The organism is Pseudomonas sp. RA_105y_Pfl2_P56, from assembly GCF_963970845.1.
In the GTDB taxonomy this organism is placed as follows: Bacteria; Pseudomonadota; Gammaproteobacteria; order Pseudomonadales; family Pseudomonadaceae; genus Aquipseudomonas; species Aquipseudomonas baetica_A.
This window is the reverse complement of sequence record NZ_CAXAPL010000050.1, coordinates 1-41,505: the sequence shown is the minus strand read 5'-3', so window position 1 is coordinate 41,505 and position 41,505 is coordinate 1. Positions and strand designations below refer to the sequence as shown.

At 56.7% G+C, this 41,505-nt stretch carries 34 protein-coding genes; 27 read left to right on the top strand and 7 right to left on the bottom strand.

The window, feature by feature from the left end; translation table 11 throughout:
- The first annotated feature begins 528 nt into the window (after nt 1-528).
- Entirely contained in the window at nt 529-4,080 is a 3,552-nt protein-coding gene (locus AACY11_RS25080; RefSeq protein WP_339495968.1) for a calcium-binding protein, read from the top strand.
- Between the two features lie 176 nt (nt 4,081-4,256).
- Here AACY11_RS25080 and uraH read toward each other — a convergent pair whose 3' ends face one another.
- Nucleotides 4,257-4,610, bottom strand: a complete 354-nt coding sequence (gene uraH / locus AACY11_RS25075; protein WP_339433965.1) for a hydroxyisourate hydrolase — start codon at nt 4,608-4,610, stop codon at nt 4,257-4,259.
- A gap of 420 nt (nt 4,611-5,030) precedes the next feature.
- On the opposite strand from uraH, the gene puuE reads away from it, so the two are divergent.
- The 10 genes from puuE (at nt 5,031) to AACY11_RS25025 (ending at nt 18,414) form a co-directional block, all read left to right on the top strand.
- Nucleotides 5,031-5,957: an allantoinase PuuE gene (gene puuE, locus AACY11_RS25070; protein ID WP_339466485.1), complete on the top strand. Its 927-nt coding sequence runs from the start codon at nt 5,031-5,033 to the stop codon at nt 5,955-5,957.
- Nucleotides 5,954-6,469 (top strand): 2-oxo-4-hydroxy-4-carboxy-5-ureidoimidazoline decarboxylase, encoded by a 516-nt coding sequence (uraD, locus tag AACY11_RS25065; protein ID WP_339433963.1) that lies wholly within the window; start codon nt 5,954-5,956, stop codon nt 6,467-6,469. Before puuE ends, uraD begins: the two co-directional genes overlap by 4 nt.
- An 87-nt stretch (nt 6,470-6,556) precedes the next feature.
- Nucleotides 6,557-7,552 (top strand): allantoicase, encoded by a 996-nt coding sequence (alc, locus tag AACY11_RS25060; protein ID WP_339433962.1) that lies wholly within the window; start codon nt 6,557-6,559, stop codon nt 7,550-7,552.
- A 120-nt stretch (nt 7,553-7,672) separates the two neighbouring features.
- On the top strand, nt 7,673-8,176 hold the full coding sequence (locus tag AACY11_RS25055; RefSeq protein ID WP_339495967.1) for an ureidoglycolate lyase: 504 nt from the start codon (nt 7,673-7,675) through the stop codon (nt 8,174-8,176).
- A gap of 51 nt (nt 8,177-8,227) precedes the next feature.
- Nucleotides 8,228-9,535 carry a urate hydroxylase PuuD gene (locus AACY11_RS25050; RefSeq protein ID WP_339433961.1) on the top strand — a complete coding sequence of 436 codons (1,308 nt, stop codon included), beginning with the start codon at nt 8,228-8,230 and terminating at the stop codon, nt 9,533-9,535.
- 222 nt (nt 9,536-9,757) lie between these two features.
- Nucleotides 9,758-11,116, top strand: a complete 1,359-nt coding sequence (locus AACY11_RS25045) for a nucleobase:cation symporter-2 family protein (protein WP_339433960.1) — start codon at nt 9,758-9,760, stop codon at nt 11,114-11,116.
- A 43-nt stretch (nt 11,117-11,159) separates the two neighbouring features.
- Nucleotides 11,160-11,348 carry a hypothetical protein gene (locus AACY11_RS25040; protein WP_339433967.1) on the top strand — a complete coding sequence of 63 codons (189 nt, stop codon included), beginning with the start codon at nt 11,160-11,162 and terminating at the stop codon, nt 11,346-11,348.
- Nucleotides 11,349-11,716: 368 nt separating this feature from the next.
- Nucleotides 11,717-12,502 carry an outer membrane protein OmpK gene (locus tag AACY11_RS25035; RefSeq protein WP_339433959.1) on the top strand — a complete coding sequence of 262 codons (786 nt, stop codon included), beginning with the start codon at nt 11,717-11,719 and terminating at the stop codon, nt 12,500-12,502.
- Between the two features lie 326 nt (nt 12,503-12,828).
- On the top strand, nt 12,829-16,362 hold the full coding sequence (locus AACY11_RS25030; RefSeq protein ID WP_339495966.1) for an interferon alpha-inducible IFI6/IFI27 family protein: 3,534 nt from the start codon (nt 12,829-12,831) through the stop codon (nt 16,360-16,362).
- Nucleotides 16,363-16,611: 249 nt separating this feature from the next.
- Complete coding sequence (locus AACY11_RS25025; RefSeq protein ID WP_339495965.1) at nt 16,612-18,414, top strand: hypothetical protein; 1,803 nt, start codon at nt 16,612-16,614, stop codon at nt 18,412-18,414.
- 103 nt (nt 18,415-18,517) lie between these two features.
- Here AACY11_RS25025 and AACY11_RS25020 read toward each other — a convergent pair whose 3' ends face one another.
- Together AACY11_RS25020 and AACY11_RS25015 are read right to left on the bottom strand one after the other, a co-directional pair.
- Nucleotides 18,518-19,675 carry a patatin-like phospholipase family protein gene (locus AACY11_RS25020; RefSeq protein ID WP_339433956.1) on the bottom strand — a complete coding sequence of 386 codons (1,158 nt, stop codon included), beginning with the start codon at nt 19,673-19,675 and terminating at the stop codon, nt 18,518-18,520.
- A gap of 32 nt (nt 19,676-19,707) precedes the next feature.
- A complete protein-coding gene (locus AACY11_RS25015) occupies nt 19,708-20,640 on the bottom strand; it encodes a lipid A biosynthesis lauroyl acyltransferase (protein WP_339433955.1) in 933 nt (310 codons plus the stop codon).
- 117 nt (nt 20,641-20,757) lie between these two features.
- Here AACY11_RS25015 and minC point away from each other — a divergent pair, with 117 nt between their 5' ends.
- From minC to AACY11_RS24975, 8 genes are all read left to right on the top strand, one after another.
- Nucleotides 20,758-21,495: a septum site-determining protein MinC gene (gene minC, locus AACY11_RS25010; RefSeq protein ID WP_339433954.1), complete on the top strand. Its 738-nt coding sequence runs from the start codon at nt 20,758-20,760 to the stop codon at nt 21,493-21,495.
- A 169-nt stretch (nt 21,496-21,664) separates the two neighbouring features.
- Nucleotides 21,665-22,477, top strand: a complete 813-nt coding sequence (gene minD, locus AACY11_RS25005; RefSeq protein ID WP_007913953.1) for a septum site-determining protein MinD — start codon at nt 21,665-21,667, stop codon at nt 22,475-22,477.
- Nucleotides 22,477-22,731 carry a cell division topological specificity factor MinE gene (minE, locus tag AACY11_RS25000; RefSeq protein ID WP_007940845.1) on the top strand — a complete coding sequence of 85 codons (255 nt, stop codon included), beginning with the start codon at nt 22,477-22,479 and terminating at the stop codon, nt 22,729-22,731. Before minD ends, minE begins: the two co-directional genes overlap by 1 nt.
- A 91-nt stretch (nt 22,732-22,822) precedes the next feature.
- Nucleotides 22,823-23,458, top strand: coding sequence for an RluA family pseudouridine synthase (locus tag AACY11_RS24995; protein WP_007960625.1), 636 nt, complete (start codon nt 22,823-22,825; stop codon nt 23,456-23,458).
- Nucleotides 23,459-23,507: 49 nt separating this feature from the next.
- The gene (locus AACY11_RS24990; protein ID WP_339495964.1) at nt 23,508-24,608 is read left to right on the top strand and encodes a hypothetical protein; all 1,101 of its coding nucleotides are present in this window, start codon (nt 23,508-23,510) and stop codon (nt 24,606-24,608) included.
- A 178-nt stretch (nt 24,609-24,786) separates the two neighbouring features.
- Complete coding sequence (locus tag AACY11_RS24985; RefSeq protein ID WP_339433951.1) at nt 24,787-26,076, top strand: M18 family aminopeptidase; 1,290 nt, start codon at nt 24,787-24,789, stop codon at nt 26,074-26,076.
- Nucleotides 26,077-26,272: 196 nt separating this feature from the next.
- Nucleotides 26,273-26,449 carry a hypothetical protein gene (locus tag AACY11_RS24980; RefSeq protein ID WP_339433950.1) on the top strand — a complete coding sequence of 59 codons (177 nt, stop codon included), beginning with the start codon at nt 26,273-26,275 and terminating at the stop codon, nt 26,447-26,449.
- A gap of 77 nt (nt 26,450-26,526) precedes the next feature.
- Nucleotides 26,527-28,680, top strand: coding sequence for a mechanosensitive ion channel family protein (locus tag AACY11_RS24975; RefSeq protein WP_339495963.1), 2,154 nt, complete (start codon nt 26,527-26,529; stop codon nt 28,678-28,680).
- Between the two features lie 59 nt (nt 28,681-28,739).
- Here the strand turns inward: AACY11_RS24975 and AACY11_RS24970 are convergent, their stop codons facing one another.
- Nucleotides 28,740-29,453: a UTRA domain-containing protein gene (locus AACY11_RS24970; protein WP_339433948.1), complete on the bottom strand. Its 714-nt coding sequence runs from the start codon at nt 29,451-29,453 to the stop codon at nt 28,740-28,742.
- A 351-nt stretch (nt 29,454-29,804) separates the two neighbouring features.
- On the opposite strand from AACY11_RS24970, the gene AACY11_RS24965 reads away from it, so the two are divergent.
- The 6 genes from AACY11_RS24965 (at nt 29,805) to AACY11_RS24940 (ending at nt 35,081) form a co-directional block, all read left to right on the top strand.
- The gene (locus tag AACY11_RS24965; RefSeq protein WP_221734243.1) at nt 29,805-30,872 is read left to right on the top strand and encodes an ABC transporter substrate-binding protein; all 1,068 of its coding nucleotides are present in this window, start codon (nt 29,805-29,807) and stop codon (nt 30,870-30,872) included.
- A 99-nt stretch (nt 30,873-30,971) separates the two neighbouring features.
- On the top strand, nt 30,972-31,778 hold the full coding sequence (locus tag AACY11_RS24960; protein ID WP_339495962.1) for an alkaline phosphatase family protein: 807 nt from the start codon (nt 30,972-30,974) through the stop codon (nt 31,776-31,778).
- Between the two features lie 5 nt (nt 31,779-31,783).
- Nucleotides 31,784-32,620: an ABC transporter permease gene (locus tag AACY11_RS24955; protein ID WP_339433966.1), complete on the top strand. Its 837-nt coding sequence runs from the start codon at nt 31,784-31,786 to the stop codon at nt 32,618-32,620.
- Complete coding sequence (locus AACY11_RS24950) at nt 32,607-33,407, top strand: ABC transporter permease (protein ID WP_339433946.1); 801 nt, start codon at nt 32,607-32,609, stop codon at nt 33,405-33,407. The genes AACY11_RS24955 and AACY11_RS24950 overlap by 14 nt, the downstream gene beginning before the upstream one ends.
- Nucleotides 33,404-34,393, top strand: a complete 990-nt coding sequence (locus AACY11_RS24945; protein ID WP_339495961.1) for an ABC transporter ATP-binding protein — start codon at nt 33,404-33,406, stop codon at nt 34,391-34,393. Before AACY11_RS24950 ends, AACY11_RS24945 begins: the two co-directional genes overlap by 4 nt.
- Nucleotides 34,394-34,427: 34 nt before the next feature.
- Nucleotides 34,428-35,081 (top strand): HAD family hydrolase, encoded by a 654-nt coding sequence (locus AACY11_RS24940; RefSeq protein ID WP_339433944.1) that lies wholly within the window; start codon nt 34,428-34,430, stop codon nt 35,079-35,081.
- A gap of 116 nt (nt 35,082-35,197) precedes the next feature.
- Here the strand turns inward: AACY11_RS24940 and AACY11_RS24935 are convergent, their stop codons facing one another.
- A complete protein-coding gene (locus tag AACY11_RS24935; RefSeq protein WP_339495960.1) occupies nt 35,198-36,160 on the bottom strand; it encodes a zinc-binding dehydrogenase in 963 nt (320 codons plus the stop codon).
- Nucleotides 36,161-36,298: 138 nt separating this feature from the next.
- On the opposite strand from AACY11_RS24935, the gene AACY11_RS24930 reads away from it, so the two are divergent.
- Both AACY11_RS24930 and AACY11_RS24925 read left to right on the top strand, forming a co-directional pair.
- Nucleotides 36,299-38,383 (top strand): carboxy terminal-processing peptidase, encoded by a 2,085-nt coding sequence (locus AACY11_RS24930; RefSeq protein ID WP_339433942.1) that lies wholly within the window; start codon nt 36,299-36,301, stop codon nt 38,381-38,383.
- 133 nt (nt 38,384-38,516) lie between these two features.
- Nucleotides 38,517-40,307: a bifunctional diguanylate cyclase/phosphodiesterase gene (locus AACY11_RS24925; protein WP_339466472.1), complete on the top strand. Its 1,791-nt coding sequence runs from the start codon at nt 38,517-38,519 to the stop codon at nt 40,305-40,307.
- Nucleotides 40,308-40,392: 85 nt separating this feature from the next.
- Here the strand turns inward: AACY11_RS24925 and AACY11_RS24920 are convergent, their stop codons facing one another.
- Nucleotides 40,393-40,809, bottom strand: a complete 417-nt coding sequence (locus AACY11_RS24920; protein WP_339495958.1) for a hypothetical protein — start codon at nt 40,807-40,809, stop codon at nt 40,393-40,395.
- A gap of 10 nt (nt 40,810-40,819) precedes the next feature.
- On the bottom strand, nt 40,820-41,505 hold a 686-nt coding region (locus AACY11_RS24915), incomplete at its 5' end, for an RHS repeat-associated core domain-containing protein (protein WP_339495956.1).

Below are 41,505 nucleotides of genomic sequence, written 5' to 3'. Positions count from 1 at the left end.
GGAAGACAGCAATGAATCAGTTTGCGATTCTTTATGGAGATCGATTTACCAGGTTGAACTGGTGAAAGAAGGGCTTGCCTTACGGCAGGCCGTTACCGGCCCGCACACAAAAAATCTGACACTCCCGGCTAAAGCGCCCCATCGCCCCGGGGTTGACACTGACCTCTGCCATGTTGCAGACCCGGATCGGTCAGCAACAGCACCCTCTGGCCAGTTACATGGATGCAAACAAAATTGTCTATCTGCTCGGAGGTGTTCAAACTGATGCTCTGGGGCAAACAACGCTGTTCATCATAAGAGAGCGCTGATCAGAACGATTAAGCGACCCGCCCGGCAGAAAACACATAACACTAACTCTGCGTCATATCCTTCCAGACCACGCTTGCGAAAAACAGCGCACGATCGTCAGCTGCTGCGAAAAAAACAAAAAACAAAAAACAAAAAAACTTATTGCATCAAATACCAGCTTTACCGCAGCAGCGCCCAGCGATACTTTTCAAGTTAAACATCACCAACAAGGAAGTTTAGATGTCAACGCCCATCCCGGTTGAAAAAACCTACCCACAAGATGACGCTATCGCCGTTTTCGATATGGGAATTCATGCCAACGAACGAACCGCCTCGACGATGGACTTCGAAGCTGACATCGACAACGATGGTAATAATACGACGCCCGAGAACAGTCGACGTAAACCCGGTCAACTCAAGATGCTCGACGATCTGTTCGGCCCTTTTAAAATAGGCCCCTACACAATAACTCGACGCGGCCTGGATGCTTTGGGTGCGACTATTGATGGTCAACCGCTGACTGGCCATAACACTCAGTTTCGTACACCCCCTCGATCATTCGTAAACTCCCTGCAACTGAGCTACCCCGAAATCGAGAAACGCATGAAAATTTCTACTTTCGGCGGTGACTATCTACTCCCCTCACTGCTGTTCGAGATGGCCAACTTGCGCCCGCCCACTGCTCCTCCGGTAATAAGAGAAGAAGCCGGTGTGAAAGTCGAGGAAGGTGGCTACCACAAAAAAATGTCTCGGCTTCTGAACTCGGCCCAAAATCTTGATCTGCGAGTGGCTTACTCAAAAAAGAAAAGCAGTCCAAGCTGGATCATCATCAAAAATCATTCCACCGTCGGCGCAAGCGTAGGTATTCAGGCCTTCGGCATCTTCATGGGCATTCGGGGTATTTACGATGCCGTCCAGAAGAATGAGAAGGATGAAATCATTTTCAACAGTGTCGGTGTCGGGGTGGAAGTCGGGTCGATTGTCACGGACATTGCCCTCACCAAAGCCGGGCAGCGCATGCTTGAGGCTGGCAATGGTGCGATGAAGGACTTCGTCAAAACCAGATCCGGAATCAGATTGAGCCGCTCAGGCGGGCTTGCTGGGGGAGCGCTGACGTTACCGTTCGATATCTATAGCGCAGTCAAAGAGTTCAATGCCGCCAGCAATAAAACCGGCAAAGAAGCCATGGATCATTACGTCAGCGGAGGTTTGAATGTTGCCAGTGCTGCCATGACCGTCATTCTGGGGGCCGCCGCCATGGCCGGCTTCTCTGCCGCAGGCCCCGTCGGCCTTGCATGTGGTCTATTCATGGCCATCGGCTCACAAATCTACGGGGCAGTTCGTGTGGTTGACGAAATCGACGACTACATTGAGCTGACCGCTGAGGAGCGCTTGCGTACCGGATGGTTCTCGTTTGTGCCGTTGATGGAAATCGATCAAGACATCAAGAATCGCTACGAACTTGCCAAAGCAAAAATCGAAACTGCCAAGCGGTTGCATACGGCAGCCAGAAACATGCTTGACCAGACACATAAGGACACCACTGAGGCCATCGTACATGGCAACTACGAAGACAGACTGAAGAAAAGAAGAGTGCAAGCAAGAAAATGGGGGCTGGATATCATGCCGATCGTCTACGTACCTGAAGTAGTGGGTCTGGCCGATACGATTGATGCACGAAACGGCGTCACCGCGCAAACGCCCGGCGCAGTACTCGGCTCCCCAGGGGAAAATAAAGGTGTTATCTGGCTGATGGGTGAGGGAGACGACACGATTATCGGGGTCGAAAAAAAACCCAATAACTTTTGTTACGGATCGGGGACAAAGAATCTGACAGGGGGTGATAAAGATGACAAATTCGTCGCCGAGAATGCGGCTCAAGTGCTCGAAAGCAATATCGAAAGTGCTGAGTTTTCCACACTTAAGGGTGGTGCAGGCAGCGACACGTTGATTCTTGAGGGCGAACAGTTGTTTCGTACATCCGGTCGGGGCATCGATGTCGACCTGTCGGCGGGCACCTTGCGGGTCTTCACACCCGGTCCGGAACCGTGGATTGAAGGCTCAAAAAAATATTCCTTGAAAGCACAACTCGACAGTATTGAAAATGTGGAAACCCTGCCAGGCGGAACGAGTATTGTCACTGGCACGGATGAATCCAATGTAATCAAGTCCAGAGGCAATGACAAAATCTACGCCGGTGCGGGTAATGACCAAATTTACCTGCTGGGTGGTGGGTCCGCATTCGGCCAATCCGGAGCGGATTTTTATTATGTGGCGCTGGCGGAGGGCTCAGTAGGCATTACAGAAGATGGTGTTGAGGAAAGTATTATCTCGCTGGGCTGGAGAATGGATCATATTGAGAAATGGGAATTGCGCAGGCACCGTCTCATTATCATATTAAAGTTCGATTTTCATTATGGGCGCCGCTACAAGGTATGCATCGATGACGTTTACAAAGAGTCTGGCGAACATCGAGCCCTGAAAAACAACAAACTGACCATTATTACCAGGGATGGTTATTATCTGAAGCCTGACCTTCCTGAAACAATAGAACACTACAACCCCATTGAAATCAAAGCCGAAATCATCAAAGCCGGCCGCCCGGAGAACACGGTCATCCTCCACAAATCCCTGTGCAGTGTTCCTACCGACCGCAACACACACTATTACGTTCAGCGTTTTAACTCACACACTCAATTCGTAACCGAACGCAACCCCAGCTCTTATTACGGCACTCGTATATTCCTCGACTATGACAGTTCCGAATTGACGAGCGCCCATGTGGCATTTGCGACAACACCATCCATAGAGATGAACAAGGCAGCCGACAAAAACAAAGTCAACGTTTCATGTGATTTCCTGTTTTACTTTGGAAAAAATCTGCTGCAGATTTCCGGATTTGGACAATATACGGAAACCACACTCGACGCCGCACTCAAACAAGCCATGGAAAAAGTGTCCATTCATGGATACATGCTGGTGTTCAGGGATGAAAAAGCCCACACCCTTAACCTTGAGAAACAATACGCCATCCCACCGAAACACTATAAGCATAGCGTCAGCGGAAATACGCTTACCAGCCACGACTACCGTTTTCCGTTACGAATGAAAGACGATGCAGTTTTTGAACTTCCCGAAACCGAGACGCTGGAGGTGGACCGTTTGGTTCGTTGCGCCACGGTACTACCTGTGAGCGAACAGATAGCCATCGACAACATAGAGGGTGCGGGAGGCGTCCATATTCTTCATCTGTCTGACAATAGAGTTTTACGAGTTTCGACTCCCGGCGGGCTGGCCAACGCCAAAGACAGGTTGAGAAACTCGACGACCTGGGAACTTGATGCCACTGAACTCAGCGAATTCACAATCAGCCTGGCAAATAACAAACTGTATATTGGAACGACTACGATTCATGTACCTCAATATTCGCATCCCGAAGACCTTATTGACGAAATCCTCGTGATTGCGCCAATGGGCGTCATTTATACCGTCAATCTCATTTTTGAAAATTTTTCCATTATCGGTCTGGACGCTCGTTTTTTTGTGCCACCAGTCGATGCTGAAACCGAGCTTCCCAAGGAACTTTCTGCCATTAAACAACGCGAACTCCCGGTCAAGCACATTGCAATGAATGATGGCAGTACCGGAAAACTAAAATTCAACATACCGGAGCGCAAGTGGATTCTAGACAGCAATAAGTCTCGAAAAATAAGTTACTCCGACCTGAAAGTATTTAATCAATGCCCCCATCAGACTCCAGATCTATTCAAGATTTCACTGCCTGATCATTGATACTGATGTTCTTCCGGCGCGTCGCTGGGAGAACATTCAGAATATCTCAAAGGGTGCTGTCAGGTGAGCGGTACGATTGCACTCACCTGGCGAAAAAAAGCCCGCAGTGTGAGCGGGCAAAAGACCAAAGAAGCTATATGCGCAGTCGCTTCCCGGTAGGGGCAGCTGCTTGGGGGTCAGCTGCCCCGATAGGTGGAATAGCTGTAAGGCGAAATCAACAATGGCACATGGTAGTGATCCTGCTCGGCTGAGATGCCGAAGCGCAGCACGACCACGTCCAGAAATGCCGGCTCAGGCAACTGAACGCCACGGGCGCGGTAGTAGTCGCCCGCATGGAACTGGACCTGATAAACCCCGCTACGATAGTCATCGCCTTGCAGCAGCGGCGCATCAACCCGGCCATCGCTGTTGGTGAGTGCACTGGCGACCAATTCCAGGTGCGAACCTTCAACGCGGTAGAGCTCGACCTTGATCGAGCTGCCCGGGCAACCGTGTGCAGCGTCCAATACGTGAGTTGTCAAACGTCCCATTGATTCTGCGCGCCTGGCCGCAAAGAGCAGTCAGACTTCGCGCCTCCCGAAGTCAGGTGAAAAGGAGACCGCACCGATTCGGAGCACGAAAAGTTGCGGCGAGCGACTGATTAAGACACTTTTCAAAAAAATTGTACACAATAAAAACGACATTTTTCACTTCACCCCCGACACTCGGGCGTTTGCCCAGGATCTGCCCCCTACGCACTTATCTATTGAGCCTGCGATCCATTAGCTGACTGACCAGGCAGGTTTCTTGCAGGCTCACGCCATTGGCCGTAAAAGATGACAGTCGGTGAAAAATGCAAAAAATCAGGCTTACAAATTGAGAATAAAGTTGTATACAATCAGCCCATCGCTGTGACGCCAGCCTGCCAGGCCGCCACACAACTCTGTCAACGAATAAGAAGGAAGACTGCAGTGAGCGCTGACTACCCACGCGACCTGATCGGTTACGGCAGTAACCCTCCTCACCCACACTGGCCGGGCAATGCCCGCATCGCCCTGTCGTTCGTACTCAATTACGAAGAAGGCGGCGAGCGCAACATTCTGCACGGCGACAAAGAATCCGAAGCCTTCCTGTCTGAAATGGTTGCCGCTCAGCCGCTGCAAGGCGCGCGCAACATGAGCATGGAATCGCTTTACGAGTATGGCAGCCGCGCCGGCGTCTGGCGGATCCTCAAGCTGTTCAAGGCATTCGACATTCCGCTGACCATCTTCGCCGTTGCCATGGCCGCCCAGCGCCATCCGGATGTGATCCGTGCGATGGTCGATGCCGGCCACGAGATCTGCAGCCACGGCTATCGCTGGATCGACTACCAGTACATGGATGAAGCGCAGGAACGCGAGCACATGCTCGAAGCGATCCGCGTCCTCACCGAAATCACCGGCGAACGCCCACTGGGTTGGTACACCGGTCGCACCGGCCCGAACACCCGTCGCCTGGTGATGGAAGAAGGTGGTTTCCTCTACGACTGCGACACCTACGACGACGACCTGCCTTACTGGGAACCGAACAACCCGACCGGCAAGCCGCATCTGGTGATCCCGTACACCCTCGACACCAACGACATGCGCTTCACCCAAGTGCAGGGTTTCAACAAGGGTGACGATTTCTTCGAATACCTCAAAGACGCGTTCGATGTGCTGTACGCCGAAGGCGCCGAAGCACCGAAGATGCTCTCGATCGGTCTGCACTGCCGTCTGATCGGCCGTCCGGGTCGCCTCGCATCGCTCAAACGCTTTATCGAATACGCCAAAAGTCATGAACAGGTGTGGTTCAGCCGCCGCGTCGACATCGCACGTCACTGGCACGAAACCCACCCGTACCAAGAGGCCGCCCAATGAGCCGCTTTCAAACCCTGCAACCGTCGACCCTGAGCCGCGACGCCTTCGTCAAAGCCTTCGCCGACATCTACGAACATTCGCCATGGGTGGCCGAGAAGGCCTATGACCTGGGCGCGGACGCTTCGATCGACGAGATCGAAACCCTGCACCAGCGCATGAGCGACATCCTGTTGAGCGCCGATCATGCCAGCCAACTGGCACTGATCAACGCTCACCCGGACCTGGCCGGCAAAGCTGCCGTTCAGGGCCAGTTGACCGCGGCCAGTACTGAAGAACAGTCGGGCGCGGGGATTCACCAATGCACGGCCGAAGAGTTCCAGCGCTTCACCGAGCTGAACGACGCCTACAAAGCCAAGTTCAAGTTTCCCTTCATCATGGCGGTAAAAGGCAGCAACCGGCATCAGATCCTCGCAGCGTTCGAAACGCGCATTCACAACTCGGTCGACACCGAATTCAAATGCGCGCTGGCGCAGATCAACAAGATCGCCCTGTTCCGTTTACTGACTCTTTAGCAAGCCTGGCCCGAGCATGGCAGACGCGGAGAATGCCCAGGGCCTCGCAAGCATCCCCAGCCAACTTATTAAAGGCAGACAAGAAGAATGAAAGCTTACGCCGTACCTTTCGAGAAGTTCGTCAACCTGGCCGATGCCCGTCTGGGCACCAAAATCATCTCGGTCACCGATGACTGGTTCGCAGACGCCAATCGTCTGTTCCAACCGACCCCGGCCGTGTGGAAGGAGGGCGTGTTCGATGACAACGGCAAGTGGATGGACGGCTGGGAATCGCGTCGCAAGCGCTTTGAAGGCTACGACAGCGCGGTGATTCGTTTGGGCGTACCGGGCTCGATCAAAGGCGTGGACATCGACACTTCATTCTTCACCGGCAACTTCCCGCCATCGGCCTCGCTGGAAGCGTGCTTCCTGGCCTCGGGCGAGCCTGACGAAAACACCCAGTGGACCGAAGTGCTGTCGGCCGTCGAGCTGCAGGGCAACAGCCACCACTACCACGAAATCAGCCACGACCAAGCGTTCAGCCACCTGCGCTTCAACATCTACCCGGACGGCGGCGTAGCCCGTCTACGCGTGTATGGCGTGCCGTTCCGCGACTGGTCTGCTGTTGGCGACAACGAGCAAGTCGACCTGGCTGCAGCCCTCAACGGTGGCCGCGCCCTCGCCTGCTCCGATGAACACTTCGGCCGCATGAGCAACATCCTCAACCCGGGCCGTGGCATCAACATGGGCGACGGCTGGGAAACTGCACGTCGTCGTACTCCGGGCAATGACTGGGTCATCGTTGCGCTGGGTCACCCGGGCGAGATCGAAAAAATCATCGTCGACACCCTGCACTTCAAGGGCAACTACCCGGACACCTGCTCGATCCAGGGCGCATTCGTGAAAGGCGGCACCGACAGCCAGATCGAAACCCAGTCGCTGTTCTGGCGCGAACTGCTGCCAAGCCAGAAGCTGGAAATGCACGCCGAACACACCTTCGCCGAGCAGATCAAGGCACTGGGCCCAATCACTCACATTCGTCTGAACGTGTTCCCTGATGGTGGCGTGAGTCGCCTGCGCGTACTGGGCAAGGTCGCTAAGTAAGCAGTGAAGCCATTCGCGAGCACGCTCGCTCCCACAGGGGATTGCATTCCAAATGTGGGAGCGAGCCTGCTCGCAAAGGCGTCAGAACAGTCAACATAGTATTCGGATAAGAAGAACAGCATGCGCACACTGACGATTGAACCGCTGACCAAAGAAGCCTTCGCCCCTTTCGGTGACGTGATCGAAACCGACGGCAGCGATCACTTCATGATCAACAACGGTTCGACCATGCGCTTCCACAAACTGGCGACGGTCGAAACCGCCCAGCCTGAGGACAACGCGATCATCAGCATCTTCCGCGCCGACGCGCATGACATGCCGCTGACCGTTTGCATGCTGGAACGCCATCCGCTGGGCAGCCAGGCTTTCATTCCGCTGCTCGGCAACCCCTTTCTGATCGTGGTCGCGCCACTTGGCGATGAACCTGTATCAGGCTTGGTCCGCGCCTTCGTCACCAACGGCAGGCAGGGCATTAATTACCATCGCGGCGTCTGGCACCACCCGGTGCTGACGATCGAAAAGCGGGATGACTTCCTGGTGGTTGATCGCAGTGGCACAGGCAATAACTGCGATGAGCATTTTTTCAAAGAGGATGAGCGTTTGATCCTCGCCCCCCACCAATAAGAGAAGGTCTGATCACTCGACAACAAGAGTGACAGGCGAGAGGTAAAGACTGTGGAAGCACATCTGTTGGAATGGCTGAACCTGAGCGTGCGCTGGGTTCACATGATTACTGGCGTGGCCTGGATCGGCGCGTCGTTCTACTTCGTCTGGCTGGAGAACAACCTCAACCGCGTCAACCCGAAAACCGGTCTGGCCGGTGACCTGTGGGCGATCCACGGCGGCGGTATCTATCACCTGGAAAAATACAAACTGGCCCCACCGGCAATGCCGGAAAACCTGCACTGGTTCAAATGGGAAGCCTACTTCACCTGGATGTCGGGTATCGCGCTGCTGTGCGTGGTGTTCTACTCCAACCCGACGCTCTATCTGCTGGCTCCGGGCAGCACGCTGAGCGGCCCTGAAGGCGTGGCCATCGGTATTGGCTCGCTGTTCCTGGGCTGGTTCATCTACTCCTTCCTGTGCGACTCGGCCCTGGGCAAACGCCCTGCTCTGCTCGGTTTCATTCTGTTCGTGCTGATCATCGGCGCGGCGTATGGCTTCAGCAAAGTATTCAGCGGTCGTGGTGCTTACCTGCACGTCGGCGCGATCATCGGCACCATCATGGTCGGTAACGTGTTCCGTATCATCATGCCGGCGCAGCGCGCACTGGTCGCCGCGATTGCCGAGAACCGCACCCCGGACCCGGCGCTGCCCGCCAAAGGCTTGCTGCGTTCGCGTCACAACAACTACTTCACCCTGCCGGTGCTGTTCATCATGATCAGCAACCACTTCCCGAGCACTTATGGCAGCCAGTACAACTGGTTGATCCTGGCCGGGATCGCCGTGTTGGCAGTGTTGGTGCGTCACTACTTCAACACCCGTCACGACAGCCACAAGTTTGCCTGGACACTGCCGGTGGCAGCGGTGGGCATGATCAGCCTGGCTTACGTCACCGGCCCTGCACCGATGACCAGCCCGGACGTGGCCAAGGCGCCTGCGAAAATCGAATACCAGCCGCTGCCGGAAACGGCGCTGGGTGGTGGCGCGAAACCGGCTGAAGCGGCGGCACCTGCAGCTCCGGCTGCCCCTGCTGCACCGGCGCAAGCGTCCAATGCAGGTCCTGCGTTCGACAAGGTGCACAACGTGATCCAGGAACGTTGCGCGGTCTGCCATTCGGCCAAACCAACCAGCCCGTTGTTCAGCGCAGCGCCAGCGGGTGTGATGTTCGACACCCCCGAGCAGATCCGCCAGAACGCGGCGCGGATCCAAGCGCAAGCCATCACCACACAGATCATGCCACTGGGCAACATCACACAGATGACCCAGCAGGAACGTGACCTGATCGGTGCATGGATCGCGCAGGGAGCCCAGACCAACTAAGCCCTGAAAATTTCGCGAGCAGGCTCGTTCCCACAAGGACACCCTTTATCCCTGTGGGAGCTGGCTTGCTCGCGAAAGCGTCGGGGCAGTCAACGTGATGTTGAATGTTATGGCCCCTTCGCGAGCAAGCCCGCTCCCACAGGTTTACCTGATGCAAAGAAACAGCTGTGAGCAACCCGACAGCTGTTCAATCACAAGAATAAAAAAGATCCGAGGTGTTGCATGTCCGAGCTGTCCAAAGCGCGCATCCCCGACGCACCCGCCATTCAGCGTTTGCCCTTTTTGCAACTGATCCTGGTCGGTTTGCAACACGTTCTGCTGATGTACGGTGGCGCCATCGCGGTGCCGCTGATCATCGGACAGGCCGCTGGCCTGAGTCGTGAAGAAATCGCCTTCCTGATCAACGCCGACCTGCTGGTCGCCGGCATCGCCACCATCGTGCAGTCGCTCGGCATCGGCCCGATGGGCATCCGCATGCCCGTGATGATGGGCGCCAGTTTTGCCGCTGTCGGCAGCATGGTCGCCATGGCCGGCATGCCCGGTATCGGTCTGCAAGGGATCTTCGGTGCAACCATCGCCGCTGGATTCTTCGGCATGATCATCGCGCCGTTCATGTCCAAGGTCGTACGCTTCTTCCCGCCGCTGGTGACCGGCACGGTCATCACCTCGATCGGTTTGTCGTTGTTTCCCGTGGCCGTGAATTGGGCCGGTGGCGGTGCCGCTGCTGCGCAATTCGGCTCACCGATTTATCTGGCCATCGCCGCACTGGTGCTGGGCACCATTTTGCTGATCCACCGTTTCATGCGTGGCTTCTGGGTGAATATTTCCGTGTTGATCGGCATGTGCTTCGGCTACGTGTTGTGCGGCGCCATCGGCATGGTCGACCTGAGCGGCATGGCCAACGCGCCATGGGTTCAGTTCGTCACCCCGCTGCATTTCGGCATGCCGAAATTCGAACTCGCGCCGATCCTTTCGATGTGCCTGGTCGTGGTGATCATCTTCGTCGAGTCCACCGGAATGTTTTTGGCACTGGGCAAGATCACCGACCAGGACGTCTGCCCGCGCATGCTGCGTCGCGGTTTGATGTGTGACGCGGCGGCGTCGTTTTTCGCCGGGTTCTTCAACACCTTCACCCACTCCTCCTTTGCGCAGAACATCGGCCTGGTACAGATGACGGGCGTGCGCTGCCGCTCGGTGACGATCGTTGCGGGTGGCTTGCTGATCGTTCTCAGCCTGCTGCCCAAAGCGGCGTTCCTCGTGGCGTCGATTCCACCGGCCGTGCTCGGCGGTGCGGCAATTGCGATGTTCGGCATGGTCGCGGCGACCGGCATCAAGATTCTGCAAGAAGCCGACATCGGTGACCGTCGCAATCAGTTGCTGGTGGCGGTGAGCATCGGCATGGGGCTGATCCCGGTGGTCCGTCCGGAGTTCTTCGCACATCTGCCGATGTGGATGAGTCCGATCACCCATAGCGGTATCGCCATGGCAACCCTCAGCGCACTGACGCTGAACTTGTTGTTCAACATCCTCGGCGGCAAAGAGCGCGCAGTGATCAACGACTGCCACGCACACCAGCACTAACAGCACCCCCGCCTCAAACAATAAAAACAAGAGGGAGCACCCGATGATTCCCACGCAATCGAACTCGCTATTGAGTGGCGACCTGCTCGCCGCCTCCCAAGCCATGGCCGGCGATTTACGGCGGTGGCAGACCAACAGCCTGAGCGACTTGTACGGCAAGAACTTCGGCCAGAAGATCGAGTTCCTGCTGGCGATGACCTACGAGTACGGCGAAGGTGCACTTTTAAGATGACCCGCAACCGTGCCCCATACCTGTTGCCAGTGCTCTGTTGCGGGGCACTTGAGAGCTGGCCGAGGAGTCAGTATTCTCCGCGGCCTCTTGAATTCGGTCTAAAAAAAAGCCCGGATTTAATTTCTGACCGAAAAGCCAACTTATCCCGGCCCCGGTCAGTGCCGAGGCATCCCGAAAACACACTCAATCGACTGTTTTTCAGCAGACGAAAGGGCGTTTTTTTGCTTTTTGAAAGCCTTGGCTCAGCTTTTGCTAACAGCATGAAAGCTGACCGTTTGGATGACTTTTGCAACGAAGAAAAAAGGCGCCACACCAGAGCGCCGATCTTAAAAAAATAAACGTGGAACACCTACTTTGGGAGCAACCGAATGAAACGTATGTGCACCAGCCTGATACTCGCGGGATCCATGCTGGCCGGGGGCCAGGCCATGGCCGATGGTCTGCTGCAGTGGCAAAACAACAGCCTGACCTACCTCTACGGCAAGGACTTCAAGGTCAACCCTGCCATTCAGCAGACCGTGACCTTCGAGCACGCCGACGGCTGGAAGTATGGGGACAACTTCCTGTTCGTCGACAAGATCTTCTATAACGGCAAACCAGACGGCGGTGTCGGCAACAACACCTACTATGGCGAATTCAGCCCGCGCCTGTCGCTTGGCAAGATTCTCGACCAGAAAATCGAGTTCGGCCCGGTCAAAGACGTGCTGTTGGCAATGACTTATGAATTCGGTGAAGGCGACGTCGAGTCGTATCTGATCGGTCCTGGCTTTGACCTGGCGATCCCGGGCTTCGACTACTTTCAGTTGAACTTCTACCAGCGCCACACCGAAGGTTCGCGTCCGGGCGACAACGTCTGGCAGATCACGCCGGTCTGGTCTTACACCATCCCGGTCGGCGATTCGAATATTCTGATCGACGGTTTCATGGACTGGGTGGTCGACAACGATGTCAACCACCGTGGCGAATACCACGCCAACCTGCACTTCAACCCTCAGGTCAAATATGACTTGGGCAAGGCGCTGAATTTCGGCGAGAAGCAGTTGTATGTGGGTGTCGAGTACGACTACTGGAAAGACAAGTACGGGATTGACGACACCCGTGCGTTCACCACCAATCAGAACGTGACCAGCTTCCTAGTGAAGTTCCACTTCTGATCCCGCCGCGTCCTCAGGGGCGCCTTCGCGAACAAGCTCCCACAGTGATCCGTGCCGTTCACAAAACCTGTGGGAGTTCGCCCGCGATGATACCCGCCAAGACAATACAGCGTTCAAACAAAACCAGACCGGCCCTAAAACCGGTTTAATAATGTCAAGGCCGGTTGCACCCACTCAAACCTGAAAATGGCAAACTAAAACATCAACAATAACTTCTGCGCATGTGCAATACATGGCAACAAACCAAAGATATACAGAAGTAAAAACCCAACACTAACATGCCACCCGACGCTCAATATAAAGACCACTCGAATAAGGATATTCAAATGGCCACCCCCTTCCAAGACGCCTCGATACATCATGACGCGGTTATCATAACCGAACTGGAACCTTTGGGCCCCAATCAACACACTGATTCGACTCTTGATCTGAGCAGTGAGACAGATAACGGAAAAAACGCGCCAAGCAGCGAAAAAACAAGCCAACTTAAAATAAACGACCGTATCTTTGGCCCAATTGAAATCGGCCCTATATCCGTAACACGAGTATCCCTTGCAGTATTGGGCGCACGTATTGACGGCCAGCCTTTAAATGGAACAAACACATTCTTCCGCGTACCGAAGCGTTCTTTCATCAACTCGTTACAGTTCAGTTTGAACGATATAGAAAGCATTATGAAATCGGCAACCGGCCGGGACAGTTACTTGTTGCCAGATCTGCTGTTCGAAATGGCCAGTCGGCGACCGATCACTTCTGCGCGATTGATCAGAGAGGACACCGACCGCACTGATGACGCAGGACAACTTCGCAGTAAATTAGAGAAGTTATTGAATTCAACACACAAACTGGATCTACGGCACGCCAACTTACCGAAAAATCCGCCTCATTGGATATCGAAGGCGTGGAGCAATTTCACGCTCGGTTCTAGCGTCGGCATTCAAGCATTCGGAATATTCATGGGAATTCGCGGTTTGTACTACGCGTACAAAGCCCACGATTCTACTGAACTTAAAATCAACGGTGCCGGCCTTCTCGCAGAAGTTGGCTCTATCATCACCGACGTAACAATTACTCAAGAAGCCACGAGAATGCTCAAGGCTGGCCAGAATGCCTTCAAGGATTTTGCCAAGACTCGTACCGCAATCAGATTGAGCCGCTCCGGTGGTTTGGTCGGAGGAGCACTGACCCTGCCGTTCGACATTACCACGGCCGTCAGATCATTCATCGCAGCGGAAAATGCCACTGGCAAGGCAGCGATGGATCTCTATGTCAGTGGTGGCCTGAGTGTCGCCAGCGGGGCGATGACGATCATCCTTGGCTCTGCAGCCATGGCCGGTTTCTCGGCCGCAGGTCCCGTGGGCCTTGCTGCCGGAGCATTGATGGCTTTCGGCTCACAGGTCTATGCCGCTGTACGGATAGTTGATGACATCGATGACTACATCGAACTCACTGTCGAAGAACGCTGGCGCACAGGCTGGTTTGCATTCTGCTTCATGGATCCGGACGAAGATGTCCATAATCGTTTTCTCAGCGCCAAAGCCAAGATCGACCACGCAAAACAATTGAAGCAAACGGCCAGGGCATTGCTCGACGTCCAATTGAAGGACACCACCGAAGCCGTCGTTAACGGTAGTTTCGACGTGGAACTGGAACCAACCCTGGAAGGCCGTCATCACTGGTTAACCAGAAAGTGGGAACGGCATACCGTCATGAAGCCAAAAATAAAGGACGGCAACGACATCATTGACGGCCGAAACGGGGTGACAGCCGAAACGCCCGGTGCTGAACTGGGTATAGCAGGAGCAGAAAAGAGCATCCTGTGGTTCATTGGCGGTGGTGATGACTCCATTGAAGGGGTAGAAAAGAAGCCGAACGCTTTCTACTACGGCGCTGGAAACAAACAACTGACAGGCGGCGAGAAGGATGACTTCTTCGTCTTCCAGGGCGCAAAAATCAATCATCAGGCAACTCTAGAACTTTCTGATCGCTGGACGTTGAAGGGCGGGGCAGGCGACGACTCGTTGATCCTGGGCAGGATTGATTTGAAAAACCATCACCAGAAGCAGCCACAGGCCGGATATGACGTCGACTTGCCGGCCGGTACGGTCCATGCGATCACTGCAGACTCAGCTACAGAAAGCGGGAACAACCGTATCCCGCTCGGCGTTGTCGAGAGCATCGAAAATGTCGAAACCGTAGCGCATGCGTCCAGCACCGTGACCGGAACCCCGGAGCGCAACGTCATCAAGGCCCATGGCGCCGACATCGTCAGAGCGGGGGCAGGAAACGACATCATCCAACTGCTGGCCTCGGGTGCAGAAGCCTGGGGTGATGCCGGCGCAGATGAATATTTCGTTGCCCATGTTCCCGGGCAACTATCCATCACCGAAGACGGTAAAGAGAACAGCATTATTGAACTGGGCTGCCGAAAGGACCTGATAGATGGTTTCGAGGTGAGAGCCGATAACTCTCTGTGGGTCACGTTGAATTTTGATATGGACGATTCGCCGAAAACCCGTGTAGTCATACACGACGTTTATGAAGAAGTAGCGAATAAACGTCAGTTAAAAAACAAGACACTGACATTCGTTACCAAGGACGGCTATCACCTGACCCCGGATCTCCCTGAAACGATAACCTACTCTAAACGCGAATACGTCAAAGCGGTGATCACCCGCCAAGGAAGCCCCATAGAACCGATTATTCTTTACACCCCCGATTGCTTTATCGAGCACCAGAGATTCACCGGTTATTACCTCCCACGCACCGATAAAAACATCATCTTCCGCTCGGTAAAACGCCCCAAAGAAGCCATCAAGCTTTATCTGGATTACGCGAGCACCGAACTGACAAAAGTAGAAGTATCCTACGGTGCCTTTGTGAGTCAAGAAAGCGAGATCGACATTCAATGTGACTTGATCTATACATTCGATGAAAAAAAACTAACACTTCGAAATTTTTCGAGCTTCAAACTGTCGGCAGACATGGGGTTCGCCTTGCAACACATGCGCGAACACCCCAACCAACAATACTTGTTTATTTTCAACGACGGCCTGATGGCCAATGCCGGACTCACCACAACAGAAGAACCTTCGGACTATAAAACATCTGAATTCATGCGCTGGAAACATCTCATTCAGTTGCCGCTGCGGTACCGACGAGGCAAATACCCGTTTGAACTTCCTGAAAACGAACCTTATAAACTGAGCTCAGGGAGGGCCTGCGCCAAATTTTCATCTCATCCCGCGCAAACGGCGATGGAGAGCCTGGAAGGTGAAGGCGGTACGTACTTCCTTCATCTGGTAGCCAACATGACCATCAAGATTTCGACGCCAGGCGGTCTCGCCAGCGCCCGTGTGAGATTGTCGCACTCTTCCACCTGGTATATCGATGCTACAGCGCTGGGCACTATTGAGATAAAACTGACCAACAACAAACTGTACATCGGAAGTTGCACTGTTCATCTGCCCGTCTATGAAGACAGCGCGGACATTATCGACAGGGTGTACGTGACGACCGAAGAAGGCATCATCCGGACAGTCGATCTTTCCTTCGACCAAATTGCAGTCTCCGGCATTGATGCTCGTTATTTTGTCGAGCCACCGGCTTACCCCGCCACGCTGCCCGACAGTCAAGCATTGCTTGGAGACCATGAACTTCCAGTCCTTCATGCCCAGTTGTACAACCACCCGGACAAACGTGTGTTCTACAGCTTTCCAGGACGCCACTGGTTCAGCAGACCTTCGACAGCCAGCACCATTAACAGGTCAGATCTGGTGATTTCCGCTCGATGCGATCATAAACCAACCGCTCCGGTTCTATCGGTTTCAGATCAACTTTCGCAAGTACCCGTCGCATAAATAATCCGCTGCTATTTCAACTTGATAAACGCAGCGCTGGATTCGAGGCCGTTAAAAAACACGAAAGAAACGTTTACTGCCTTGATCGCGATACATATATACCGCACAAGACGGCGTCGGATTATCCAGCATATGCCCCCTCGCAGAGTCCGAACGGTTGATTGTCAAAAAGAGATGACTGTCGACTCTGCGTTCACTTGCGTCGTTCTCCAACAACGCTTTAGCTCTCATGTTGAAGAGAAATCCGATATGGCCAAACCACCGAAAAAAATCTCCTCCTCCCCTGCAACCGACACACACCTGACAAGTCCGAAAACGCTCCCTCACGAGGCTGTGGGCCACCTTCCTCATATCGCCGGCTCCGACCCGACAACATCAGTGGGTCATGTACTTGAATCTCATGCCCGAGACACCCCACAAATCCCAAACGAACTTGCGCCAGCAGTCATTGTGAGCGACCCGTCCCCCTCTGCCGAGTTGCTGCAAGCCAACATGGAGGCAATTACCTGGCCGGCTGATAATATCGACCAGTTACGCCCCCTCGGCGGCGAAAGTGGGCTGTTCGAAAGTCCAGAGGGCAATACCTATGCCCACGTCGCCAACGAAGGCTATTTTCGCGCCGAACGCCAAGCCGATGGCCGCTACCGCTTGCATTGGCCAGAGCAACTGGGCGAACAGGGCCCACTCATCAAGCAGGTAGAAGGACAGCCTTACTGGCGCCCCGAAGCGTCCTCTGCGGCCATGCATGTTGCGGCGAACGTCGAGACAGCAGGAGGATCGCCAACGCCCCTTTCCCCCAGGCAGGCCGCCAGCCTGAGCAGCGCGCAAGAGAGCCCGGACGGTATTCGTTACGACACCAAACGCCGGGCATCCTACGTGGACATGGAGGATGGGACGACTTTCCTGGTACGCAAACACTCGGAGGGCGGTTATCAGCAAGCCGCTGCTCATGACCGCAACGTGCTGGGCGCGCGGGTTGAGCCTATTGCCGGAACCAAACGCTGGCGGATAAAAACGAACGACGATCAACTGCCGGGATCAAGCAAACGCCAACGTTTGACAGACGCTGATCAATCACCACTTGTCGGGCCATCGACGGCGCGCTTAACGGGCACGCAACCCACCGCCGGAGTCTGGAAAAGCTGGGGCAAATCCAGCAAACCCGAGGGCAGTGACTCGATAGAAATAGACGGCCTGCACTACGTGATCGTGCCGCAACGGATTCAGGACGATACCGTTCTTGTGTACCTGCAGAACCCCCTCTTCACGCCCGGCCGTTACGACGCCTTCGAGCAGATGTTGAAAACCGATCCATCACTGCAACCAAAGTGGGTCATCAAATCCGCTGGCGCATGGGCTGTGCTGGAGCAAAACCCGTTTGCTGTCTCGCTGAACGAGTACGTCGGCAAATCCATGCGGTATTTGTCGAGTGATTCGTCGAACGCCATCGCCAAAGCCGTGTTCAATCAGGCGAACCAGTCTGAAACCATCAACGGCGATGGGTTGACCATTCTGTTCGACACGCTTTATCACTGGCAAAACAGGTCCACCGTCCGTGCACGAAGACCGGAGCTGGCCGACCCGCTGCTGATGTTGCGCGCCCTGCTGCCATCCCCCGGCAACAATCTGCCAGGCCACAAGCTTTTATTGCCATCGCCGTCTGCCGAGCCCTTCAGCCGACTCGATTTCGATGCCAGCCGATTCCTGATCTCGCAGGACTCCAGCTTGCGCTCCATATTCAGCAACCTTCTCGAAAGTAACGGTTATGAGGTAGATCGCACCAGTCGCATGTTCAGGGAGGACGCTTTGCTCTTCGAACGCAAAGACCTGGATACCGTATTCGTATTGAGATTCCCCTTCCCGGCGATTGGTGGAGAGTTACTTCGAACAGTCGGTCCTGCTGCTGAAATAAATGATCCGAAACTCAGGGCCCGTTTGGAAACGTCGAAATGGCAACGGATGCTTGATTACAACAAGGTTGTCTATCTGGCAGGCGGCATGCAGAAAGTCTCGGACCAACAAACGCTGTTCTATATTGTTCGAGAGAGTTGATCCATCTGGCTGAGTAAAATCGACGGTCAGCCGTCCTGGTGATTCAACGCCCGGGACGGCTTCATCTGCCTACCCGACTGTCGACGGCTGTGAACGTTGGTTGTTAAACGGGCAACCCGAGAAAACGGCACAACGCCTCGCGCTTGGCCAACGCATCGCGCCGCCCCAGATCAATCAACTCGCTGCAATACCCCGCCTCGAACAGCAGATAACTCATTACCCCCGCCCCGCTGGTCTTGGTCGCACCCGGGCCGCGCAAGAACAGGCGTAACGCCGCGGGTAACTCCTGCCGATGCCGCGCCGCGATCTCATCGATCGGCTGACTGGGGGAAATCACCAGCACCTCCACGGGCGCCACGCCCAAGGCGCGCTTTGGCGTGCCATCGGGCATCAGATGGCTGAACTGGTTCAAGCGTTCAAGCAACTCGATATCGCTTTCCAGGCTGTCGATGAACGTGCTGTTGAGCATGTGGCCGCCGATCTGTGCCAGCGTCGGTTGCAGCCCCGTGTAAGCGCGTTCCAGCGGCTGCTGCGGGTCGACACCGCGCGGGTTTCCGCTGACGCCGACCACCAGCACCCGACTCGCCCCCAGGTGCAGCGCCGGGCTGATCGGCGCGGACTGCCGTACCGCGCCATCACCGAAATACTCTTCGCCGATTTTCACCGGTGCGAACAACAAGGGGATGGCCGAACTCGCGAGCAAGTGGTCCACCGACAACTGCGTCGGCACACCGATCCGTCGATGCCGTAACCAAGCATCAATGGCGCCGCCGCCCTGATAGAACGTCACCGCCTGCCCCGACTCGTAGCCGAACGCAGTGACTGCAACAGCATGCAATTGCTTGCGAGCGATGGACTCGGCAATGCCAGGCATGTGCAGCTTTTCATTGAGCAGCTCGCGCAGTGGCGAACTGTTGAGCAAAGCCACCGGCAGGTGCCGCCCCATGCCGAGCAAACTGTGGCTGACGAAACGACTGGCCTGACGAATCACGCCAGGCCAGTCACTGCGCAACACGCGATGGCTGCGAAAGCCTTGCCAGAACAGCGTCAGGCGTTCGATAGCGGCACGAAAGTCGGTGGCGCCGCTGGCCAGGCTGACGGCGTTGATCGCCCCGGCCGAGGTGCCGACGATCACCGGAAACGGATTGTCAGCGCCCAACGGCAGCAATTCGGCAATCGCCGCCAGCACGCCCACCTGATACGCCGCCCGAGCCCCGCCGCCGGAAAGAATCAAACCTGTGACCGGTTCAGCTGGGCTCATCGCAACGCTCCATGGTGTTTAAAGAAATGGGTTCAACCGCGTTTGGCGTACAACTTCGGCTCGCCCGGTGGGCGGCTCTTGAAGCGACGATGCGCCCACAGATATTGCTCGGGGCAGGCACGCAACGCACTCTCGACCCACTGGTTGATACGAATACAGTCGGCTTCTTCAGTCTCACCGGGGAAGTCTTCGAGTGGCGGGTGGATCACCAACCGATAACCGCTGCCGTCCGCCAGACGTTCCTGCGTGAACGGCACCACCAGCGCTTTGCCCAACCGAGCAAATTTGCTGGTCGCGGTCACGGTCGCGGCTTGAATGCCGAACAGCGGCACAAAAATACTCTGTTTGGCACCGTAGTCCTGATCCGGTGCGTACCAGATCGCCCGACCCGAGCGCAGCAGCTTGAGCATGCCGCGCACGTCCTCGCGCTCCACCGCCAGTGAATCGAGGTTGTGCCGCTCGCGGCCCCGACGCTGAACGAAGTCGAACAACGGGTTTTTGTGTTCGCGGTACATGCCATCGATGGTGTGCTGCTGGCCGAGCAAGGCCGCGCCGATTTCCAGCGTGGTGAAATGCGCGGCCATCAGGATCGCGCCCTTGCCCTCACGATGAGCCTTTTGCAAATGCTCAAGGCCTTCGACGTGGGCCAGTTTCGCCAGCCGTTCACGAGACCACCACCAGCTCATCGCCATCTCAAAAAAGGCGATGCCGGTGGAGGCGAAGTTTTCCTTGAGCAGACGCTTGCGTTCGGCGGCGGATTTTTCCGGGAAGCACAGTTCAAGATTGCGCTTGGCGATACGCCGCCGGTCGCCCGCCACGCGATACATCAACGCGCCCAGAACTCGACCGATGGTCAGCAATGCCGGATACGGCAATTGCACGATCAGCCACAAAAGCGCCAGACCGCACCAGAGCGGCCAGAAGCGTGGAGAAAGAAATGCTGTTCGAAAACGCGGGCGATCCATTAAAGCTTCCGTAAATACAGTGGCCGCGCATTCTACATCGTTCGACCCGGCTTGCGGCTCGTCGGCGTTCTCGTTATAAGTCTCGGCACTTTTAGTGACAAGCCGTTGTATGCCGACATGAGCCAAACCGAACCGTTAGACCAAGATCCCGTATTTCAGCTCAAGGGCAGCATGCTGGCCATCACTGTGCTGGAACTGGCCCGTAACGACCTCGAAAACCTCGATCGGCAGTTGGCCGCCAAAGTCGCCCAGGCGCCGAATTTTTTCAGCAATGCACCGCTGGTTCTGGCACTGGACAAGCTGCCGCCGAGCGAAGGCGCGGTCGATCTGCCGGGGCTGATGCGCGTATGCCGTCAGCATGGCCTGCGCACCCTGGCGATTCGCGCCAGCCGCATCGAAGACATCGCCGCTGCCATCGCCATCGACATTCCGGTACTGCCGCCGTCCGGCGCCCGTGAAAGGCCGCTGGAACCCACTGAAGCCGAAGTCAAAAAGAAACCGGAAAAACCGCCGGAGCCGACCATCAAACCGACCCGCGTCATCACTACGCCAGTGCGTGGTGGCCAACAGATATATGCCGAGGGTGGCGATTTGGTAGTGGTGTCCTCCGTCAGTCCGGGGGCGGAACTTCTGGCCGATGGCAACATCCATGTATACGGCCCAATGCGCGGTCGTGCGCTGGCTGGCGTCAAAGGTGACACCAAGGCACGGATTTTCTGTCAGCAATTGAGCGCTGAACTGATCTCCATCGCCGGCCACTACAAGGTTTCCGAAGACCTGCGTCGCGATCCAATGTGGGGCTCGGGCGTCCAGGTCAGCCTGTCGGGCGACGTGTTGAACATCATTCGGCTTTAACGGATACTGCCGCATTTTCCAAGCATCTCTAAAACGTAGCGAAAACGGCTCAAACGAAGTAGGAAAAAGGCCAAAAGCCGAATTCCAGCCAAGGCTGTCCGACTGCAGTAGTTTTCAAGAGATGTTTTTCAGGGGCTAAAAAGTCCTTCTTCCTTAGGGGTGAAACACCTTGGCCAAGATTCTCGTGGTTACATCCGGCAAGGGTGGTGTGGGTAAGACCACCACCAGCGCCGCTATCGGTACCGGCCTCGCTCTGCGCGGCCACAAAACAGTGATCGTCGACTTCGACGTGGGCTTGCGTAACCTTGACCTGATCATGGGTTGCGAGCGCCGCGTGGTGTATGACTTCGTCAACGTGGTCAACGGCGAAGCCAACCTGCAACAGGCTCTGATCAAAGACAAACGTCTGGAAAACCTCTACGTACTGGCCGCCAGTCAGACCCGCGACAAAGACGCGCTGACTGTCGAAGGCGTGGAAAAAGTCCTGATGGAGCTCAAGGAACAATTCGAGTTCGTGGTCTGCGACTCCCCGGCGGGCATCGAGAAAGGCGCGCACCTGGCGATGTACTTCGCCGACGAAGCGATCGTCGTGACCAACCCGGAAGTGTCCTCGGTACGAGATTCGGACCGCATGCTCGGCCTGCTGGCCAGCAAATCGCGACGCGCCGAACGTGGCGAAGACCCGATCAAGGAACACCTGCTCATTACCCGCTATCACCCGGAGCGAGTTGAAAAGGGCGAAATGCTCGGCGTCGAAGACGTCAAGGAAATCCTCTCGGTCACCCTGCTCGGCGTGATCCCGGAATCCCAAGCGGTGCTCAAGGCATCCAACCAGGGTGTGCCGGTGATTCTCGACGACCAGAGCGATGCCGGTCAGGCCTATAGCGATACCGTCGACCGCCTGTTGGGCAAAGAAAAAGCCCACCGTTTCCTCGATGTCGAGAAGAAGGGATTCTTCGAGCGACTTTTTGGAGGTAGGTAATGAACCTTTTTGACTTCTTTCGTGCCAACAAAAAGCCAAGTACCGCCTCGGTAGCGAAAGAGCGTCTACAGATCATCGTGGCGCATGAGCGCGGCCAGCGCAGCACGCCGGACTACTTGCCAGCCTTGCAGAAAGAGCTGGTCGAAGTGATCCGCAAGTACGTCAACATCGGCTCCGATGACGTGCATGTAGCGCTGGAAAACCAGGGCAGTTGCTCGATTCTGGAACTCAACATCACCCTGCCTGATCGCTGAGTCGATCCAGCAGGAACGACGGCGGTTCAGGGCCATTCCGACAGTGGAATGGCCCTGAACCGCCGTTGGCATTTGTTACGAGGCTGTTTTAATGCCGTTGTCCAACATCCGCATCATCCATCAGGACGCCGCCGTACTGGTGGTCGACAAGCCAACCCTGCTGCTCTCGGTGCCCGGTCGCGCCGATGACAACAAGGACTGCCTGATTACCCGCCTGCAGGAAAACGGCTACCCGGAAGCGCGCATCGTCCATCGCCTGGATTGGGAAACGTCCGGCATCATTCTGCTGGCCCGTGACGCCGACACCCATCGCGAACTGTCGCGCCAGTTTCACGACCGCGAAACCGAAAAGGCCTACACCGCGTTGGCGTGGGGTCAACCGGAACTGGACAGTGGCAGCATCGACCTGCCGCTGCGCTACGACCCGCCGACCAAGCCGCGTCATGTGGTCGACCACGAATTCGGCAAACATGCGCTGACCTTCTGGCGCGTTTTGGAACGTTGCGGCGACTGGTGTCGCGTCGAACTGACGCCAATCACCGGCCGCTCGCACCAATTGCGCGTACACATGCTGTCCATCGGTCACCCGCTGCTCGGTGATGGCCTCTACGCACATGAGCAAGCCCTGGCCGCCTGGCCACGCCTGTGCCTGCACGCCAGCATGCTCAGCTTCACCCATCCGCAAACGGGCGAACGTCTGCGCTTCGAGTGCCCGGCACCGTTCTAAGTACTGTTTGAGTACCAGTGCTGTAGTTAAGACAAGGATTTAGTTTCGAATGAATTGCATTGATCCCTTGGTGCCTTCCCTCAGAAAAGTTCGCCACCAACTGCTTTACCTGGTCTATGGCAATCAGGATGTGTACCGACGCGAAGCCAAGTTCAGCATCCTGACCGCGCTGTCCCATGCCAAAAACGGCGAGCGTCCAGCCATCAGGATTCTGACCGATCGGCCCGAAGACTACGCCGACTGGCCGGTCGACACCGTGCTGCTGGACGAGGCGACACAGACCCGCTGGCAAGGCACTCACGGCTATCACCACCGACGCAAAGCCTGCGCCATCGCCGCCGGTATGCAGTGGGCGCAAAAGACCCTGTTCGTCGACACCGACACGCTGTTCACCAGCCACCCGAGCCGCCTGTTCAAATTCATCGAGCCGAGTCGTTCGGTGATGGATCGCTTCGAATACGACTGGAAAGATGTGCACCAGCGCACCGCCTATCAAAAACTGGGCCGAGACTTACGCAGCCACGGAGTGACGCCGGACAACGGTTTCAAACTCTACAACAGTGGTTTGTGTGGCGTGACCTGTAGTGATTCGGCGCTGTTCGAAGAGTCGATCCGCCTGATCGATGAATGGACCCGCGATGGCTTCGAAATCCACACCATCGAACAGATCGCCCTGTCGTATGCCATGCGTGGCCGTCAGGTGGTGGAGGCGCGCCAACACGTTTATCACTACTTCGCTGAAAAACGCTTCTTCCATGGGATGCATGCGTACTTCTTCTCTCAACATGGTGAACAGTTCAGCCAACGCCTGGTGGATCTGTGTACGGATGTGCCGAGCGTCAAACCGTTTCCGTCCGCTTGGCAGCGCTTTAAAATCAAATGGAGACTGCGCCACCTCAAAGGCCCTCTGCGCAAGGTTGGCCGCGACCTGCTGTATGGCAGCGCCATACCCGAGGATCAGTATTACAGCGCATGCCGACACGAATGGTGGGAATGTGCCTCGCGGGAAATACTGCGCTGGGACGAAAGCCGTCAGAAAAAACTGCTGAGCCACAACCGCTGGCCGCAAGAGCTGCCGCGTCCGAATAAACCGGAAGACGAAAAAATCATCATGAGCCACCTGAAAAACAGCCTGGCCGCCGCCCGGTGAACCCTACCTTCCCCTTGTGAGAGCAAGCTTGCTCGCGACAGCAGTGTGTCTGTCGAATCGACGTCGACTGACCTGACGCTTTTGCAAGCAGGCTTACTCCCCCGGGTATCGATTTCAGTCCGCGCCAATTCCCGAGCCGATGCGTTAAACTCCCGCCCACTGCTGTCTGGAGTTTCTTATGCGCGAAGAGTTGAACCAAGGCCTGATCGACTTTCTCAAGGCCTCCCCTACCCCGTTCCACGCCACTGCCAGCCTTGTTCAACGTCTGGAGGCCGCCGGTTTTGTGCGCCTCGACGAGCGCGAGCCATGGACCACCGAAGCCAACGGTCGCTATTACGTCACCCGTAATGACTCCTCGATCGTCGCGATCAAAATGGGCCGCCACTCGCCTTTGCATGGCGGTATCCGTCTGGTCGGCGCGCACACCGACAGCCCATGCCTGCGGGTCAAGCCGCAACCGGAACTACAGCGCCAGGGTTTCTGGCAACTGGGTGTCGAAGTCTACGGCGGCGCCCTGCTCGCCCCGTGGTTCGACCGTGACCTGTCGCTGGCCGGCCGCGTGACCTTCCGCCGCGACGGCAAGGTCGAAAGCCAGCTGATCGACTTCAAAGCACCGATCGCGATCATTCCCAACCTGGCCATTCACCTCAACCGCGAAGCCAATCAAGGCTGGGCGATCAATGCCCAGACCGAATTGCCGCCGATCCTCGCGCAGTTTGCCGGTGACGAGCGTGTCGACTTCCGCGCCGTGCTGACCGATCAACTGACCCGCGAACATGGTCTGAATGCCGATGTGGTGCTCGATTACGAGCTGAGCTTCTACGACACACAAAGCGCTGCGGTGATTGGCCTCAATGGTGATTTCATTGCCGGCGCCCGCCTGGACAACCTGTTGTCGTGCTACGCCGGCCTGCAAGCCTTGCTGACTGCCGAAACCGACGAAACCTGCGTGCTGGTGTGCAACGACCACGAAGAAGTCGGCTCCTGCTCGGCGTGCGGCGCCGATGGCCCGATGCTGGAACAGACCCTGCGCCGTCTGTTGCCAGAAGGTGACGAGTTCGTTCGCACCATTCAGAAATCCCTGCTGGTCTCGGCCGATAATGCCCACGGCGTACACCCCAACTATGCCGACAAGCACGACGCCAACCATGGCCCGAAACTCAACGCCGGCCCGGTGATCAAGGTCAACAGCAACCAGCGCTACGCCACCAACAGCGAAACCGCCGGGTTCTTCCGCCATCTGTGCATGGCCGAAGAAGTGCCGGTGCAAAGCTTCGTGGTGCGCAGTGACATGGGCTGTGGCTCGACTATCGGCCCGATCACCGCCAGCCACTTGGGCGTACGCACGGTCGATATCGGCCTGCCGACCTTCGCCATGCACTCGATCCGCGAACTGTGCGGCAGCCACGACCTGGCGCACCTGGTCAAAGTGCTGAGCGCGTTCTACGCCTGCCGCGAATTGCCATAACAGCGTTAAAAGCTTCGCGAGCAAGCCCGCTCCCACACTGGAATGCATTTCAAATGCGGGAGCGGGCTTGCTCGCGAAAGCGCCAGTTCGGGGAATACCGACTTTTCCTTGCTGCGACTCAATTCTGACTCACATCACCCCGACTCAAACAAAACCGACCTAGACTTGAATCATCCCCTCCGACAAGGCAGTCACCATGATCTCAATGTCCTCCTTCCACGCCATGCTCATTCCCATCCTGTGCGCAATGATTCTGCTGGCCGTCGGCTTCAACTTCCGCGACAAGAACATGGGTGTGTTCGCGATGTGGGTCGGCATGCTGATGATCCTCGCCACCGTGGTTTACAAGATCCTCGCCAAACTCAACGAATAAATCCGCGTCCGGCTCGCATTGAGTAATGCGCCCTCGTACACTCCAGCGAATCCGCCCCTTGCGAGGTTGACCGCCTAGTGTTCGCTCGTCTTTTTGCTTTGCCCAGTCTGTTGTTCATTTGCCTGATGACGCTACTGCCCATGGCACCGGCGCAAGCGGTCGGTCTGCCGGGCCTGCTCAACACCACCAAGGCCCAACCCGAAGCTCAGGAACCGCTCGACCAGTCGCTGGACGAAGTCATCAGGTCGCTGGAAAACGACAAGCAACGTGCGCAGTTGCTGAGCGATTTGAAGAAATTGCGCGATGCCACGAAAAAAGCCCAAGCCTCTCCCGAAGAAGGCGTACTCGGGTTGATCGGCGGCACGCTGGCCAATTTCGAGAAGCAGTTTTCCGGTGCCGACAGCCCGATCAACCGCTGGTCCAACGAGTTCGATCTGGCCAAGGATGAGCTCAAAGCCCTGATGCTGCCGGCCAGTGAATGGCTGCCGATCATCTTCGGCTTCGCCGTGATTCTGATGCTCTGGAGTCTGCTCGCCGCCGCGCTGATCTGGCTCGGTCATCGGGTACGCATGCGTTTCGGTCTCACCGAAGAACTGCCACAGCATCCCAAGGCCCTCGACATGCTGCGCTTCGCACTGCGCAAACTCGGGCCATGGCTGATTGCATTGGTCATTACCGTCTACATGAGCTACGCCCTGCCATCGTCACTGGGCAAAAGTCTGGCGATGGTGTTGGCCTATGCGCTGGTGGTCGGCACCTGTTTCTCGGCGATCTGCGTGATCGCTTTTTCCGTGCTCGACGGTCCGCACCGTCATCGCGCGTTGTACATCCTGCGCCATCAGGCGTTTCGGCCACTGTGGCTGATCGGCAGCTTCGCCGCCTTCGGCGAAGCGCTGAACGATCCGCGCCTGATCGAGAGTCTCGGCGTGCATCTTGCGCATACCGCTGCAACGGTTACCAATGTCCTTGCGGCACTCTCTACCGGGTTATTCATCCTGCGTTTCCGCCGGCCGATCGCGCACCTGATTCGCAACCAACCGCTGTCACGCCGCCTGACCCGCCGTGCCCTGAGCGACACCATCGAAATCCTCGGTACCTTCTGGTACGTGCCAGCACTGGTGCTGGTCGGCATCTCGCTGTTCGCCACTTTCGTCTCCGCCGGTGACACCAGTACCGCGCTGCGCCAGTCGCTGCTCTGCACCGTGCTGTTGGTGTTGTGCATGGTCATCAACGGGCTGGTGCGCCGCCATTCGCTCAAACCCCCACGCGGGCCGAAACGCCATGCGTTGTATTCCGATCGCTTGAAGAGCTTTTTCTACACCCTCGCCCACCTGCTCGTGTGGCTGGTGTTCATTGAGCTGGGGCTGCGCGTCTGGGGCATGTCGCTGATCGGTTTCACCGAGGGCGAAGGTCACGATATCAGCGTCAAACTGTTCAGCCTGATCGGCACGCTGATCTTCGCCTGGCTGATCTGGATACTCAGCGACACCGCCGTGCACCACGCCCTCACGCGCTCGCGCAAAGGTCTGGCCAACGCACGCGCGCAAACCATGATGCCGCTGATCCGCAACGTCCTGTTCATCACGATTTTCATCATTGCGCTGATCGTCGCCCTGGCGAACATGGGCATGAACGTCACGCCACTGCTGGCCGGTGCCGGTGTGATCGGTCTGGCCATCGGTTTCGGTGCACAGTCGCTGGTGGCAGATTTGATCACCGGCCTGTTCATCATCATCGAAGACTCCCTGGCCATCGATGATTACGTGGATGTCGGCGGTCACCTCGGCACCGTCGAAGGCCTGACCATCCGCACCGTGCGCCTGCGTGACATTGACGGCATCGTCCACACCATCCCGTTCAGCGAAATCAAAAGCATCAAGAACTATTCGCGGGAATTCGGCTACGCGATCTTCCGCGTGGCAGTGCCGTACAACATGGAAATCGACGACGCGATCAAGCTGATGCGCGAAGTCGGCCAGAAAATGCGCACCGACCCGCTGCAACGCCGCAACATCTGGTCCCCACTGGAAATTCAAGGTGTGGAAAGTTTCGAATCCGGCAGCGCGATTCTGCGCGCCCGCTTCAAGACCGCGCCGATCAAACAGTGGGAAGTTTCCCGAGCCTTCAACCTGTCGCTCAAGCGACATCTGGATGAGGCAGGACTGGATCTGGCGACGCCGCGGATGAGCGTGCAAGTGATCACTGCCGGCGGTGGTCAGCCGAAGGAATAGCGCTTAAGCAGCGGATATTCACCCCATCAAGAACCTGATCGGCCCAGAGGCCGCCAAGATCAAACCACATCAACACCGACGTGAATCGCATCATGGCGCCAAAACTCCAGATCACAATCAATCAAGCGCTCATGCTGGTCATAATTGACCCGAGCAATCCGCAGTCCCGGGCTCCCCACCGACACCTTCAAAGCCGCCGCCGCATCAACAGACAACGACGTAGGCACAATCTCGAAGCGCACCCGTCCATAGTGCAAATCGTAATGCCGCGCATACAACTCGGTAATCGACTGATTCAAATCGAACTCAAGGATTCCCGGAAAAAACCGCGGGTTCAAATAGTGCTCCACATAAAGCACCAACCGCCCATCAATGCGCCGCGACCGGCAAATCTGAATCACGCTCGACAGCGCCGGTAACTGCAACCACGCACATACCGCCGCCGACGCCGGCTGCAGTCGTGCCGAAATCACCTCGGTCGACGGCACCCGCCCCTGCGCACTGACCATCGCGTGAAAGTGGCTGCGCTGCATCAGGTTGTACGCCAGACGCGGCGGCGAGACGAACCAGCCACGCCGCTCCTCACGATAAATCTGCCCCTGCGCCTCCAATTGCAACAAGGCCTCACGCACCGTAATGCGGGTCGTGCCGAACAACTCACTAAGCTTGCGCTCGGCCGGCAACTTGCTGCCGGGAGCCAACAGCCCGTGGTCGAGCTGCTCCTGCAGGATTTGCCCAATGGCTGTCACCGCTTTTGTTGCCTCATCGCGCATCAACGTTACCTATCTGGACTAGACCAGCACTGTTTCGGGGCAAAACCGAACGGCCAATGAACCGTTTGAGTGTGTAGCAAGCCTAGGCAGTGCAGATGACCGAGAGATGACAAAACTGCCCAGCGGTCGCTCTCACGACTTGCAATACACCGGCCAGTTTCCCTGCCCTGCGGGGCTTTGAGCATGGTCTACGCTTACTTGGCACTCGCCGATCCAGGGCAAATAAAGGGTCTTGCGCAAGGCCATCGACATCAAAGTGTCATCCAGCACCCTTAAATTGGCTCAGGTATTGCTGACCTAGACCAACACAAACCGCAATCGCAGCGTTGAACACGACCAAGGAGCTTCGTAATGAAACAGCTTTTCCTGGCAACACTGTTAGGCTCGACCATCGCAATGTGTACAGCCGCCATGGCGGCCGACACCGACCTGAAAACCCTCGAAGCCGCTGCGAAAGCGGAAGGCGCCGTCAACAGCGTCGGCATGCCCGATGACTGGGCCAACTGGAAAGGCACCTGGGAAGACCTGGCCAAGACCTACGGTCTGAAACACATCGACACCGACATGAGCTCGGCCCAGGAAATCGCCAAATTCGCCGCCGAGAAAGACAACGCCAGCGCTGACATCGGCGACGTCGGTGCTGCCTTCGGCCCGATCGCGGTCAAGCAAGGCGTAGTGCAACCTTACAAGCCAAGCACCTGGGATCAAGTGCCTGCATGGGCCAAGGACAAGGACGGCAACTGGGCACTGGCCTACACCGGCACCATCGCGTTTATCGTCAACAAGAAGTTGCTGCACGGCTCCGAAGTGCCGACCAAATGGGCTGACCTCAAGGGCGGCAAATACAAGGTGTCCATCGGCGACGTGAGCACCGCTGCACAAGCGGCCAACGGTGTACTGGCTGCGGCACTGGCCAACGGCGGCGACGAGAAAAACATCCAGCCTGCCCTGCTGATGTTCGCAGACATCGCCAAGCAAGGTCGTTTGTCGATGGCCAACCCGACCATCGCCACCATGGAAAAAGGCGAAATCGAAGTCGGCGTGGTCTGGGACTTCAACGGCCTGAGCTACAAGGCCAAGATGGCCAACCCGGATGACTACGTGGTGCTGATCCCGTCTGACGGCTCGGTGATTTCCGGCTACACCACGATCATCAACAAGTACGCGAAAAACCCGAACGCCGCCAAGCTGACCCGCGAATACATTTTCAGCGACGCCGGCCAGACCAACCTCGCTCGCGGCAACGCCCGTCCGATCCGCGCCGAACACCTGCAACTGCCCGAAGACGTGAAAGCCAAACTGCTGCCGAACGAGCAGTACAAAAACGTCACCCCGATCAAAGACGCCGATGCGTGGGAAAAAACCTCCAAATCCCTGCCGCAGAAGTGGAACGAAGAAGTCATCGTAGAGATGAAATAACCCTGAAGCTCACCACAGCTGGACCCACCAGGGATCCAGCTGTGGGAGTGGATTGAGTTGATTTAGAGTTTTTGAAAATTTCGCGGAGTTTTTGCCCCTATGAAGCACAACGTCATCCTTGTCGTGCTCGACGGTCTCAACTACGAGGTCGCACGTCACGCCATGGGGCATCTGCAGGCTTACGTTGGCGCAGAACGCGCCGCGCTCTACCAGTTGGAGTGCGAGTTGCCGGCCCTGTCCCGACCGCTTTATGAATGCATCCTCACCGGCGTGCCGCCCATCGACAGCGGCATCGTCCACAACAACGTCTCGCGCCTGTCCAATCAGCGCAGCATCTATCACTATGCTCGCGACGCCGGCCTGAAAACCGCCGCAGCGGCCTATCACTGGGTCAGTGAACTGTATAACCGCTCGCCGTTCGAGGCCGCCCGCGACCGTCACACCGACGATCCATCGCTGCCGATCCAGCATGGGCATTTCTACTGGAACGATCACTACCCGGATTCGCACCTGTTCGCCGACGCCGAAAACCTGCGCCTGCGCCATGCGCCGAACTTCCTGCTGATCCATCCAATGAACATTGACGACGCCGGCCACAAGCACGGCCTCGACACCCCGCAATACCGCAACAGCGCGCGCTCGGCGGACATCATCCTCGCCGATTATCTGCAGGCTTGGCTCGATGCCGGTTATCAAGTGCTGGTGACCGCCGACCACGGCATGAACAACGATCGCTCGCACAACGGTTTGCTCCCGGAAGAACGCCAAGTGCCGCTGTTCGTCCTCGGCGACGCCTTCAGCCTCAACGCTGCCGCTGCGCCAAAGCAGACCGACATTTGCGGCACCGTCTGCGAACTGCTCGGCGTGCCCCACGACAAACCCGTCTGCCGGGAGTTACTCAAGTGAACGCGATGAATCGTGGTAAATGGCTGGCTGCGCTGTGCCTGGTGCCTTTCGCAGTGTTCTTCATCGTGTTCGAAATCGCCCCGCTGGTCTGGGTGATGATCAACAGTCTGCAATCGGAAGAGTTTGGTTGGGGCCTGGAAAACTTCACCAAAATCTTCAGTTCGAAGTTCTATCGACAGGCGATCCAGTACAGCCTTGAGATCAGTTTCTGGTCGAGCGTATTCGGCATCATCATCGCCGTGCTCGGAGCGTACTCCCTGCGCCAGGTCGACTCGAAACTGCGCAATTTCGTCAATGCCTTTGCCAACATGACCAGCAACTTTGCCGGCGTGCCTCTGGCCTTCGCGTTCATCATCCTGCTCGGTTTCAACGGCAGCATCACACTGATGTTGAAGCAGACCGGAATCATTCAAGACTTCAACCTGTACTCGAAAACCGGGCTGATCATCCTGTACACCTACTTCCAGATTCCTCTCGGTGTACTGCTGCTCTACCCAGCCTTCGACGCCTTGCGTGAAGACTGGCGCGAGTCGGCTTCGCTGCTGGGCGCCAACGGCTGGCAGTTCTGGCGACACATCGGTCTGCCGGTGCTGACCCCGGCGCTGCTTGGCACGTTCGTGATCCTGCTGGCCAATGCCCTTGGCGCCTACGCCACGGTTTACGCCCTGACCACCGGTAACTTCAACGTGCTGCCGATCCGCATCGCGGCGATGGTCTCCGGCGATATTTCGCTCGATCCCAATCTGGCCAGTGCGCTGGCCGTGGTGCTGATAGCGCTGATGACCATCGTCACCGTCGTGCATCAACTGCTGCTGAAGAGGAGCTACCATGTCTCGCGCTGAATCCGGCCCGGCCGGTCTCTACCACCGCGTCGTGGTCTACCTGTTGTTTGCCATTCTGTTGCTGCCGCTCGCCGGAACGCTGGTCTACTCGATCGCCAGCAGTTGGTCGGCGACGATCCTGCCCAGCGGTTTCACCTTCAAGTGGTACATCCAGTTGTGGAGCGATCCGCGTTTCCTGCACGCGTTCGGTCAATCATTGCTGGTGTGTGTCGGCGCGCTGGTGCTGTCGGTGGTGCTGATTCTGCCGCTGCTGTTTGTGGTGCATTACCACTTTCCGAAACTCGATGCCCTGATGAACATCCTGATCCTGCTGCCCTTCGCGGTGCCTCCCGTGGTGTCCTCGGTCGGCTTGTTGCAGTTGTACGGTTCCGGGCCGATGGCGATGGTCGGCACGCCCTGGATTCTGATCGGTTGCTACTTCACCGTGGCACTGCCGTTCATGTACCGGGCGATTACCAACAACCTGCAAGCGATCAACCTGCGCGACCTGATGGACGCCGCACAACTGCTCGGTGCAAGCACCTTTCAGGCGGCGTTTCTGGTGGTGCTGCCCAATCTGCGTAAAGGGCTGATGGTGGCCTTGTTGCTGTCGTTCTCGTTCCTGTTCGGCGAGTTCGTGTTCGCCAACATCCTCGTCGGCACGCGCTACGAAACCCTGCAGGTTTACCTCAACAACATGCGCAACAGCAGCGGCCACTTCACCAGTGCGCTGGTCATCTCGTATTTCTTTTTCGTGCTGGTCCTGACCTGGATCGCCAACATCTTGAACAAGGACAAAAGCCAATGAGCTATGTCAGCGTCCAACATCTGCAGAAAAACTATTCTGGCACCACGGTTTTCAGCGACATCAACTGCGAAATCAACAAGGGCGAATTCGTCACCCTGCTCGGCCCGTCCGGTTGCGGCAAATCCACGCTGCTGCGTTGCATCGCCGGCCTGACGCCGGTCGATGCCGGCAAGATCCTGCTCGATGGCGTCGATATCGTGCCGCTGAGCCCACAGAAACGCGGAATCGGCATGGTGTTTCAAAGCTACGCGCTGTTCCCCAACATGACCGTGGAACAAAACGTCGCTTTTGGTTTGCGCATGCAAAAGGTCAATGCCGACGACAGCCACAAGCGCGTCACCGAAGTGTTGAAACTTGTTGAGTTGAACGACTTTGCCCGCCGCTATCCGCATCAATTGTCCGGAGGCCAATGTCAGCGTGTCGCCCTCGCCCGCTCGCTGGTCACTCGCCCGCGCCTGTTACTGCTGGATGAACCGCTGTCAGCCCTTGATGCGCGCATTCGCAAACACCTGCGCGAACAGATCCGTCAGATCCAGCGCGAACTCGGCCTGACCACGATCTTCGTCACCCACGATCAGGAAGAAGCCCTGACCATGTCTGACCGGATTTTCCTGATGAACCAGGGGAAAATCGTCCAGAGCGGCGACGCCGAAACCCTGTACACCGCGCCGGTCGATCTGTTCGCCGCCGGCTTCATCGGCAACTACAATCTGCTCGATGCTGACAGCGCCTCGAAACTGCTGCAACGGCCGATCCACCACCGCATCGCGATTCGCCCGGAAGCCATCGAACTGAGCCTCAATGGCGAACTCGACGCACAGATCCGCAGCCACAGCCTGCTCGGCAATGTCATCCGTTATCGGATCGAAGCCCGTGGCGTCGAACTGGTGGTGGATGTACTCAACCGCTCGGCGGCCGATCTGCACCCGGACGGTCAGCGTCTGGCGCTTTCCATCGATCCGGCGGCCCTGTGTGAGGTAGCCTGATGACTTCGCTGAAGTTGAAGAGAGAACTGCACTGATGGCCCTGGCAATTTTTGATCTGGACGAAACCCTGATCCACGGCGACTGCGCCACCCTCTGGAGTGAGCAGATGGGCCGTTTGGGCTGGGTCGATCCCGAGTCGTTCATGCGCAAGAACAACGAACTGATGGACGCCTACAGCCATGGCAAACTGCGCATGGAAGACTACATGGCGTTCAGCCTGGAGCCGTTGATCGGCCGTTCGCCGGAAGAAGTCGAACATCTGGTTGGCCCGTGGGTGGAAGACTTCATCGAGCCGATCATTTTCAGTGACGCCACCAAAACCATCGCCGCCCATCGCAAGGCGGGCGACCGGATTCTGGTGATCTCGGCGTCGGGCACCCATCTGGTCAAACCGATTGCCGATCGACTGGGCATCGACGAGATTCTAGGCATCGAACTGGACCTGGCGCACGGCGTGTACAGCGGCCAGACTGTCGGCACCCTGACCTACCGCGAAGGCAAGATCACCCGCCTGCTGGAATGGCTGGATGCTGAGGAAGAGAACCTGGAAGGTGCGAGTTTTTATTCCGACTCACGCAATGATCTGCCGTTGTTGCTGAAGGTGGATTTCCCGCATGTGGTCAATCCGGATCCGGTGTTGCTTGAACACGCCGAAAAGGCCGGCTGGCCAATTCATCTCTGGAAGTAAACATAGATCCAAATGTGGGAGCGGTCTTGCTCGCCAAGGCGGTGGATCAGTCAATAATCTATCGACCGACACTGCGCTTTCGCGAGCAAGCCCGCTCCCACAATGGTTGTGTGGTGTCAGCTCAGACTTTCATCAATCACCAACACCACCTTCCCCGCCACGGTATTGCTCGCCAGCTCGGCAAACGCCGCCTCGGCATCCTTGATCGGGAAGGCCTTGGCCAACTGCGGGCTCAACCGCCCTTCAGCGAACAATGGCCATACATGCTGGCTCAGGTCACTGAACAGATCGGCCTTGAACTGATCGTCACGACTGCGCAATGTCGAGCCCAGCAGTTGCACGCGTTTGGCCAACACCTGCGCCAGGTCCAGTTTCGCCTCACGGCCGCCCATCAAACCGATCAACACCCAACGCCCATCCAATGCCATCAACTTGAGATTCAGCGCAGAGTAATTGCCGCCCACCGGATCGAGGATCACATCGAACGGACCGAAGTCGCTCAGGCTTTCCAGATCATCGGTACGCACCACCCCGCCCTGGGCCCCCAGCGCCTCACAGTAAGCCAAACGCTCGGTCGAGCCGACGCTGACCCAACATGGGTTGCCAAACGCCTTGCACAGCTGAATAGCGGCTGAACCAATTCCACTTGCCCCGGCGTGCAAGAGAACTTTCTCACCCGGTTTGAGCGCCGCAAGTTGAAACACATTCAACCAGACGGTTGCGTAAACCTCGGGCAATGCCGCGGCCTCGACCAGCGAAACACCCTCGGGTACCGGCAATACGTGACGCCCGTCGACCACCACCTCTTCGGCCATCGCGCCCCCAGCCAACAAGGCGCAGACACGATCACCGACCTGCCACGAACTGCCCGCACCGACCTCGCTGATGACCCCGGAGCACTCAAGACCCAGCACTCGGCTGGCCCCTGGCGGCGGCGGATAAAGCCCTGCCTTTTGCAATAAGTCGGCACGATTAAGGCCGGCTGCCGCCACTCGGATGCGAACTTGTCCTACATCGCACGTAGGACTCGCCTCTTCAACCCATACCACTTGACCTTCAACGCCTTGCAATGCCTTCACAGTGCCTCCATAGTGAGTCTGGACTGAGCCCGAAGCTGTAGCGCCGGGCTTTTTGCATTATGCGACCGGCTCTTGTAGATCCGGCGACTTCAAAGACGGCCTAATATGCGTTATCAATTGTCCCCGCGTCGAATCAGCATGAAGCATTTGCTCCCCAGCACCGCCCTCGCTCTTTTTATCGGTATCGGCCTGTTGCCGGTGTCGGGCAATACCTTCGCAGCCAACAGCTGGGACAAGTTGCAGCCTGATCGCGATGAGGTCATCGCCAGCCTGAACGTCGTCGAGTTGCTCAAGCGCCACCACTACAGCAAGCCGCCGCTGGACGACGCGCGCTCGGTGATCATCTACGAGAGCTATCTCAAGCTGCTGGACCCATCGCGCAGCTACTTCATGGCCAGCGACATCGCCGAATTCGACAAGTGGAAGACCCAGTTCGACGACTTCCTCAAAAGCGGCGACCTCAACGCCGGGTTCACCATCTACAAGCGCTATCTGGACCGCGTCAAGGCGCGTCTGGACTTCGCGCTTGCCGAGCTGAACAAAGGCGTCGACAAGATGGACTTCACCACCAAGGAAACCTTGCAGATCGATCGCAAGGACGCCCCTTGGCTCAAATCCACAGCAGAACTCGACGACCTGTGGCGCAAACGCGTCAAGGACGAAGTCCTGCGGATGAAGATCGCCGGCAAAGAGCCGAAGCAGATCCAGGAAACCCTGACCAAGCGCTACAAGAACCAGTTGGCGCGCCTGGACCAGACCCGTCCGGAAGACATCTTCCAGGCGTACATCAACACCTTCGCCATGTCTTACGATCCGCACACCAACTATCTGTCGCCGGATAACGCGGAAAACTTCGACATCAACATGAGCCTGTCCCTCGAGGGCATTGGTGCAGTGTTACAGAGCGACAACGATCAAGTGAAAGTCGTGCGCCTGGTGCCGGCAGGCCCTGCCGACAAGACCAAGCAAGTCGCACCGGCCGACAAAATCATCGGCGTTGCGCAGGGCAACAAAGAGATGGTCGACGTGGTCGGCTGGCGTCTGGACGAAGTGGTCAAACTGATCCGCGGCCCGAAAGGCACCGTGGTGCGCCTGGAAGTGATTCCGGCGAGCAATGCGCCGAACGACCAGACCACCAAGATCGTCTCGATCACCCGTGAAGCGGTGAAGCTCGAAGATCAGGCCGTGAAGAAGTCCATCCTCCATCTGAAACAGGACGGCAAGGACTACAAGCTTGGGGTCATCGAGATCCCGGCCTTCTACCTCGACTTCAAGGCGTTCCGTGCCGGTGATCCGGACTACAAGAGCACCACCCGCGACGTCAAGAAACTGCTGACCGAGTTGCAGAAAGACAAAGTTGACGGCGTGGTCATCGACCTGCGCAACAACGGCGGCGGCTCTCTGCAGGAAGCCACCGAGCTGACCAGCCTGTTCATCGACAAGGGCCCGACCGTACTCGTGCGTAACGCCGATGGCCGCGTCGACGTGCTTGAGGATGAAAACCCGGGTGCCTTCTACAAAGGCCCGATGGCGCTGCTGGTCAACCGCCTGTCCGCATCGGCTTCGGAGATCTTCGCTGGTGCCATGCAGGACTATCACCGCGCGCTGATCATCGGTGGCCAGACCTTCGGCAAAGGCACCGTGCAGACCATTCAGCCGCTCAACCACGGCGAACTGAAACTGACCCTGGCCAAGTTCTACCGGGTTTCCGGCCAGAGCACCCAGCATCAGGGCGTACTGCCGGACATCGACTACCCGTCGCTGATCGACACCAAGGAAATCGGCGAGAGTGCTCTGCCGGAAGCCATGCCATGGGACACCATCAAGGCAGCAATCAAACCGGCGGCCGATCCGTTCAAGCCCTACCTGGTGCGACTCAAGTCCGAGCATGATACCCGCTCTGCAAAAGACGCCGAGTTCGTGTTCATCCGCGACAAGCTGGCACTGGCACAGAAGCTGATGGAGGAGAAAACCGTCAGCCTCAACGAGACCGAGCGCCGCGCCCAGCATGCCGACATCGATGCCAAGCAACTGGTGATGGAGAACATCCGTCGCAAGGCCAAGGGCGAAGAACCGCTCAAAGAGCTGAAGAAAGAAGACGAAGACGCTCTCGCCGCAGCCGATCCGGACAAAGTCAAACCGGAAGACGACGCCTATCTGGCCGAGACCGGCCGGGTTCTGCTGGATTACCTGAAGCTGAGTAATCAGGTGGCGAAGAAGTAAGGTGATGGCAATTTAATGCTGACGATCCCCGGATCGTCATCAAACAGTCATCATTCTGTCGTGCAATAAAGGACTGGGAGCCACTCTCTTCACCGAGAACGCTCCCAGTCCTTTTTTATCGCCAGAGATCGCCATGACCACGACCGAACAGCTGAGTGCCTTGAGCTCGATCCTGACTCAAAGCGGTTTAAACAGCCTGTTCCAGCCGATCATTTGCCTTTCCGAGCGACGTATCCTTGGCTACGAAGCCCTCACCCGTGGTCCGTCCAACAGCCCTCTTCACTCACCTATCGCGTTGTTCGCAGTGGCGCGTCAGGCCGGTCGTCTAAGCGAACTGGAAATCGCCTGCCGACAAAGCGCTTGCCGTCGCTTCAACGAGCAGCAATTACCGGGCAAGCTGTTTCTCAATGTCTCGCCGGAGTCCTTGCTCGAAGCAGCGCATCAGCCAGGGCGGACACTGCAATTGCTGCAAGACTTCGGCATCCCGCCGAGTCAGGTGGTGATAGAACTCACTGAACAAACCCCGATCGATGACTTCCAGTTGCTGCAAACCGCTTTGCATCACTATCGGGCGATGGGGTTTTCGATTGCACTGGATGACCTCGGTGCCGGGTATTCCAGCCTGCGTCTATGGTCGGAACTGCGTCCGGATTACGTGAAGATCGACCGGCACTTTATCGATGGCATACATCAGGACGCGTTGAAGCGTGAGTTCGTCGGCTCGATCCTGCAAATCGCCAAAGCATCCCGGGCACAAGTCATCGCCGAAGGCATCGAACTGCCGGAAGAGCTGGCAGTGTTGACAGAGATGGGGGTCGATCTGGTGCAGGGTTACTTGCTGGGACGTCCACAGGAGCACCCGCCTCGAGATGCCCGCGCCTTGATGCCCAAGCACGACAGCAGCGCCGTCGCGCTGAACGACGAAGGCAGCGACCTCAGCGCCCTGCTCAACGACCAATCGGCCGTACCGCGCGACACACCCACCGCCACCGTGCTGGAAGCCTTCCGTCGCCAAGCCAACCTCAACTCACTGGCAGTACTCGACGAACAAGGCCAACCGTGCGGCATCGTCCATCGTCATTCCCTCTCGGATGCTCTGCTCAAACCGTTCGCCACCGACCTGTTCGCACGCAAACCCATCAGCCGACTGATGAACGACGACTTCCTGGCCGTGGAGATGAGCCAGTCGCTGCAACAGGTCAGCCGCCTGATCACCAGCCGTGCCCGTCAGCGCATCGAAGAAGACTTCATCATCACGCTCAACGGCAGCTACCTCGGCCTCGGCCGCGTGATCGACGTACTCAAACTGATCACCGAACTGAAAATCCAGCAAGCCCGCTACGCCAACCCGCTGACCCTGCTGCCCGGCAACGTGCCGATCCAGCAATGCCTGACGCGCCTGCTGCAACAGGGCCGCGAGTCGGTCATCTGCTACGTCGACATCGACAGCTTCAAACCCTTCAACGACATTTATGGCTATGGGCGCGGTGACGAAGTCCTGCTGTGTCTGGCGCAATGCCTAAACGAGCGCGTCGACCCGTCGCGCGACTTCGTCGGCCATATTGGCGGCGACGACTTCCTCCTGGTCCTTGGCCCCGAGGATTGGCGCAAACGCCTCAATCAACTGCTCGATGATTTCCAGAGCCAATGCCGGCGCTTCTATCGCCCCGAACACCTCGAAGCTGGCTGTTTCATCGCACCGAATCGCCAAGGGGTGCGGCAGGAGTTTCCGCTGTTGTCGCTGTCCATCGGCGTCGTGCATCTACACCCCGAAGCCTGCGCACAACTCGATGCTAGTCAACTCGCGGAAATGGCATCGCAGGCCAAGCATCATGCGAAGAATGTTCCGGGGTATAGCGTGCATGTGATTGATAGCCTCACTGCGTCCGATCTACATCCTCCACAACTAATCGGCCAACGCTAACTCCCAAACAACAAAAATCCCTGTGGGAGCGGGCTTGCTCGCGAAGAGGTCTGCCCAGACAATCAGGTTTAAGGCTCGTAAATAATCACCAAGTCGACTGATTCTCCGCCCTTGCCTTGTCTATATCTTCACTCCACTGCTCACTGGCTAATTTATATATATCTTCAAAAAATTCGCGCGGATCATTCACCATCATTTCACCCCATGCAACGCTGGTGTTTGAGTCGTAGTCATCCTCAAACTGCTCTGAAAAATTAAATCCGGGTGAGTTCAAAGCATCCTCAAGAACCTTCACCATCAAAAACTTATGTCTATATGTGAATCCGGGGAAATTCTTGAGAATAAACTCCTTTATTACCACCTCTCTATCGGAGTGTTTATTAGGATCATAGGCTGACAATAAACCCCCTAAAGTTTCTTCACGATCATATATCTCTATCCCTCCAAGCCAGTAAGATAGCTGAGGAACAAATGGAAAATCGAACTCTGGCCACTTCAACATAATGACTACCTTAATCTGGGAATGCTGTATAAGGCTTCTTAATATCTTTACTATCAAACCGTACTTCTGAGTAATTTAATTCATCAATATATTTTGGATTTTGTTTATCCTTTTTATTCGGCTTATATCCTCTACCACCATTTGGCATTTCCTTCCTTACAACTGGATCACCTGTCTTTGTAAATCCAGTAGGTGCTGGTGGCTTTCGACTCATTCGGGAAATAGCATCATTAATCGCATGAAGCTGAAGCAACCAGCTCTTAAATTGAGAGCTTGAATTAACACCTTCCTTCACTCCTTTTTTTGTCGGATGACTACCGTCAATGGATCTCTGCTTCAGCGCCTTGTCCGGTATCTCCGGGTTATGCTTCGCGACGGTATGCATTTTGTACTTTTTCTCCAGCTTCAAAACTTCACGCTTCGCATTTTCCTCCGCCAGTTCATCAATCCTCGCCCTCCGCTCCTGCGCTGTCATCTTCGGCAGCGCTGGCTCACCTTCATTGACCTTAGCTCCACTTACATCACCCGGCACCGTACAACCCGGCTTCTTCGGCGGCGGACAATTGGAACTCAACCCCAACGGATCCACCCACCCCGTCGGATTCGGCACATACCGATACTGATTCAACCCACCCGCCAACTTCACCGGGTCCGGTGTCAGATACCTGCCCAGCCGTGGGTCGTAATACCGGTGCC

Bases quoted from the DNA above. Each gene is read 5' to 3' on its own strand.
- AACY11_RS25080 (WP_339495968.1), top strand. From the start codon at position 529: ATGTCAACGCCCATCCCGGTTGAAAAAACCTACCCACAAGATGACGCT.
- uraH (WP_339433965.1), bottom strand. From the start codon at position 4,610: ATGGGACGTTTGACAACTCACGTATTGGACGCTGCACACGGTTGCCCG.
- uraD (WP_339433963.1), top strand. From the start codon at position 5,954: ATGAGCCGCTTTCAAACCCTGCAACCGTCGACCCTGAGCCGCGACGCC.
- alc (WP_339433962.1), top strand. From the start codon at position 6,557: ATGAAAGCTTACGCCGTACCTTTCGAGAAGTTCGTCAACCTGGCCGAT.
- AACY11_RS25055 (WP_339495967.1), top strand. From the start codon at position 7,673: ATGCGCACACTGACGATTGAACCGCTGACCAAAGAAGCCTTCGCCCCT.
- AACY11_RS25045 (WP_339433960.1), top strand. From the start codon at position 9,758: ATGTCCGAGCTGTCCAAAGCGCGCATCCCCGACGCACCCGCCATTCAG.
- AACY11_RS25040 (WP_339433967.1), top strand. From the start codon at position 11,160: ATGATTCCCACGCAATCGAACTCGCTATTGAGTGGCGACCTGCTCGCC.
- AACY11_RS25035 (WP_339433959.1), top strand. From the start codon at position 11,717: ATGAAACGTATGTGCACCAGCCTGATACTCGCGGGATCCATGCTGGCC.
- AACY11_RS25030 (WP_339495966.1), top strand. From the start codon at position 12,829: ATGGCCACCCCCTTCCAAGACGCCTCGATACATCATGACGCGGTTATC.
- AACY11_RS25025 (WP_339495965.1), top strand. From the start codon at position 16,612: ATGGCCAAACCACCGAAAAAAATCTCCTCCTCCCCTGCAACCGACACA.
- AACY11_RS25020 (WP_339433956.1), bottom strand. From the start codon at position 19,675: ATGAGCCCAGCTGAACCGGTCACAGGTTTGATTCTTTCCGGCGGCGGG.
- AACY11_RS25015 (WP_339433955.1), bottom strand. From the start codon at position 20,640: ATGGATCGCCCGCGTTTTCGAACAGCATTTCTTTCTCCACGCTTCTGG.
- minC (WP_339433954.1), top strand. From the start codon at position 20,758: ATGAGCCAAACCGAACCGTTAGACCAAGATCCCGTATTTCAGCTCAAG.
- minE (WP_007940845.1), top strand. From the start codon at position 22,477: ATGAACCTTTTTGACTTCTTTCGTGCCAACAAAAAGCCAAGTACCGCC.
- AACY11_RS24995 (WP_007960625.1), top strand. From the start codon at position 22,823: ATGCCGTTGTCCAACATCCGCATCATCCATCAGGACGCCGCCGTACTG.
- AACY11_RS24990 (WP_339495964.1), top strand. From the start codon at position 23,508: ATGAATTGCATTGATCCCTTGGTGCCTTCCCTCAGAAAAGTTCGCCAC.
- AACY11_RS24985 (WP_339433951.1), top strand. From the start codon at position 24,787: ATGCGCGAAGAGTTGAACCAAGGCCTGATCGACTTTCTCAAGGCCTCC.
- AACY11_RS24980 (WP_339433950.1), top strand. From the start codon at position 26,273: ATGATCTCAATGTCCTCCTTCCACGCCATGCTCATTCCCATCCTGTGC.
- AACY11_RS24970 (WP_339433948.1), bottom strand. From the start codon at position 29,453: ATGCGCGATGAGGCAACAAAAGCGGTGACAGCCATTGGGCAAATCCTG.
- AACY11_RS24965 (WP_221734243.1), top strand. From the start codon at position 29,805: ATGAAACAGCTTTTCCTGGCAACACTGTTAGGCTCGACCATCGCAATG.
- AACY11_RS24960 (WP_339495962.1), top strand. From the start codon at position 30,972: ATGAAGCACAACGTCATCCTTGTCGTGCTCGACGGTCTCAACTACGAG.
- AACY11_RS24955 (WP_339433966.1), top strand. From the start codon at position 31,784: ATGAATCGTGGTAAATGGCTGGCTGCGCTGTGCCTGGTGCCTTTCGCA.
- AACY11_RS24950 (WP_339433946.1), top strand. From the start codon at position 32,607: ATGTCTCGCGCTGAATCCGGCCCGGCCGGTCTCTACCACCGCGTCGTG.
- AACY11_RS24945 (WP_339495961.1), top strand. From the start codon at position 33,404: ATGAGCTATGTCAGCGTCCAACATCTGCAGAAAAACTATTCTGGCACC.
- AACY11_RS24940 (WP_339433944.1), top strand. From the start codon at position 34,428: ATGGCCCTGGCAATTTTTGATCTGGACGAAACCCTGATCCACGGCGAC.
- AACY11_RS24930 (WP_339433942.1), top strand. From the start codon at position 36,299: ATGAAGCATTTGCTCCCCAGCACCGCCCTCGCTCTTTTTATCGGTATC.
- AACY11_RS24925 (WP_339466472.1), top strand. From the start codon at position 38,517: ATGACCACGACCGAACAGCTGAGTGCCTTGAGCTCGATCCTGACTCAA.
- AACY11_RS24920 (WP_339495958.1), bottom strand. From the start codon at position 40,809: ATGTTGAAGTGGCCAGAGTTCGATTTTCCATTTGTTCCTCAGCTATCT.